Raw genomic sequence first — 57,671 nt, 5'->3', positions numbered from 1 at the left:
GCTGCTGCCCCGGTCGAAGTTCACCGGCCGCACCCTCGCCGAGGTACGCCGCCGAGGCTGGGCACAGAGCGTCGCCGAACGCGAGGCAGGTGTGGCGAGCGTCTCGGCCCCGATCCGCGACCGCACGGGACGGGTGATCGCCGCCATCAGCATCTCCGGCCCCATCGAGCGCCTGGGCCGCCGCCCCGGCGAACGCCACGCCATGGCCGTGGTCCGAGCCGGCCAACGCCTCTCCGGCCTCTAACTCGAAAATCGACCGTAACTTAACGTCGCGCCGCCGTCGCGGCCGGCCCGACAGGGGGTGGCGCGACGGCGGGCCAGGCAGGACGAAGGGGGACCAGGCGCGACGGCGGGTGGATCACGGCGACCAGCGCTGCACCACTCAAGCAGCGCTGCACCACTCAAGCGAAACGCCCTGTTGAAAGCGAAACGGCCCGCTCCGCAGCGGCGGAACGAGCCGTGAACACCTGTAGCCCCGACCGGATTCGAACCGGCGCTACCGCCTTGAGAGGGCGGCGTCCTGGGCCGCTAGACGACGGGGCCAGAACACTTCGCGGCACCACCCTTTCGGGCGGTGCCGCCGAACTCTACCAGACCTCGCTACCGGAGCCCCTCGCGGTGCATCGGTGCCGAACTCCACCAGAATCCAGCGACCTCGATTCGTGACGAATCTCGGCTGCGCTGGGGTACCAGGACTCGAACCTAGACTAACTGAACCAGAATCAGTCGGGCTGCCAATTACCCCATACCCCATTGGCCCCTTGCGGCGCCGGGAACAAACTCTACCCTCCCGGCACCGACAGGCCAAATCGACTTCCCCAAACTGCCCTTGAGCTGCCAAAACGGCGATCAGGCCGCCGACACGACCGGGTTCGTCAGCTCACCGATCCCCTCGATCCGGACGCTCACCGTATCCCCGTCGGTGAGCGGGCTAACCCCAGCCGGCGTACCGGTCAACACGACGTCACCGGGAAGCAGTGTCATCACGTGTGAGACGTACGACACCAGAGCCGGCGCGTCGAAGACCATGTCACCGGTGCGGCCCAGTTGGCGTACCTCCATCTCCTCCGGGTCGCGACCGACCTCGCAGCGGATCTCCAGGTCGGTGACATCCAGCCCGGTGGTGATCCACGGCCCGATCGGGCAGAACGAGTCGAACCCCTTGGCTCGGGTCCACTGGCTGTCGGAGCGCTGAAGGTCCCGGGCCGTGACGTCGTTGGCGCAGGTGTAGCCGAAGATGGCCCGTTCAGCCGCGGCCCGGTCCGCCCGGCGGGCGCCCAGCGCGCCGATCACCACCGCCAGCTCGGCCTCGTGCTCGACCTGCTTGCTGAACTCAGGTAGCCGGATCGCGTCCCGCGGACCGATGACCGAGGTCGAGGGCTTCAGGAACAACAGCGGCTCCTTCGGCACCTCCGCGCCGTGTTCGGCGGCGTGCTCGGCGTAGTTGCGGCCGACACAGACCACCTTGCTGGGCAGGATCGGCGAGAGCAGCCGGACGTCGGACAACGCCCAGCGGACCCCGCTGAACGTGATCTGGCCGAACGGGTGGCCGGAGATCTCGGCGATGGTGAGCCCCTGCGGACCCGCCTCCGGCTCTCCCTCGACGACGCCGAACGACATTCCCTTGGCATGAGCGAAACGAGCGATACGCACCAGGCCAATGTAGTGCGGCCGGCGGACGATCGCCGCAGCTTACCCGCGCCGCCCACCGCCGGGGCCAGATTCGTCGCTTCGTACCCGCCCGACGCGCGCCCGCACCTAGCGTCGGCTGCGGAGGTTCGTTCGTATGCCTGCATCGACACGACACCACAAGACCCTCGCCGCGATCGTGCACTGCGTCGGTCTGCTGACCGCGCTGCCGGTGCTGCCGACCGCCGCCGCTCCGGACGCACCGGCGGCCACCGTCCCGCACGCTTCACCGGCCGGGCGGCTTCAGCCCGCAGCGGCGGCACCCGACCCCAGCATGCCGGCGGCACCACCAGCGGTACCGACGCCGACCCGGGTGGTTTCGCCGGCCGCCAGGCCGAAGGTGAGCGTACGGGTCGCGCCGGAGCAGAGCGCCGCTCCCGGGTACCGGATCGAGGTCCGTAACGCCGGCAGCACCCCGGTGGAGACAACAGTCCGTCAGGAACTGCCTGAGGGCGTCTCGGCGACGACGGTAAGCGCCGGAGGTCGGGTGGTACGCCCCGGTGGGTCGCCGGCCACCGAGGTGACCTGGCGGCTGAAGCTGCCGCCGGAGAGCACCACCACGCTGGGCACCACGCTCACCACGACCGCGTCCCGACAGCCGGTGACCGCCCCGACCTGCGCCTTCGCCAGGGACGGCGGGCAGCCGTACGACTGCGCGAGCGCCACCTGGACGGCACCGGGGACGGCGGCGTCGCAGTCGCAGGAGGCCACGGGCTGGCGTCGGCAGGCACCCGCGCTACTGGCCGCCGGGGCCGCGCTGCTGGTGCTGGGCGTGGTGGCACTGCTCACCTGGCGACGCCGCCGACGGCCGGTGGCCGCGGCACTGGCCTCGGACGGGCCGGGCACCATCTATCCACGCCCGGCCGCTCCCCGGCCGCCGGCCCGACGCCGCAAGCCACCGGTCTGGATCGTGGTGCCGGTGGCCGCGATCGTGCTGGCCGGCACCGTCGGCGCCGCCGCCTGGTCCGCCACCCGCCGGGTCACCGCGATCGACACGGACAGTCAGCCGACCAGCGGCGCCTGGAAGGGCACCGGGGTCGCCGGGAGCTTGGGGATGCCGCTGCGCGAGGACGCGTTCGAGTTCACCGTCTACCGGATGACCTGCGATCCGGGCCGGGGCGCGCGGCAGTGTCAGGCGACCGTCGGGGTCCGCAACCTCACCCCGGAGCACCAGAGCTGGCACGGAAAGCTGCAACGGGTGTACCTGGCCAACGGCAACTGGGTCACCACCGACGAGCCGGCCACCCGCCGGGCGAACCAGGGACGCGACGTGTTCGCCGACCCGGTGGCCGCCGGCAGCCGGGTGGTGCTGCCGCTGGTCTTCACGATCAACGGGCGGGACGCGCCGCAGCGGCTGGAGCTGCGCAGCGGCGTCTTCTCCGCCGGTGTCCGGGTCGACGTGCCCTGACCCGGACACCAGACGGCGGTCGTACCCTTGGTGCCGTGACCGCCGCGCCCGCCCCCGCCACACCCGCCGTCGTCGACGGGGCCGGCGGGCGGGTCCACGCGCCGGCCGGTCGGCAGGTGACCCGCCTCCCCGCCGCCGCCTGGCAGCCTTTACTGGCGGGTCACGAACGGCGCGCCGACTCGCTGACCGCCGGCCACCGGGCTCGGCGGGCCACCGGGCAGCGCCACGCCATCGACGATTTTCTGTACGACTACTACGGCACCCGACCGTCGGTGCTACGCCGTTGGCACCCGGGTGTGGGTGTTCGGCTGGAAGCCGGCCCGGACGGCCCGGCACCGCACCGCCGGTGGCGCTGGTACACGACGGAGGCGGACGGCACGGTACGGCTCGACGTTGACGTTCTCCTCGCCGACCGGGGCGACTCGGTGCGGTTCATCCACCGGCTGCTGACCGCGATCGCGTCCCGCCCGGCCTTCACCGGCTGTTTCGGCCTGCACGAGTGGGCGATGGTGTACCGCCAGCGTGAGCACCGCCACCCGCTTCCCCTTCGCCTCGGCCAGCAGGGCACCGACGCGGTGGTCGAGGCGCACCAGATCCGGTGCACACACTTCGACGCGTACCGCTTCTTCACCCCCGACGCGGTCGAGCGCAACCACCTCCGACCGACCCGGGCCAGTCAGGTCGACCTCGACCAGCCGGGCTGCCTGCACGCCTCCATGGACTGCCACAAGTGGGCCACCAAGCTGGGCCCGGCCGTCCCCGGTGAGCTGGCGCTCGACTGTTTCGCGCTGGCCGGCGACATTCGACTGCTCGACATGCAGGCGTCGCCGTACGACTTCTCCTCGTACGGTCAGCCGTCGGTGGCCATCGAGACGCCGGAGGGCAAGGCCGAGTACGTGGCGCGGCAACGGGAGTTCGCGCGACGGGCCGGCCAGTTGCGGGCTCGACTGATCGAGGTCTGCTCGACGCTGCTCGACCGCGCCGAGCCGGCGCGAGTCGAGGCATGACGACCGGCGGCCTTGCGGGGGGCAGCCGGGGGCCGCGCCACTGGCCGGCCCTCGGGGCGACGCTCAGGAGCGGGAACAGGTGACGGTCGGTGCGGTGACGACGCCACCGGTGCTGCCGAGGAAACCGAAGGTGGTACGCGCGCCGGGGGCGAGGACACCGTTCCAGCCGACATTACGGGCCGTCGCCGTCGACCCGTTCTGGGTGACCTCGGCGTTCCAGGCTTGCGTGATCCGTTGGCCGTCGGCGAAGACAAGCCCCACACTCCAGCCCCGCATCTGCGTGGTGGAGTCGTTAGCGACCGTGACCTCGCCCTGGAAGCCGCCCGACCACTGCCCCACGGTCCGGTAGGTCGCGACACAGCCGGCCGGACCGGGGCTGGACGTCGGCGTCACGGTCGGGGTCGGGGTCGGGGTCACGGTCGGAGTCGGCGTCGGAGTCGGAGTCGGGGTCACGGTCGGAGTCGGCGTCGGGGTCGGGGTGCCGGCCAGGGCGGCCACCAGTGCCGGATACCAACGGTCGGAGATCTTCTGGTCGCCCGCCGCGTTCGGGTGCACGCCGTCATAGGTGTCGGCGGCAGGGCTGAAGCCCGTCCACTGATCCACCACCACGATCGGTGAGACGGTCGTGGTCTTACCCGCCGCCCACGCGTCGATGGCGCCGTTGAGGGCCACCACCCGCTGACCACAGTCGGGACAGGTGCTCGGCGCCATCGGAATGATCTTCGCAACCAGGATGCGCATGCCCGGGTTGCTCGCCCGCATCTGGTCCACCAGCCGGCTGTACGCGGACAGGATCGTGGCGGGAGCGATGTTGCTCCACACGTCGTTGGTGCCGAGATGCATCAGCACGATGTCCGGCCGGGTCGCCGCGAGCCAGCCCGGCAGCAGGTTCTGGTTGGCCACGTTGGTGGCGAGGTAGCCTCCGTGGCCCTCGTTGTCGCCGTCGTACGGCTGACCGCAGCCCTGCGGACCGAGCGTGCCGACGAAGTCGATCCCGGTGTGTCCGGCGGACTGGAGGCGGTTCCAGAGCAGGGACCGCCAGCAGCCCGGCGAGCCGGTGATCGAATCACCGAGCGGCATGATCCGCACTGGGTCGGCTGCCGAGGCCGGGGCGGAAATGGGACGTACCGCCGTGCCGTCGCGGGCCGGCGATGCGGATCGGGCCGGCGCGACGAGCAGCGTCGACCAGGCGAGTACGACGAGCGCGACGGCCGCGAGCGAGGCGGCCGGAGCACTGGGCAGGGACCTTCGGAGCATGATGGAGGAACTCCCGTCGCATGTCGTGGGTTAGGTGTCCAGCCCGGTGCTCCCACGCGAATTCAACCACGTGACACTGACGGTCATCAATCAAACGGGGGCAACCGCTACTCGCCGTCCACCCGCCGGTCGCGCTTGCGCTGCCCGCGACGCTTCTTCTCGGCCAGCCGCCGCTCCTTGGCCGCCCGCGACGGACGGGTCGGACGGCGTGGTGGCGGTGGCGGGGCCACCGCCTCGCGCAACAACGACACCAGGCGTTCCCGGGCCGCTTCCCGGTTGGCCAGCTGAGCCCGGTGCTCGCTGGCGGCGATTGTCAGCACGCCGTCGACCAGCCGTCCGGCGAGCCGGTCCAGGGCCCGGGTGCGCAGCGACTCGGGGATGCTCGGCGAGCCGGCCAGGTCGAAGCTCAGCTCGACCCGGGAGTCGGCGGTGTTCACGCCCTGCCCGCCCGGTCCGGAGGACCGGGAGAACCGCTCGCGCAGTTCACCGGCGGGAACCATCCACCGGTCGGTCACCCGCAGTCCGTCGTCCACGCCCTGAGGCTAGCGCGGGGTGCGGAACGGGTTCGCACCAACGCCGCGGGCACACCTTCAGTTGAAGGACCCGGTGTCAGCGGGCGGGTCACTCGTCCGCGCTGCTGCTCGGGGCCGGCGCCGGCGCCGGCTCGTCGCTGCCACCGACGGCGGCGTACGCGACCGCTCCGACCAGGAGCAGGGCGATGACGCCGACCTTCGTGGTGACGACTTTGATCAGCATCCAGGCGGCGCGACGCGCTCCGGGCACGGTCTTCTTCGCCGCCTGATAGTCGTTCCAGCCCCGCCGGGCGCGCGCGTACGACGACCCGACGCCACTTCCGATGATGAGCCCCACCAGCAGGAGGGCCGCGATGAGAGGACGCTCCACCCACGCCAGTATTCATACCGAGCGTAATATTTCCATTCTCCGATCATCGAGCGCCGGAATCCGACAGTTGCCCCGATCTCCCCGTAATCGGACAGTAGCTCTGGGTAATCAGCCACCCTTTCCGATGATCGTGTCGGCGGTCTGCTGCACCTGCTCGATCGGGATGGCGAACCCGATACCGATGGAGCCGTTGCCGTCGATGGTCGCGATCGCGGTGTTCACCCCGACCACCTCGCCCCGGGCATTGACAAGTGGTCCGCCCGAGTTGCCGGGGTTGATCGAGGCATCGGTCTGCACCGCCCGGTGCCGGTTGTCGCCGAGCCGCACCTGGCGGTCCAAGGCGCTGACGATGCCGGCGGTGACCGTGCCGGGCAGTCCCAGTGGCGACCCGACCGCCAACACCGGTTCGCCCACCCGGGTCGAACCGGGCTTGGCCAGCGGCAGCGCCGTGAGGCCGGCCGACGCCGGCACCTTGAGCACCGCGAGATCACTGCCCGGCTCCCGGCCCACCACCTCCGCCGCGAACCGCCGGCCGTCCGGCAGTTCGACGGTCACCGGTCCGCCCCGGCCCTTGGCGATGATGTGGTCGTTGGTGATGATGTGCTGCTCGGCGTCGACCGCGAAGCCCGAACCGCTCGCCGAGCCACTCGCGTTTCCGCCCACCAACACCGACACCACGCCGGGCACGGTCTTCTCGGCAGCGGTCACCAATTCGGCCGGGACCGGGGCTGCGGAGGCGGCGGACGGTCCCGCAACGCCGTCACGACCGGCCACCCAACCACCGGCCAGCGCCCCCGACCCGGCGGAGATGGACACCATCGCCAGCCCGGCCAGCAGTCGGCGGCGCCAGCCGCCGAGCAGCCGCGCCCGTGCCTGCGACGCCGCGTCCGACCCGCCCCGCCCGTCCGGGTCGAGATCGGGCGAGACGAACCAGGGCCCGCGTGGCTCACCCAGTCCGGTCTGCACTGCCATACGTACGCTCCTCACGTGTGCCGCCGGCTGCGGCCGTTGTCGCGGATCGGGCGGTCGGATTCAGGGCAGGCGGGAGAACCAGCGCATCGAGCCGACCGCCGCGCCCATCGCGAAGACCAACCCGAGCCCGATGAACCGGGCCGAGATGTCCTGGCGCACCTCGCGCCAACCCACCGAGCTGCCGATGTCGTCGTAGACGGCCCGCAGTTCGGCGCTCGTAGCGGCCTCGTGGAAGCCGCCCCCGGTCTGCTCGGCCACGGCCCGCAGCGTCTCCCCGTCCACCGGCACCTGGATCGGCCGCCCGCCCCGGTCGACGAAGCCGCCCGGAGTACCGAACGAGATGCTGTGCACCGGTACGTCGAGGGCCACCGCCTCGGTGGCGGCCTCCACCGGATCCATGCCCGAGGTGTTAGCACCATCGGAGAGCAGGATGATCCGGGCCGGCGGCGGCTCGGTCGCGGCCTTGTCGTCCAACGCCTTCACGGCACCCAGCGAGGTGCTGATCGCCTCGCCGATCGCGGTGCCCTGCACACCCGTCGTCCCCTCGGCCAGCCGTTCGATCCCGTCGTGCAGCGCTTCCCGGTCGGTGCCCGGTGGCACCAGCACCGCCGCGCTGCCGGCGAACGCGACAAGTCCCACGTTGAACTCCCGGGGCAGGCCGTCGGCGAACCGCCGGGCGGCGCTCTTGGCCGCGCTGAGCCGGTCCGGCTCGACGTCACCGGCGAGCATCGAGGTGGAGACGTCCACCGCCACCATCACGGTGGCGCGTTCCCGGGGCACCCGGACCTCGGCGGTGGGACGGGCGAAACCGACCACGAGCAGGGCCAGCATCGCCAGGAAGAGGCCGGCCGGCAGGTGCCGACGCCAGGTCGGACGCCGGGGTGCGACCCGGTCGAGCAACCGCAGATTGGTGAAGCGGACCGCGTACCTGCTGCGTCGCCGCTGCGCCACCAGGTACGCCGCCGCCAGGGCGAGGACGCCGAGCAGCAGCCAGAGCCGGACGGGTGACTGCCAGATCACGCCGCACCTCCCCGTCGCGCCGGTGCCGGTGCGGACGCCAGTCGGCGCTGCGTGTGCACGTGCCGAACGATGTCCACGGTCCAGTCCCGGTCGGTACGCAGCGCCAGGTGCGTCGCACCGGCCCGGCGCAGGGCGTGCCGGACCTGGTCACGTTGGGCGGCAGCCGCCGCCGCGTAACGTTCACGCAGGTGGCGATCGCCGGTCCACACCTCGCGGCGCTCGCCGGTCTCCGGGTCGACCAGGGTGATCAGACCGACGTCCGGCAGTTCCCACTCGCGAGGGTCGGTGACCTCGACCGCGAGCACCTGGTGGCGCACCGTGAGCCGACGGAGCGGACGCTCCCACCCGGCCGGCAGCCGGGCATCGTCGGGCAGGCCGTCGAGGAAATCGGAGACCACCACCACCAGACCACGCCGGTGGGCGACCCGCAGCACCTCGGCCAGCGCGTCAGCCAGCCCGGCGGCGGGCGCGGCCTCGGGCGCGCCGTCCGGGTGGTCGCGGACCCGAGGTGCGCCCAGCAACGCGCGCAGCAGCCCGAACAGGTGGGTACGCCCGCCGCGGGCGGGCACCCGGTGCAGCCCGTGGGGCGTGAGCACCTGCGCACCGAGCCGGTTGCCCGGTCCGGCGGTGAGGAAGCCGATGGTGGCGACCGCAGCCACCGCCAGCTCGCGCTTGTCCAACTCGGCGGTGCCGTACTCCATGCTGGGACTGGCGTCGACCAGCAGCCAGGTGGTCAGCTCCCGGTCGGCGTCCACCTCCCGCACGTGCGGCACCGCGGTACGGGCGGTCACCGACCAGTCCATCCGGCGCACCTCGTCCTCGCCTGGCCGGTACTCGCGGCTGCCCGCCGGTTCGCTGCCCGGGCCGGGCAGCAGACCATGTCGCTCGCCGTGCAACAGACCGTCGAGGCGCCGGGTCACCGTGAGTTCCAGCCGCCGCAACCGCTGGTCCGGGGTGAGATCGGTGAGCATCGGGTCCGCCGCCACGGGCGGCGTGGGGTTCCGGCGGCCCATCAGGCGACTGCCAGGTCGGCCGCGTACTTCGGCCTGGCGGTGGCCACCCGGGGCGGCGGAACCGCCTCGACCAGCCGATGGACGACCCAGTCGGCGCTGACCCCGTCGGCGACCGCGTCGAAGGAGAGGACCAGCCGGTGAGCCAGTACCTCCACGGCGAGTTCCCGGACGTCGTCGGGCAGGACGTAGCCCCGTCCCCGGAGCAGGGCCTGGGCGCGGGCGGCCGCGACCAGGCCGAGGGTGGCGCGGGGACTGGCACCGTAGGCGAGCAGCCCGGCCATCTCCGGCAACCCGAACCGGCCCGGTTCACGGGTGGCGAGGATGAGCCGGACCACGTACTCGGCGATGGCGTGATGGACGAACACCTGCCTGGCCTGATGCTGGAACTCGCGCAGCCGGTCCGGGCCGAGCACCCGGTGCGCCCGGGGACGGTCGGCGCTCATCCGGTAGAGAATGGCCAACTCGTCGGCGACGTCCGGGTAGTCGACAACGATCTTCATGAGAAAGCGGTCCCGCTGCGCCTCCGGCAGCTGGTAGACCCCTTCCGATTCGATGGGGTTCTGGGTGGCCAGCACCAGGAACGGCTCCGGTACCGGGTGGCTGCGACCGCCGATCGACACCTGGCGCTCGGCCATCGCCTCCAGCAACGCCGACTGCACCTTCGCCGGCGCTCGGTTGATCTCGTCCGCCAGCACCAGGTTCGCCATCACCGGACCCAGTTCCACGTCGAAGCTCTCCTTCGAGGCGCGGTAGATCCGGGTGCCGACGATGTCGGAGGGCACGAGGTCGGGAGTGAACTGGATGCGGGAGAAGCTGCCACCGACCACAGTCGCGAGGGTCTGCGCGGCGAGGGTCTTGGCCACTCCCGGTACGCCCTCCAGCAGGCAGTGCCCGTCGGCGAGCAACGCGACCAGGAGGCGTTCGACGAGCCGATCCTGCCCGACGATCACGCGTTTGACCTCGAAGAGCGTCTGGTCCAACTGCGCCGCGGTCGCGTCCGGATCGGCCGGGGTGGGCAGGCTGGCCATGGTGTCCGAGATGTCCGTCACGGTGCTTGCTTCCCGAGCCGACCGGCGGACAAACGTCGGAATTTCCGGCCCTCCGCCGCCCAGAACACGTGATCGGCCCCATTACCGGACAGCACCTGCGGCCGGTCCCTGGAGGGCCACCGCACCCGCAGCCACCGTCACCTTCGGCAACGGCGGTAGTCGGGCGTCCTCCGCTGGCCCGCCAGCACGGGCCCGGCACGACACCGGCCTCCGTCGAGCGACGGAGGCCGGTGACCGGGCACGGTTCAGCGGTGCACGAGGAGGTAGAACGGCAGGTCGGCGGGGACACCTGCGGAGTCGCGGGTCTGGATGAAGACCGCGCTCGGGGTGAGCAGCCGCCGCGCGACCGAGATCTCACCGGCGGGCGGGACACAGCACGAGTCCGGCCGACCGATCGTCGCCACGTAGATGCCGTTGGTGACGTTGCTGCCGAACTGCACCTCGTACTCCCCGACGCCGTACTTGATGACAACGCCGGCGCCGCGGGCCTTGGTGCCGTTGGCGTTGACCGCCGTGGCGTAGAAGCCGCTCACGGCCTGGGCGCTCATCCCGTCACCCTTGGCGAGGGTGGCCTTCGCGCTGTTCAGCGAGGCCGTGGTGACGGCCGGCTGCTGGGCGGAGCGGGCGGTGGGCTGGGCCGACTCGGCGGTCGGCTTCGCCACGGCGATGCCGCCGCCGGCCAGGGCGAGCGCCAGGGCCGCGATCGCCACCGCAGCCGTCTTACGTCGGAACAATCTGGTCATGACGGGTCTCCCTTTTTCGGGCGTGGAAATACGGCCGACCCGTGGCATACGGGGTCGGTTGTTGCCATTTTCGAGTCGGGCGACAATGAGCGCTCACCGCCTGCACATTGCGCCCGGGAGCGCACCCGCAGACGTATCCCGCTTGTCGACTGTGATGCGCCCTGAGCTGGGGATTATCGCCAGAACGCGGCCTCCTGAGCAGCTGAAACGTAGCACCGAAAAATGCCGTGGGTCAATAGTGCAAATACTGTCGGCGAGTTGTCTGATCAGCGCCGGCAATCAGCGAAAAGTGAAGGTGCCGGCAATCGCGAAATCGATTCTGGAAGCTGTTGGCGGATCTTCCTCGGGGACGCTCGGGCTGGGCGCCCCGACGCCGGGGCGTGCTCGGGCGTGCCCATCGGGCGATGTTCAGTAATCTGCGTGCCGTGGAGATCACCAACGGTCGCCGGGTCTGCCGGCCGTCAAGTATCAGCCTGCTCTGCTGGCTGGTCGTCGCGCCGGGTGCCGGGTGGGTGCTGGCGCGGTCGTTCGGTCTGGACCAGGGACCGCTGGTGCAGGCGTTGGCGTTCACGCCGTACGTGACGCTCGGGAGCCTGGCCCCGCTGGTGCTCGCGCTCGCCCTGCACCGCCGGGCCCCAACGTTCGTCGCGGCGCTGACCGCCCTCGCCCTGGTCGCGCTGGTGGCTCCCCGCGCCCTGCCCGCGCCGCAGCCGGACGTCGCCGGACCGACCGTGCGGGTGCTCACCGCCAATCTGCTCGCCGGTGCCGCCGATCCGGCGGCGGTGCTGGAGCTGGTGCGCAGCCGGCAGGTCGACCTGCTGCTCGTGCAGGAACTCACGCCGGCGGTCGAGGCCGAGCTGGACCGGCTCGGCCTCGACCGGCTGCTGGCGCACCGTCAGCTCAACCCGGTCGTCGGCACCCCCGGCTCCGGGCTCTACGCCCGTCACCCGCTCAGCGACGGCGGCATCCGTCAGCTGCGCGGCGCCTGGGGCTTCACGCAGGCGTACGCGACCGTCGCGGTGCCCGGCGCACCCCCGGTACGCGTCGAGTCGGCGCACCCAGCGGCCCCGTACGCGATCGACCAGGTGGACGCCTGGCAGGCCGACCTGGCCGCCCAGCCGACGGCCACTCCCGACGGACCGTTGAGCGTCCTCGCCGGGGACTTCAACGCCACGCTCGACCACGGTCCGCTGCGCACCCTGATCGACACCGGCTATGTCGATGCCGCCGCCTCGGTCGGCGCCGGACTCACCGGCACCTGGGGGCCGTACGACGGCGACCTCATCCCGCCCGTGGTGATCGACCACGTGCTGGTGGACCGTCGCATCGCCGTGCGGGACTTGACGGTCCACCCGTTGCCCGGCAGCGACCACCGCATGGTCCTCGCCGAGCTGCGGCTACCCACTGCCGAGGGCCGGTAGGCCACGGGGGCGGCAGACACTAGACCCGGGCGCGGTCCAGGCCGTAGGTGAGCGCGTCGACCAGGGCGTGCCAGCTCGCCTCGACCACGTTGGGGTGTACGCCGACGGTGGTCCAGCCACCGCCCCGCCCGTCGGCCGTCTCGACAAGTACCCGGGTCACCGCGCCGGTGCCGTGGCTTCCCTCCAGGATCCGCACCTTGTAGTCGGCCAGCTCGAAGTCCCGCAGCTCCGGGTAGTGCCGGCCGAGGCCGACGCGGAGCGCCTCGTCCAACGCGTTGACCGGTCCGTTGCCCTCGGCCGTGGCGATCACCCGTTCACCGCGTACCCGGATCTTGACGGTCGCCTCGGAGACGACCGAGCCGTCCTCGCGGTGCTCGACCAGCACCCGGTACGACTCCAGCGCGAACGGCCGCACCGGCGCGGCGTCCGGCAGCTCGGAGCGGACCAGCAGCTCGAACGAGGCGTCGGCGGCCTCGAACGACCACCCGCCGGCCTCCAGTTCCTTGACCCGGCTGGTGACCCGGGACAGGGTCTCCGGATGGCCGGCCAGATCCAACCCCAGCTCGCGGCTCTTCAGCTCGATGCTGGCCCGGCCGGCCATCTCGGTGACCAGGATCCGCATGTCGTTGCCGACCACCCCGGGCTCCACGTGGTTGTAGAGCAGCGGATCCACCTTGATCGCGCTCGCGTGCAGGCCCGCCTTGTGAGCGAAGGCCGCAGCCCCGGCGTACGCCTGGTGGGTGTCGGGGGCGATGTTGGCGATCTCGGCGATGGCGTGGGAGACCCGCACCATCTGCTCCAGGCAGCCCTCCGGTAGGACCGGCAGCCCGAGCTTGAGTTGGAGGTTCGCGACGACCGCGAAGATGTCGGCGTTGCCGGGCCGCTCGCCGTACCCGTTCGCGGTGCCCTGCACGTGCTGGACCCCGACCTCGACGGCGGCGATGGTGTTGGCCACCGCGCAGGCGGTGTCGTTCTGGGCGTGCATGCCGAGCAGCTCCGGCGCGACGCCGATCCGATCGGTGAGGTCGACGATGGCGGCGGTCACCTGGGACGGCAGCATTCCACCATTGGTGTCGCAGAGCACGAACCGCTCGGCGCCCGCCGCGAGTGCGGTCTCCACCACCGACGCGGTGTACGCCGGGTCGTGGCGGTAGCCGTCGAAGCTGTGTTCGCCGTCGACGAAGACCCGCCGTCCCTCGGCGACCAGGTGGGCCACCGTGTCGTGGATCATCGCCAGGTTCTCCTTGGCGGTGGTGCGCAGCGCCCGCTCGACGTGCCGCAGGTCGGCCTTGGCGACCAGGGCGATCGCCGGGGTCTGTGCGTCGAGCAGACCCCGCACCTGCGGGTCGTCGGCGGCCACCGCACCGGCCCGGCGGGTGGCGCCGAACGCGACGAGCACCGCGTGCCTGAGGTCGAGTTCGGTGCCCGCCCGACGGAAGAACTCCGTGTCCTTCGGCACCGCGCCCGGCCAGCCGCCCTCGATGAACCCGACACCGAACTCGTCGAGCAGCCGCGCCACCGCGAGCTTGTCGACCACCGAGTAGCTGAGCCCCTCGCGCTGGGCGCCGTCGCGCAGCGTGGTGTCGTAGACCTGAAACGTCATGGTGATCCCTTCGTCAGGCACCGGCCGGCGCAACAAAAAGACCCCCCGCGGCTGCGGGAGGTCTGCGCGCTCGGCGAGGGGAAGGCCGGCGCGCTAGTTGCCAATAATGCGGGCGGTGCTGGTCACGACCGGTACTCTGCCACCTCCGGATCGCCTTTGGGAGGCACAATCCACATCTCGGGACAGCCGGTGACCCCTGTGCCGGGTGGTTTCCCTGGTGTAGACCGCGCGTCCAGGGGTAGGAACTTTCGGGACAACGAAGCACCTTCCTCCGAGACGGCCCACCACGGCCGGGGCAGGAGACATCCCATGGACAGGCTCAACCCGAACAACACGAACGCCACACCGGACCCGGAGCTGCGCGCCGTCGACCAGAGCGTCGTCGCGGGCGGCGCCCCCGCCGGTGCCTTCGACCCCTGGAGCTACCGGGACGAAGCCGGAGTGGCCGACACGAACCTGGTCGGCTACAAGGTGGAGGCCAGCGACGGCTCGATCGGCAAGATCGACAGTGACAGCGCCGAGGTCAACGCCAGCTACCTGGTGGTGGACACCGGGCCGTGGATCTTCGGCAAGAAGGTCATGCTCCCGGCCGGGACGGTGAACCACGTCGACCACGAGGAGCAGAAGGTCTTCGTCGACCGCACCAAGGACCAGATCAAGGCCGCGCCGGAGTACGACGAGACGGCCACCGACCCGGCCTACCGGGACAAGCTCGGCGGCTACTACAACGACACGTACACGGCCATGCCGCCCGGCGGCCCCCTGCGGTAAGGGCACCCGACAACGTGACGGCCGGTGGGACGCTGTTCCACCGGCCGTTACCGTGTCCGGATGGACGCCACTGAGCAGACTCGCAGAATCCCCTTCACCAGGATGTTCAACTTCCGGGACGTGGGCGGCTACCGCGGCCTGGACGGACGGACCGTCCGTACCGGAAGGCTCTACCGCTCCGACTCGCTGCACGGAATGGACGAGTCCGACCGGGAGGCGTTCGCCGCGCTCGGCGTGCGGACCGTTGTCGACCTGCGCCGACCGCAGGAGGTCGAGCGATACGGCCGGGTGCCCGACTTCGACGGCCTCACCTACCGGCACATCCACCCGGAGCACGCGCACTGGGAGGAGCAGCCGTACCGGCCCGACACCGATCTGGCCCGCTACCTGGCCGACCGGTACGCCGACCTGGCCCGCACCGGCACCGCCGGTCTCGCCGAGGCGATCGGCCTCATCGCCGACAGCGCGAACGCGCCGGTGGTGGTGCACTGCGTCGCGGGCAAGGATCGCACCGGCATCGTCTGCGGCCTGACCCTCGCGGTGCTCGGCGTCGAGGACACCGAGATCGCGGCGGACTACGCGCTCAGCACCGAGGCGTCGCAGCGCTTCGCCGCCTGGGTGGCCACCGCGCATCCCGAGGTGCCCGAGCTGCCCATGCCGTACCTGTCCTCACCGGCCGAGACGATGTTGCTCTTCCTAACCGAGATCCGGGAGGGGCACGGCTCGGTCGACGACTACCTGCGGCACGCCGGGGTCACCGACGAGCAACTCGCCGCCCTGCGTGATCACCTGCTGACCTAGGCCCTGGACAGACGCGCCCGCCCGAGCTTCATCAGCACGGCGTGGGCAGTGCGGGGGCCCCGCGCCACGCTCGGCGTGACGACGGGGCCCCGAACGAACCGCTCAGAACACGCGGTGGACCCAGTTGTGCGGATCCTCCGCCTTGCCCCGCTGAAGATCCACGAGCTGTTGGCGCAGCGCCATGGTGACGGCGCCCGGCTCCCCGCCGGCCACGGCGAACTCCCCGTCCGGGAAACGCACCTGCCCGATCGGCGTGATCACCGCCGCGGTGCCACAGGCGAAGACCTCGCGCAGCCGGCCGCTGGCGGCGTCCGCCCGCCAGTCGTCGAAGGTCACCGGTCGCTCCTCGATCCGGTGCCCGGCCGTCGCCGCCAGGGTGAGCACCGACTCGCGGGTGATGCCGGGCAGGATCGTGCCGGTCAGCGGCGGAGTGGCGATCGACCCGTCCTCGTAGACGAAGAAGACGTTCATGCCGCCCAGTTCGTCGACGAACCGGCGCTCCACGGCGTCGAGAAAGACCACCTGGTCGCAGCCGTGTTCGAGGGCCTCGGCCTGAGCGGCCAGCGAGGCGGCGTAGTTGCCGCCGCACTTGGCCGCGCCGGTGCCGCCGGGCGCCGCCCGGGTGTAGTCGGGCGAGACCCAGACCGTCACCGGCTTGACCCCGCCGGAAAAGTACGCCCCCACGGGTGAGGCGATCACCGAGTAGAGGTACTCGTTGGCCGGGCGGACGCCGAGAAAGACCTCGCTGGCAAACATGAACGGCCGCAGGTAGAGACTGCCGCCGTCCGCGCCGTCGGGAATCCACTCCCGGTCGATCTCGATCAGCCGGTGCAGCGAGTCCACGAAGGTCTGCTCCGGCAGCGCCGGCATGGCCATCCGGGCGGCGGAGGTGTTGAACCGGGCCGCGTTGGCGAACGGGCGGAACATCGTCACCCCGCCGTCGGCCGCCCGGTACGCCTTCATACCCTCGAAGATCTCCTGCGCGTAGTGCAGCACGGCGCTGGCGGGATCCATCGGGATCGGTGCGCGCGCCTCGACCCGCGCGTCGTACCAGCCCTTGCCGTCGGCGTAGCGGATGGTGACCATGTGGTCGGTGAACACCCGGCCGAACCCGGGGTTTGCCAGCAGCGCAGCCCGGTCGGTGGCCGATACCGGTGCGGGATTCGGACGGATCTCGAAGTCGATCTTGTCACCACCGCTCATCGCGCTGACCTCCCTGGGGACGACGGCATGCGCCGACCGCACGCCGGAAACATGGTTGTGCCAGAACCTACCCCGAACGGTCGTTCAGCGGATAGGTCCACCGGTGGACAGGTGGCATCTCATCGGTGGCGACCGCCGCCCCTGCCGGCCGGGGGCGGCGGAGCATCGACGGCCGGTGGGACGTGACCGGTTCAGCCGCCGGCCTGCGCCGCGATCCGGTCGCCCACCTCGGCGGTGCGTACCGTCACCTCGGGGCTCCGGGCGGCCAACTCCGCGCTGACCGCTGCGGTGATCCGGGCGGCGGCGTCGGCGTGCCCGAGCTGATCGAGCAGCAGCGCCGCCGAGAGCACGGCGGCGACCGGGTCGGCGACGCCACGGCCGGCGATGTCCGGCGCGGAGCCGTGTACCGGCTCGAACATCGACGGGTACGTCCCGTCGGGATTGATGGAGCCGCTTGCGGCCAAGCCGATGCCACCGGTGACGGCGGCGGCGATGTCGGTCAGGATGTCGCCGAAGAGGTTGTCGGTGACCACCACGTCGTACCGCTGCGGCTGGGTGACCAGGAACATCGCCGCGGCGTCGACGTGCTGGTACTCGGTGGCGATGTCCGGGTGCTCGGCGGCGACCGTCTCGAAGGTGCGTGACCACAGCGAGCCGGCGTGGGTGAGCACGTTCGTCTTGTGCACCAGGGTCACCTTGCGCCGCTCGCGCCGGGCCGCGCGAGCGAAGGCGTCCCGGATCACCCGCTCCACACCGTGCCGGGTGTTCAGGCTCTCCTCGGTGGCGATCTCGGCCGGAGTGCCCCGGTGCAGCGAGCCGCCGGCACCGGCGTACAGGCCCTCGGTGCCCTCCCGGACGACCACCAGGTCGACCTCACCCGGCTTGACCGCCGCGAGCGGGCTGGTCACCCCCGGCCAGAGCCGCGACGGACGCAGGTTGACGTACTGGTCGAAGGCGAAGCGCAGCTTGAGCAGCAGACCGCGTTCCAGGACGCCGGGCGGCACGGTCGGATCGCCCACCGCGCCGAGCAGGATCGCGTCGTGCCCGGCCAACTCGTCGAGCACCGAGTCGGGCAGGACCTCGCCGGTGCGGTGGTAACGTGCCGCACCGAGGTCGTACTCGGTCACCTCGACACCGGGCAGCACCGCGTCGACGACCTTGCGGGCCTCCGCGACCACCTCGGGGCCGATCCCGTCCCCGGCCACCACCGCGATGCGTGCCACGTTCGTCAGCTCCTTCGCTCGAATGGCTCGACGGTACGCCGCCGTCCCGCCCCCCGGTACGAGTGTTCCATATGTCGGGAATTCGGTGACGCACAGCAGCTTCCCAGGCGGCATTCATGGCTCGGTCATCTCCGCTGCCTAGCGTGAGCGTGACGGGCTGTGGGCCCGGGTGGGCGCTGCGACGGGGCGGTGGCCGCCGAGGAGGGGACGGACGCGATGTGGACCGACGAGCAACCACGAACCCGCTGGGTGGACCCGGCGGTCTTTCGCTTCCGCCGGCCCGACCTGCGACTGGGCGCCCGGGAGCAACGGCCGGACCGGGCCGATCTGGTGGCCGGGAATCGGATCGCCGTCCGGCACACCGTCCGCACCTCGACGGCGGCGTACACCCTGCTGCTGAACGCCCCCGAGTGGTTGGGTCGGCGCGGCACCGGCGCGGCGCTGCGGGACGCGGTGGCCGAATTGCGGGCGATCGACCTGACGTACGGCCCGAACCGCCCGGACAGTCTGGTGTCCCGGCTGCGCCGGGGAGAGATCAGCCCAGAGTCGTACCCGCCGTTGACCGATCTGGTGAATCGCTGTGCGGCGATGCGCGCGGCCACGGACGGTTGGTTCGACGCGTGGGCGGTGCCCGGCGGCTTCGACCCGGGCGGCCTGCTCGGCGGGTGGGCGGTCGAGCGGGCCGCAGCCCGGTTGCGCGAGGCCGGCATCCACGACTACGCCGTGCTCACCGGCGCTGACCTGGTGGTACGCGGCCAGGCCGCGCACGGCGGCCCGTGGCGGATCGCGGTGCACCACCCCACCGACCGAGGCCGAGCACCGCTGCTGCTGGAGATGACGGCCGGCGCGCTCGGCACCTCCGGGGTGACCGGACGACAGGGTCACGTGGTGGACCCGCACACCGGCGAGCCGGCGGCGCAGCTGGTCGCCGCCACCGTGATCGGCCCCGACCTCGCGGTCGCCGACGCCTACGCCACCGCCCTGTACGCCGCCGGACGGGCCGGGCTTGCCTGGTTCCGCCCGGAGTCGGACTACCGGGTGCTCTTCGCCGCACCGCGCTGATCCGCACCGTTCTGCGTGTCCGGCGGAGCGTGCGGCGGAAGTCGACCGGCAATCCGTGGCAGGAACAGCGATCGGCCTCCACGGTCGCGGCAACGACCGTGGAGGCCGATCGACGACGAGTGCGCGTGGCTCGCGCAATCGAGGGGTGCGGGCCGCTCGGCCGGGCGTCGACCTCGCCACCCGAAGACGGGCCGGCGCCACGTGCTCGGCAGGTGACCGCATCCGTACGTTATCGAATTGACGCGTTTCGCGGCAAGGGTTCCACAGGGGAGCATCTGCGCAAACCTGGTACTCCGGCATTCGCCTGCGGCGGGGCCCTTTCGACAAGGTGAACCGCAGATGGCACGCTGTCCGCCGTGAGTTTCGATCTGAGCGTGTGGGCCCTGGCGGACGGGGCGACGCCCGAGGATGTACGAGCGGCGGTGCAGCAGTGCCGCAGCGGCCGGCACCACGAGCGTCAACCGGACCCACGATGTGTGGCCTTCTACCGGGCGATCACTGCCCGCTATCCCGACCAGCCGGCCGGCCCCAACACTCCCTGGGCGGTGGCGCCGCTGCACAAGGCGGCCGACCACATCGAGCTGAACCTGGACCCGGCCTGCCCCGACCAGGTGCTGCTCGACATCGAGCGGCTGGCCGGCGAGCACCGGCTGATGCTGTTCGACGCCCAGGACGGCTCGGTGTACCCGCCGCCCGGGGTTCGGCTGCCCGGCTGACCGACCCGCCGTGCCGGACGGCGGACCCGCGACGGCAACCCGGCTGGCCAGGTCGGGCGGATCTGAGGTCGAGCCGGCAAGCCCGTCACGGCGGGCACGACAACCCGACCGTCTGGTGCTCGACGGTCGGATGACGAGGGGCCCGGCGATAGGCCGGGCCCCCGTCGTGGCGTGTCTGGAACGTTCCGGTGAACTACTCGTCGCGCAGGTCGGCAGCGCTGGCCGAGGTGGCCCCGATCGAGTCGGCGGCCGAGGTGAGCAGGTCGGCACCGAGCGCCTGGTCCACGGTGAGGGTCATCAGCGTCTCACCGCCGGCCTCCCGACGGGCCACCTGCATCGCCGCGATGTTGACGCCGGCCTGACCGAGCAGGGTGCCGACGGTGCCGACCACGCCCGGACGGTCGGCGTAGCGGAGGAAGAGCAGAATGCCCTCGGCGCCGATCTCCACGTCGAAGCCGTCCACCTCGGTCAACTTGATGACGTCGCGGGCGCCAGCCTGGGTGACGGTGCCGGAAACACTTACCGTACGGCCGTCGGGCAGCGCGCCGCGCACGGTGACCAGGACCGGGTGGTCGGCGGTCTCGGTCTGGGTGTCCAGCGACACCTCCACCCCGCGCTGCGCGGCCAGGTGCGGCGCGTTGACGTAGGTCACCTGCTCCTCGACCACCGAGCTGAACAGCCCCTTGGTGGCGGCGAGCTTGAGCACCGACACGTCGTGGTCGACGATCTCGCCGCGTACCTCGACGGTGACGCTGGCGGCGACCCCGCCGGCCACCGCGGTGAAGGCGCGGCCGAGCTTCTCGGCCAGCGGCAGCAACGGCCGGACGTCCTCGGCGACCACGCCGCCGGCCTGCACGTTCACCGCGTCCGGCACGAACTCGCCCTGCAGGGCGAGCTTCACGCTCTTGGCGACCGCGAGGCCGGCCTTGTCCTGTGCCTCGGCGGTGGAGGCGCCCAGGTGCGGGGTGGCCACCACGTTGTCGAAGGCGAACAGCGGCGAGGAGGTGCACGGCTCCTTGGCGTAGACGTCAACCCCGGCACCGGCGACCCTACCCTCGGCGAGCGCGTCGGCGAGGGCCTGCTCGTCGATCAACCCGCCCCGGGCGGCGTTGACGATGCGTACGCCCGGCTTGACGATGGACAGCTCCTTCTCACCGATCAGGCCCACGGTCTCGGGGGTCTTCGGCAGGTGGATCGAGATGAAGTCGCTCTCCCGCAGCAGCTCCTCCAGGCCCACCAGGCGTACGCCGAGCTGCGCGGCCCGGGCCGGCTGGATGTACGGGTCGTACGCGATGAGCCGGGTGCCGAAGGCGGCGATCCGGGAGGCGAAGAGCACGCCGATCCGGCCGAGGCCGACCACGCCCACGGTCTTGCCCTGAAGCTCCACACCCGTGTACTTCGACCGCTTCCACTCCCCCGCCTTGAGCGCTGCGCTGGCGCTCGCGGTGTTGCGGGCTACCGCGAGCAGCAGCGCGACGGCCTGCTCGGCGGCGGAGACGATGTTGGAGGTGGGGGCGTTGACGACCATGACGCCCCGCGCGGTGGCGGCCGGTACCTCGACGTTGTCCAGGCCGACACCGGCCCGGGCCACGACCTTGAGTCGGGGGGCGGCGGCGATGGCCTCGGCGTCGATCTGGGTGGCGCTGCGGACGATGACGGCGTCGGCCTCGGAGAGCGCCGAGAGCAGGGCCGGGCGGTCGGTGCCGTCCACGTGCCGGACGTCGAAGTCGTGGGCGAGCACCTCGATGGCGGCGGGGGCGAGTTCTTCGGCGATCAGTACGACAGGAGTCATTGGTCCTCGTAGATGTCGTCAGAGCGGTCGGCCGGGGGCTGGGCGCTGCGCTGCGCCCGGCGCGCTCCGGGCCATGGCCGTCAGGTGCCGCCTGGAGCACCTACCCGCGATCGTAGGGCGCGGGTCGCCCGACGCGCCTCGGAGAGTGGGGTGAGTGCCCTCACAAACCGGACGTGACGTGCGTGTTAACGATCGTTAGCCGGGTGGAGACAGCACGGCGCCCGGCCCCGGCGTCGGGGAGAACGCCGGGGTCGGGTGCCGTTGGGGAAAGCGCTCAGGCGGTCTCGGTGATCGGCCGGTCCACCCAACTCATCATGCCGCGCAGCTTCGCGCCGGTCTCCTCGATCGGGTGCGCCGCGCCCTCGGTGCGCCACTTGTTGTAGTTGGGCCGCCCGGCCTCGTCCTCGGCCACCCACTCACGGGCGAACTCGCCGTTCTGGATCTCACCGAGGATCTTGCGCATCTCCTCCTTGACCCGGCCGTCGATGACCCGCGGCCCACGGGAGAGGTCGCCGTACTCGGCGGTGTCGGAGACGCTGTAGCGCATCCGGGCGATGCCGCCCTCGTACATCAGGTCCACGATCAGCTTCAGCTCGTGCAGGCACTCGAAGTAGGCCACCTCGGGCGCGTAGCCGGCCTCGGTGAGCACCTCGAAACCGGTCTGCACCAGCGCCGCCGCACCACCGCAGAGCACCGCCTGCTCGCCGAAGAGGTCGGTCTCGGTCTCCTCGGTGAAGGTGGTCTTGATCGCGCCCGCCCGGGTGCCGCCGATGCCCTTGGCGTACGACAGGGCCAGCGCGAACGCGCTGCCGCTGCCGTCCTGCTCGACGGCGACCAGGCACGGCACGCCCTTGCCGTCGACGTACTGCCGGCGGACCAGGTGACCGGGGCCCTTCGGGGCGACCATCGCCACGTCCACCCCGGCCGGCGGCTTGATCAGCCCGTACCGGATGTTGAACCCGTGGCCGAAGAACAGCGCCTTGCCCGCGCTGAGGTTCGGCGCGATCGACTCGGCGTAGATGTGACGCTGCGCGGTGTCCGGCGCGAGGACCATGATCACGTCGGCCTCGGCCGCCGCCTCGGCCGGGGTGAGCACCCGCAGCCCCTGCTCCTCGGCCTTCGGCCGGCTCTTCGAGCCCTCCGGCAGACCGATCACCACGTCGACACCGGAGTCGCGCAGCGACAACGCGTGGGCGTGGCCCTGGCTGCCGTACCCGATCACGGCGACCTTCTTCGCCTGGATCAGGCCCAGGTCGGCGTCGTCGTCGTAGTACACCTCAACGCTCATGACTTCCCTTTCGTACGGCGGCCACAGTGGCCCGTCGTGGCTGGTGGTCGACCCGGGCACGCGGACCCGGACCGAGGTGGGGTCAGGCGGCCCGCAGGGCGGGGCCGGCGGTGATCGCACGCGAGCCGCGCCCGATAGCCACCAGGCCCGACTGGACCATCTCCTTGATGCCGAAGGGCTCAAGGTCGCGCAGCAGCGCGTCGAGCTTGTCCGGGGTGCCGGTCGCCTCGACGGTGAGGGTGTCGGCGGCCACGTCGACCACCCGGGCCCGGAACAGGTTCACCGTCTCCAGGACCTGGCCGCGGGCGTTCCGGTCCGCGCGCACCTTCACCAGCAGCAACTCGCGGGCCACCGAGGTACCCGGATCCAGTTCGACGATCTTGAGTACGTTGACCAGCTTGTTGAGCTGCTTGGTGACCTGTTCCAACGGCGAGGACTCCGCGTTGACCACGATGGTGATCCGCGAGACGTCCGGGTTCTCGGTCTCTCCGACCGCGAGACTGTCGATGTTGAACCCACGCCTGGAGAACAGCCCGGAGACCCGGGCCAGCACGCCCGGCTTGTTCTCCACCAGGACGGAGAGGGTGTGAATGGTCACGGCTGTGCCTTTCTTGTCATGTCCTCATGGCCCTCGCTGCGCTCGGTGCAATCGGCCATGACCTAGATATCGTCCTCGTCGAAGGCCGGGCGGACGCCGCGGGCGAACATGATCTCGTCGTTGCTGGTGCCGGCAGGGACCATCGGCCAGACCATGGCGTCCTTGCCGACCACGAAGTCGATGACCACCGGCGCGTCGTTGATGGACATCGCCATCTCGATGGTCCGGTCCACCTCCTCGGCGGTCTCACAGCGCAGCCCGACGCAGCCGAGCGCCTCGGCCAGCTTGACGAAGTCCGGGATGCGGTGCTTGTGGGTGCCCAGCTCCGTGTTGGAGTAGCGCTCGTTGTAGAACAGCGTCTGCCACTGCCGGACCATGCCGAGGTTGCCGTTGTTGATGACGGCGATCTTGACCGGAATGCCCTCCAGGGCGCAGGTGGCCAACTCCTGGTTGGTCATCTGGAAACAGCCGTCACCGTCGATCGCCCAGACCACCGTGTCCGGCCGGCCGACCTTGGCGCCCATCGCCGCCGGCACCGCGTAGCCCATGGTGCCGAGGCCGCCGGAGTTGAGCCAGGTTTGCGGCTTCTCGTACGAGATGAACTGGGAGGCCCACATCTGGTGCTGGCCGACACCGGCAACGTAGATCGTGTCCGGACCGGCGATCTCCCCCAGTCGCTTGATCACGTACTGCGGGGAAAGGGTGCCGTCGGACGGCTCCTCGTAGCCCAGCGGGTAGCGCTCGCGCAGGTCGTCGAGCTGCGTCCACCAGTCGCCGAGATCGGTGGTACGGCCCGCCGCACGCTCGGCGGTGACCGCCGCGACCAGTTCGTCGATGACGTGCCGGGCGTCGCCGACGATCGGCACGTCCGCGTGCCGGTTCTTGCCGATCTCCGCCGGATCGATGTCGGCGTGCACGATCGTGGCGTCCGGCGCGAAGGAGTCCAGCTTCCCGGTCACCCGGTCGTCGAACCGGGCGCCCAGCGCCACGATCAGGTCGGCCTTTTGCAGCCCGTAGACCGCAGCGACGGTGCCGTGCATGCCGGGCATGCCCAGGTGCTGCCGGTGCGAGTCGGGGAACGCCCCGAGCGCCATCAACGTGGTGATCACCGGGATGCCGGTCAGCTCGGCCAGCCGGCGCAGCCCCTCGGTGGCACCGGCCTTGAGCACGCCGCCGCCGACGTAGAGCACCGGCCGGCGGGCGGCACTGATCAGCCGTGCCGCCTCACGGATCTGCTTGCCGTGCGGGTGCAGCGTCGGCCGGTAACCGGGCAGGTCCAGCGTGGGCGGCCAGGCGAAGGTGGTCGACGCCTGAAGGATGTCCTTGGGGATGTCCACCAGGACCGGCCCGGGACGCCCGGTCGAGGCCAGGTGGAACGCCTCGGCCAGCACCCGGGGAATCTCGCTGGCCTCCTGCACCAGGAAGTTGTGCTTGGTGATCGGCAGCGTGATGCCCTGGATGTCCGCCTCCTGGAAGGCGTCCGTGCCGATCGACGGGCGGGCCACCTGACCGGTGATCGCCACCAGCGGCACCGAGTCCATGTACGCGTCGGCGATCGGGGTGACCAGGTTCGTCGCGCCTGGACCGGAGGTGGCGATACACACCCCGACCCGGCCGGTGGCCTGGGCGTAACCGGTGGCGGCGTGACCCGCGCCCTGCTCGTGCCGGACCAGGATGTGCCGCACGGTCGAGTCGTAGAGCGGGTCGTACGCCGGCAGGATCGCGCCACCCGGGATGCCGAAGACGACGTCTACGCCGAGTGCCTCCAGGGAGCGCACAAGTGAACCGGCACCGGACACCTGGGCCGGGGCGGGACGCGCCACCGGAATGGCCGGCGAGGCGGCGCGGGTGTGGTCGGCGTCACCCGGCGCCTCGGTGGCGGTGCGAGCGCGCCGGGCGGAGTGGGCGAGCGTCTCGGGCGTGGGTCTCGTCATGGCGGTTGGCCTTCGGCTGGATTGGGTGGGCTGCTCATACTGTGGAACGCGGGCGGGGGCCGGCGTTCGATTGGTTCGACGGCAAGAAAAAGGCCCACGTGCCAGATGCACGGGGGCCAGCGCACTCTCAGTCAGGGAGAGTGCGCTCAGGTAAGTACTCGCAGCGACCGGTACGACAACATGGGGTCAAGACTGACGCATCTCATGCGATGAGTCAACTGATCCCACATTTTGGTTCACGGACGTCGGCGAGTCGCCGCCCGGCGCGCCGATCGGACCGGGCATGACCTGCCCGGAGACGCTTTCGACCCGGCGTTGGGCGGGCGGCCCGACGGGTCGCGGAAGCGGGTCGCCCGCGGCCGGACGGGCCGGACGGGCACCCGGCGACGTGGCCGCGTCCAGCATCGCCTCCAGATGCTCGGCCGGTACGCCCCAGCCGAACAGGGCGCCCTGGCCGAACCGGCAGCCGGCGGCCACCACAGCGGCCATCTCGGTGGGCGTGGTAACCCCCTCGGCGATCACCTCGAGGCCGAACTGGTGGCCCAACCGCATCACGATGTCGACCATCGGGGCGAAGGCCGGGCCGTCGCGCCCTTCCGGCTGGACCGGCTCGTGCTCGGCCACCAGCCCGTGGTCGATCTTGAGAATGTCGATCGGCAGCCGGCGGAGCTGGTTGAGCGAGGAGTAGCCGGCGCCGAAGTCGTCCAGGGCGATCCGCACACCGGTCAGCCGCAGCGCGGTCAGCCGCCGGATCAGCTCGTCGAGGTCGGTGGCGACCGCATGCTCGGTGATCTCCAACACCAACCGCTGCGGCGGCACGTGGTGGGCGCGCAGCGCCTCGGCGACCTGCACCACGTACTCGGGGGCGTGCAGCTCACGCGGGGAGACGTTAACCGACACCCAGACGTCGTGGCCCTCGGCCAACCAGCGGGACAACTGATAGCAGGCCTGGTGCAGCACCCAGGCGCCAAGCTTCGCAATCATCCCGCTCTCCTCGGCGAGGGGGATGAACTCGTCCGGCCGGACGTTGCCCAACTCGGGATGACGCCACCGCAGCAGCGCCTCCGCGCCCACCGGGCGCACCGACGGCAGCGACGCCACCGGCTGGAACACCAGCCGCAGCTCGTCGCGCTCGATCGCACCGCGCAGCTCGTGCTCCAGCGTGGTGCGCCGGCGCAGCACCCGGTCGTACGCGCCGTCGTAGCGCTCGATCCGGTTCTTGCCGCGTTGCTTGGCGTAGCGCAGCGCCAGATCCGCGTGCCGCAGCAGCAGCTCGACGTCGGGCTCCTCGGCCCAACCGGCCAGGCCGATGCTGACCGAGAGGAAGACGGGCGCCTCGGGCTGCTCGTAGGCGCCACCGAGCACCCGCAACAGCCGCTCCGCAACCACCCCCGCACCGGCCGGACCACCGTGCATGAGCACCGCGAACTCGTCGCCACCGAGCCGGGCCGCGAGATCACCGGGGCGCAGATTGCCACGCAGCCGGCGGCCCACCTCGGCCAGCACGGCGTCGCCGACGTCGTGGCCCCGCATGTCGTTGACGTTCTTGAAACCGTCCAGGTCCAGCCCGAGCAGCACGCACGGCACCCGCTCCTCGGCGCAGCGGTGCAGGGCCCGCAGCAGGCCGCGACGGTTGGCCAGGCCGGTGAGCGCGTCGGTGTGCGCGAGCTGCCGGAAGTGCGCCTCTCGGTCGGCCAGCCGGCGGGCGTAGGCCCGCACGTCGTGCAGGGTGAGGTACTGCCGGGCGACCAGGGCGAAGCCCTCGACGCTGCCGGCCACGATGGCCAACCCGTCGAACCGACCGTCCTGTAGGAGGTGGTACATCGCCGAGGCGGCCATGGCGCCCATCGGCACGAAGGCGTACTCGCCGTCGTGGCGGATCACGTCGATGGCGAGATGGCCCGGCGGGTCGATGCGGTAGGCCGCCACCGCGGCGATCAGCAGCCCGACGGCGAGCACCGCCGCACCGGCCAGCGCCAGCCCCGGCCCGGCCTGGCAGAGCCCGGCCGCGACACCCAACCCGCCCACCGACGCGGCGGTGATTCCGGTGCCCAGCACGGTGAGGCAGCGGCGGGGCGCGGTTGCCCGGAGCACCATGATCGCGGAGAGGCCGGCGCTCAGCGCCGCGCTGACCGAGGCGAGCAGAATCGACGGGCAGGCCGTCGGCGTCGCGTCGCCGAGCAGCCGGGTCGGCTCGGAGAACAGCACCCAGCCGACGAACCACAGCGCGGCGCCCACGACCACGCCGTCCAACGCCAGCCGGGCCGCCGAGGGCACCGACCCGGTCACCCCGGGCAGGCGGAGCAGACCGAAGCAGAACAGCAGGCCGCCGGTGGCGGTGCCGAGCGCCACCAGGGTGGCCCAGGTGGTGCGCTGGTGCTGTTCGTGCGCCCAGTGCTCGCTCGTGGTCACCGCGACCACCGCCCCGACCAGCGTGGTCACCATCGCGAACGCGCCGCCGACGGCCAGCACCGCGTACGCCGGACGGTGCGGCGCGGCCCGGCGTCGGACAGCGGCGGCGAGCAGCACGCCGGCCGTCAGAGCGATCAGCGCGCTCAGCACCGCAGCGCCGATCATGGCCGGGGGTGTGTGCACGACCTCAACTCTGCCGGATCGATGCCCGCTGTGGGGATCGGGTGTGCATCTGTTGGGACACGGCGCGATGCCCGTGTCCGGGCGGCGCGAGCGGTGTCAGACTGGTACGCATGCCTGAGCTGCGGTCGAAGACCTCCACGCACGGTCGGACGATGGCCGGCGCCCGGGCCCTCTGGCGGGCCACCGGGATGACCGACGACGATTTTGGCAAGCCGATCGTCGCCATCGCGAACAGTTTCACCCAGTTCGTGCCGGGCCACGTACACCTCAAGGACATGGGCGGCCTGGTCGCCGACGCGGTGGCCGAGGCCGGCGGGGTGGGCCGGGAGTTCAACACCATCGCGGTCGACGACGGCATCGCCATGGGGCACGGCGGCATGCTCTACTCCCTGCCCAGTCGGGAGTTGATCGCCGACGCGGTCGAGTACATGGTCAACGCGCACTGCGCGGACGCCCTGGTCTGCATCTCCAACTGCGACAAGATCACCCCGGGCATGCTGCTGGCCGCGCTGCGGCTGAACATCCCCACCGTGTTCGTCTCCGGCGGCCCGATGGAGGCCGGTAAGACGGTGGCGATCGAGGGGATCGTGCACAGCAAGATCGACCTGATCGACGCGATGATCGCCTCCTCGAACGAGGCCGTCACCGACGAGCAGCTCGGTGAGATCGAACGGTCCGCCTGCCCCACCTGCGGCTCCTGCTCCGGGATGTTCACCGCGAACTCGATGAACTGCCTCACCGAGGCGATCGGGCTGGCGCTGCCGGGCAACGGCTCGACGCTGGCCACCCATGCCGCCCGCCGGTCGCTCTTCGTCGAGGCCGGCCGCACCGCCGTGGAGATCGCCAAGCGGTGGTACGACGGCGACGACGCCTCGGTGCTGCCCCGCGAGGTGGCCTCCCGGGCCGCGTTCGAGAACGCCGTCGCGCTGGACGTGGCGATGGGTGGGTCGACGAACACGATCCTGCACCTGCTGGCCGCCGCCCGCGAGGCCGAGCTGGACTTCTCCGTGGCGGACATCGACGCCATCTCCCGCCGGGTGCCGTGCCTGGCCAAGGTCGCCCCGAACTCGCCGCAGTACCACATGGAGGACGTGCACCGCGCCGGCGGAATCCCGGCCATCCTCGGCGAACTCGACCGCGCCGGCCTGCTGCGCCGGGACGTGCACGCGGTGCACTCCCCCACCCTGGAGGGCTGGCTGGCCGACTGGGACGTGCGCGGCGGCACCTCCCGCCCCGAGGCGATCGAGTTGTTCCACGCCGCGCCGGGCGGGGTGCGCACCACCGAGCCGTTCTCCACCACAAACCGCTGGTCGTCGCTGGACACCGACGCGACCAGCGGCTGCATCCGGGACCGCGAGCACGCGTACTCCGCCGACGGCGGGCTGGCCATCCTGTACGGCAACCTCGCGCCGGAGGGCTGTGTGGTGAAGACCGCCGGGGTGCCCGAGGAGTGCCTGACATTCCGGGGCCCGGCGAAGGTGTACGAGTCCCAGGACGACGCGGTGACCGCCATCCTGGCGAAGGAGATCGTCGCCGGGGACGTGGTGGTGATCCGCTACGAGGGGCCGAAGGGCGGCCCTGGCATGCAGGAGATGCTCTACCCCACCTCGTTCCTCAAGGGACGGGGCCTGGGTCGGGCCTGCGCGCTGCTCACCGACGGCCGGTTCTCCGGCGGCACCTCCGGGCTCTCCATCGGGCACGCCTCCCCCGAGGCCGCCTCCGGCGGGCTGATCGCGCTGGTCGAGCCCGGTGACGAGATCGTCATCGACATTCCGGCCCGCTCGATCGAGCTGAACGTGCCGGCCGACGTGCTGGACGCCCGGCGGGTCGCCCAGGAGAAGCGGGACCGCCCGTACACCCCGGTCGACCGGCAACGCCCGGTGTCGGCGGCGCTGCGCGCGTACGCCTCGATGGCCACCTCGGCCAGCGACGGCGCCTACCGCCGCGTCCCGGAGTGACCGACCGGATGGCTCGGCCTGCCGGCGGCGAGACCAGGCTCGTCGCCTGGAGTCACGAGCTGCGCGGCGTGCACGATCGGCTGCGCGAAGCCCTGAACCTGACCCGCAACGCGCTGGCCAGTGGCGACGCGGCCGGACCAGCCACCCGTGACCTGCTGCTGTTCTGTCACGGCTTCTGTGCCGCGCTGACCGGGCACCACGAGGGTGAGGACCGCGAACTGTTCCCGGCGATCGCCGCCGCCCATCCGGAGCTGCGCGACACCCTGCGACAGTTGAAGCAGGACCACTCGATGATCGCGCACCTGCTCGGGGGACTACAGGCCGCCGTGGACCGGGCCGCCTCCCCGGCCGAACTCGACCGCCACATCGAAGGCATCGCCGCCATCATGGAGAGCCACTTCCGTTACGAGGAACGCCAACTCCTGGCGGTCCTCGACACGCTCGCCCTGACCGTGGACCCGCACGACGTCCTGGGTCCACTGTGAGCAAGCCCACCGTCAATAGTACGACGTACGTCGAGCCCGGCGCGGTGGGGCATGCGTCAGGCTCGACGTACGTCGCGCTCACTGCCCCGACCCGAAGCGCGCCCGCCCTGGGTCGTTGCTGGTCAGGGGCTGGTGCAGGTCAATGACGGCGTGGACGGGGAACCGGAACCCAAGAAGCCGAACGTGGTGGTGCCGGTGGCAGGCAGCGATCCGTTGTAGTCGACGTTCCGCACGGTGACGGATGATCCGCTGGTGCTGAGGCTTCCGTTCCAGAGCTGACTGATTCCCTGACCACCGCTCAGACTCCACCGGACGGTCCAACCGTTGATCGGCGCGTTGCCCGCCCGAACGACGACCTCGCCCTGGAAGCCGCCGGACCACGAGCTGACGGTCCGGTAGGTCGCGCTGCACGCTCCGCTCGGCGGATTCGTGGTCGGAGGCGTCGTGGTCGGAGGCGTCGTGGTCGGAGGAGTAGTGGTCGGAGGAGTCGTGGTCGGAGGAGTAGTGGTCGGAGGAGTAGTGGTGGGCGGCGTCGTGGGGTTCGAGAGCTTCGGCCCGGCGCAGTTGCTGACGATGCCGGGTACATCGTTGGCGTTGTCCAGTGCATAGCTGTAGGGCGGGTTGGTGAACGGGGTCACACCACTGCCCTGCGCTCCGGTGTCCCGCCTACCGCTGGTGCCGTCGTAGACGTTGCCCCGGGCGGTGATGTATGTCGGGTTGGAGTCCTGGAAGCGGTGCGGGTTGTTGACGTTCTTGAAGTAGTTGTTCTCAACCAGGACCGAAGCGTACGAGCCGGTGCCGATCGAGTACGCGTTCCCGGCAGAGGTGTAGTAACTGTTGTAGACGTGGCCCTTGCCGAACAGCATGCGGGGGCCCCGCTGGTCAACGAGTTCGGCGAACCAGTTGTGGTGGTAGGTGGCGTTCAACTTCCCGCTGTCGGTGTCACCGTGGGTCGATCCACCGCCGACCAGGCTCGCGAGTCGGTGACTGTGCGAAGAATTGGTGTACCAGAACTTCGACCAGGACACCGTGATGTAGTCGACCCCGCGGGTCAGGTCCAACAGACCGTCGCTGGCGTCCCAGAGGTTGAGGTGGTCGAACCAGAGGTGGTGGGCGTTGCGCGCGGCGATCGTGTCCGCCGGACTGCTGCCCTGGCCACCGCCCTGCACATTCAGATTCCGTACGATGATGTTGCCACCGCCGTTGATGTTGATCCCGCCGCGGATCGTGGCGTTCGCGTCCGCCCCGACGAGCGTCTTGTTGCTACCCACCTCCACCGCCGACGATCCGGTGCTGATGGTGCCGGAGATCCGCAGCACCCGGGGCGTGGAATCGCCCGCGTACTGACGCAGGTCAGCCAGTGATGTGATGTTCTGCGTCGGAGCATTGCCGCCGCCGGTCGTCGTGCTGACCCCGTTGGCGGACACCGCCGCCCAGCCGTACAGCCGGTCGTCGCAGGCGACTGCGGCGGCCACGCTCGCGCCGAGCGGCGTCGGCACCGCCACTGACACGCTCGGAATTGCCAGGGCTCCTGCCACGGTGAGGGTTACTGCCGAGGCGACGATCGCGGATGTCCGCAGGCGTCGTGGCCGGACAGAGTTGCCAGATTCAATCACTGCATTGCCTCCGTGTTCGGTGCACGGCCGGTTAGCCGGCCGTACACGACCAGTGCGGGTCAGGGGCAACCGCCCCACGAACCGGCATCACGCGCGCGACAACTCCGCCCGGCTTGTCGCGCGGCCAGCGGCCTACGTCGCTGCATGCCCTACCGCTTGATGCTCGGCGCGCACCACGGCGAACCCACGCGTGATGCTCGAATCGGTGACCCGGTGACCCGGTGACCGGCTGGGGCTGCCCGTGCCCGACGGCCCGTGATTCCGCCTCCGGCTCACCTGCGGAACCCGAACGAAAGTCTATCTGTCGCTGTCTATACATGGCAAACGCTTTCCTCGCCTGCTGTCACACCGCACATGTGTGGCTTAAGCCCGATCTTGAGTACGCGACCCCGGGCGCCGCACCCGGAGAACGAACCTGTCGACCATGATTCACCCGACTGTCATGCCACCCCAGGTAGCGTGGCGCTGGTCGATCGAGATCAGGGAGGATGTCGATGGGTGCCAAACGGATGGCATGCGCCGCGGCCATGGCGGGAGTGCTCGTGATCGGGGCCGGGATCACCGCCGCTCCGGCGAGCGCGGGCGGACAGCGACCCGGCACCCTGCGGGTGGCGACCTTCAACGCCTCGCTGAACCGGGGGGCCGCCGGCGGGCTGGTCGCCGACCTGTCCGGGCGGGGCGACGCGCAGGCCGGCAATGTCGCCGAGGTGATCCAGCGGGTACGCCCGGACGTGCTGCTGATCAACGAGTTCGACTACGACCCGGCCGGGCGGGCATTGGCGTTGTTCCAGGACAACTACCTGTCCGTGCCGCGCAACGGCACCCGGGCGATCCGCTACCCGTACCGCTACGCGGCTGCGTCGAACACCGGTGTCCCCTCCGGACACGACCTCAACAACGACGGGACCGTCGGTGGGCCCGACGACGCCTACGGATTCGGGCTCTTCCCCGGCCAGTACGGCATGGCGATCTACTCGGCGTACCCGATCGACCTGCCCAGGGTGCGCACGTTCCAGACGTTCCGCTGGCGGGACATGCCCGGCGCGCTGCTGCCCGACGACCCGGCCACCCCGGCACCCGCCGACTGGTACTCACCCACCGAGTTGGCTGACGTGCGGCTGTCCTCGAAGAGCCACTGGGACGTGCCGATCCGGCTGCCCGGCCGTACCGTGCACCTGCTGGCCAGCCACCCGACGCCGCCGGTCTTCGACGGGCCGGAGGACCGAAACGGCCGGCGCAACCACGACGAGATCCGCTTCTGGGCCGACTACGTCTCACCGTGGCGGGCCGGCTACATCTACGACGACGCCGGGCGGCGCGGGGGCCTGCGGCCGGGTGCGGCCTTCGTGATCGCCGGGGACCTCAACTCCGACCCGTACGACGGTGACAGCATCCCCGGCGCGGCGCAGCAGCTGCTCGACCACCCCCGGATCAACGACCGGATCGTGCCAGCCAGCGCGGGCGGCACGGCGGCGGCCCACCGACAGGGCGGGGCCAACCTCGACCACCGTGGCGCTCCGCGTTTCGACACCGCCGACTTCGCCGACACCAGCCCCGGCAACCTGCGGGTCGACTATTTGCTGCCGAGCCGGGGCCTGCCGGTCCGCGCCACCGGAATCTTCTGGCCGGTGCCGGGGGACCCGCTGTTCCGGCTGGTCGGCGACTACGACCCGGCCCTGCCGGGCGGCTTTCCGACCTCCGACCACCGGCTGGTCTGGCTCGACCTGCGGCGCTGAGATGTCGCCTGCCCCGGCGTCGGTGACCGGCGCCGGGGCAGATAGACCCACGAGCGTGCTCGGCCTACCGGTCGAACATCTGCCCGATGCGGATCCGGTTGCCGAACGGGTCGCGGATGCCGAAGTCGATGCCGTACGGCCGCTCCATCGGCTCGTCAGTGATGTCGACCCCCTTGGCGACTAGCTCCTCGTACGTCTTGTGGGCGTCGTCGGTGGTCATGAAGAGGAAGCCGCCCGCGGCGCCCTTGGTGAGCAGTTCGCGGACCTGCTCGGCGGTGGCCGGGTCCAGGTTCGGCGGGCCCGGCTTCTCCAGCAGGATCTCCCGCTGCCGGTCGCCGGGGAGGTTCACCGTGAGCCAGCGCATGAAGCCGAGATCCTGATCCGTGTTCAGCTCCAGACCGAGCTTGCCGATGTAGAAGTCGAGCGCCTCGTCCTGGTCGAGGACGTAGATCTGGGAGCGGCTGATCGCGTTCATCGTCATGCCCGAGACGCTAATGCAACGCTCTGACCTGCTGCTTATCCAAAACTGCTCGGTCTGGTCCACGCCTTCGTGAAGCAGCTCGGCACCGGCGCTGCGGGCGCCGTCCGCCGCTTACGGTAGTCGGTGGGCGACTCACCGACGATCTGCCGGAAGGTACGACTGAACGTGCCGAGACTGCCGAAACCGACGGCAGTGCAGATCTCCGTCACGTCCCGGTCGCTGTGCAGCAGCAGGTACATGGCCCGCTCCACCCGACGCCGTTGCAGGTAGCGGTGCGGGGTCTCGCCGAAGGTGACCCGGAAGGTACGGATGAAGTGCGCCTCGGAGACGTGTGCGACCCGCGCCAGGGTCGGAATGTCGAGCGGTTGGGCGTACGCCCGGTCCATGGCGTCCCGGGCGCGCAACATCGCCCTATTCGTCTCTTCGATCGCTCTGCCCACAGCTGATTACGGTGCCACAGCCTGCCGCCCCGGTCACGACACCGGCCCGCAGACGGGGTCCTGGAGCAGTTCCTGCTCCTTCAGGCCAGGAACTGCTCCAGGACCTGCACGAACGTGATGTCAGCGTGGACCAGGCCAGGCTACGCATTGATCGGTGCCGCTGAGCTTTTCTCGCTTCCTGAGGAAATCGCCCGCCCCCTCTGCCCCCTCTGCCCCGAAGCCGTCCCAACCCAACAGAGCACTACCAGGGTGCCTCCCGGGGACATGTCCTAGATGTAGGCGCCGACGTTCGCGCCGTTGGCCGGGCGTAGGAAGTTCGATGACGGGATCGACCCGTCGGCGTTGCGTGGCCCGGTGATGGTGCCCTGGTTGGTGCTGGCAAGCGACCAACTACCGCCGATGTCCCAGGAGTTGCCACTGCCCCGGGAGCTGCTGCCCAGTGACACGTTTGTGCCGTTGCTGACCGCCAGGTTGCCGGTGAGGGTACTGGTGGAGCGGTTGACGTTGAATCCGGTGCCCGGGTGGTTCCAGGCGGTGCTGCGCTCGATGCGATGCTGGCCGGGATTGTTGTTGTCGACGAATCCGCTTACCGCGTTGCTCCAGGCCATGCTGTTGCGAACGGTGTGGTCGGCGGAGACCCCGTTGCCACCGAGCTTGAATCCGTTGCCGTCACCGGTGTAGTCGGGCAGGTTCCACCGGTTGAACCCGTTTCCCCAGGTCAGGGTGTCTTCGGTCAGGATGGGCGAGCTGAACATCCAGTAGTCCAGGCCGTCGTCGGAGTTGTTCCACAGCCGGGCACCGCGCACCACGTTGCCGGTGCCGGAGCCCTCCTTGATAGCCAGTCCGTCGGCACTCTCACCGTTCTTGCGCGGGTCCCGGTTGCCGTAGGCGTCCAGGTTCAAGATCTGGTTGTTGCTCGACGCTCCCTGGATGTGGAAGCCGGACTCGTAGTTGTCCCGGGTCACCAGTCGTTCGAAGACACCGTTGTTGACATCCAGGCCGAAGACGCCGTACGGGCCGTTGATGATCTCCAGCCCGATCAGCCGCCACCAGTCACCCTCGATGTGGACCGCGCCCCGCTCGGGGCGAGGGATGCTCCCGCCGATCGGAGCCGGTGTGTGCGGCATGTTTTCCCCGTCGATGACGACCCGCTCGTTGGCGTGGTTGCGCATCGTGATGGGCTGGCTCGCCGTGCCGTTCTTAAGTAGTTGGATGTTGCTGCCCGGCGCGTACGTTCCACCCCTGATGACGATCGTGTGGCCCGGCCCCGCGAGGTCGACAGCCCGTTGGATGGTGGCCAGCGGGGACCCGATCGTGCCGGGGTTGCTGTCGTTGCCGTTGGTCGCGACGTAGAGAGTGGCTGCCGGCGGAGGTGGTGGTGGTGCGTTGCCAGCCTCGACGTCGATGAAGTCGACGTTGGGTAGACCGTTGGACGAGGTGGGGTCGAGCCTGACGGTGTTGGTGCCGGCGTGCAGATCCACCGACAGTGCCTTGGTGCGCCAGGAGTCCCAGGCGGCGGTGCCCTCGAACGAGACGTTCGAGGCGGTGGAACCGTTCACGACCAGGTTGGCCGGACGGGAGCTGCTCGTGCCGTTGGCGAACCGGACGTGCAGTTCGGCGGTCGCGGCGGTGGCGACGGACACGGTGAACTCGACGTACGCGCCGACGGCGTTGGTGCCGTTGCAGAAACCGTTGCCGGAGTAGCCGGACCAGTTGGCATCGATGGTGCCGGTGCACCTTGCGGGACTGTTCTCGGCCTCGTAGCGGACAGGTGCGGCCATCGCCGGTGCGGCGATCGACACCGTGGCGACACAGGCCACGAGCGCGAGGCTGGTGGCGAGCGGCTTGAACGTCATGACTTCTCCAGGGTCGGTTGTGCTTCGACGGCACGGCGATCGTCAGGTGTGGTCCCTGAAGCGGCCGTGCCGGCGCTGCGTGGTGGCCACGATCGGCCGGCCCGCGCTGCCCCTGCCCAGAGGGCCCCACGACGACTCGCAGGACCTCGCGCCACCCGGACCCGGCGCGAGGAAAGCGCTTTCCAGCGTGCCCAGATGCTAGCAATTCCCCGCACCACCGTCAATGCATATCATTCACCGGCGACATGCGACCGAAGTGTGAATGAGTGCTCGCGACCACAAATCACAGCGATACTGAAATCACTAAGAGAAGAAGGCTGTAATGTTAAGGCGGGCGGTAAGATTTAGGACATTGTCGACCCGGGAATGAGTTGTACTCTCGCTCTGCGGGTGAAGAAATACTCACCTGCGGGACGAGGGGAGAGCGTGACATGCCAGACGTAGACCTGGGGTTGGCCACCGACTGGGACGAGGGCGACACCCATGGCCGCATCCGGCTGCGCCAGAATCAGTTCTATCCGGATGCACCGAAGAAGGACGTGCTCATCAGCTCGCCGGTGAGCATCGAGCTGTCCGTGAACACCAACTACAGCACCAGCCAGGAAGCCGACAAGATCTTCTTCACCACCCACCACGGCAGCACAAAGCGCATCATCGCGATCCTCGACTCCGAGGGCAATTTGCAGATTGCCGGCCGCGTCATGGAAATGCAGCGGGACCTCAAGTACAGGTGATCTGAACACCCATCCGGCCGGCGATGGAGCGCAATTTTCGGCCCATCGCCGACCGGTCAACCTCACCCGAGGAAATACTCACTGAATTGCCGAGGTATCGCGGCCGACGACGTGGCCGTACTGCACGAACGCGATCTGCTCACGGACGTGGACTGCCGCACGGCCCATGCCGACGACCGATTTCCGCAGGAGAACCTGGCCCGCCCGGTGAGCGGATCAGGGCACTGGGCGGACCTGCGTGGCGCCGCGCCAGCAGCCGGTGCGGCCCACGGCTGACCGCCATCTCTCACCGAAGAGCTGCACCATCGCGTAGACACAGGTACGCGTACTGGTCAGCAGGTTGCCGTAGGCGGAGATACCGGCGTAGTCCATGCTGAACTCTGCGGTGCGCGATGGATCATCACCGTCGGTCACGGTTAGCCGCACCTGTGCGGGGCTGGGTACCCGCACGGCCGGTTCCGGCGCCGGCACGAAACGAGGCCAGCTCGCACCGCAGGCGGGCGCGTAGCGAAGCTCGACCGTGCCTATCACTCGATCACCGAGCAGCACCGCGTTGCTGTCCAAGGTGGTCACTGCGGGATCGGCCGCGCAGCCGGCGTCCTTCGGATCGGCACCGTCTCGGGCCGTCGCGCTGTTGTACTCCGTCGCCGAGTCGGACGCGGCGGCGGAGGGATTCACGGGTGCGCCGGAGGGCGGGCGGAAGGCCCCGGCGAGCCAGGGCACGGTGACGAAGGCGGCAAGCACGACTACGGCGAGCCCGACAGCGGACCCGGTCCGCTTGACTGTCCTGGGAACCAGGTCGACAAGACTGTCCCGGGGCTGATCGATCTTGGCGGGTTGAGCCGTGTTGGCCACCGGACCGGCAACAGTGTCCCTACTCTCGTCGACGCCGGCCGCTGCACCCACGCGCCGCTCGGCGCTGGGCACGCGTTCGGCGGAAGACGGATCGAGAGTTCCATCGCCTCCGCCGTGGACGGCGGCCCGCAATGCGTGCCAACGTTCGGCCCATTCCCGCTCGTTCCCACCCAGCGCGCGAACGTAGGCGAGCGTGGTGTCCAGGGTGGGCATCCGCCGGCCGCCGGCCGCTTCCGACAACGAACTCGACGATCGGTGCGCTCGTCGGGCCAGAGCATGATACGTGGGACGCCCTGCCGCTTCCCTGAGCAGGCGCAACTCGGCGGCAAACGCCTGGAGAGGGTCGGCGGTGGGGTCTACGGGACGTTCCGCCCGAGCCATGGGCCGCTCCTCGAATTGATTGACCACGTCCGGGATTCATTGTCCGACGCGACACAGCGTAGAGATCAGTGTGGACGGACGGTAGAGATGAGGAGCCGAATCCCGGGGCTGACACGGCCCACCAGAGGTCAGGAGAGACAATGATCCGGAACGCCCGCAGGTTGGCCGCCGTTGCCGCAGGCGCCCTCATCGCCGCCAGCCTCCTGGTCGCGACGCCCGCCAGCGCCGCCACCTGTAGCGGCCACGGCTGCGACGGCCTCGACCCGATCGCCACCGGCTGCTCCGCGAACGCCCGCAACGCCACGACCTACCCGAAGTACATCATGCAGGGCGCGACCACCCTCGCCGTCGTGGAGCTGCGCTGGAGCGACGCCTGCAAGACCAACTGGGGCCGGATCTCCAACCGGGTCAGCCCGAACAACACCGTCCAGGTACACGTCTACCGGTCGAATCCGTACGCCACCACCGACTGGTACGGCGGCACCGGCCAGCAGTACTACGGGGACCAGCTCTACGGGCACAACATGACGGTCTGCGCGGTCGGCAAGGTGACCACCTCCTCCGGCACGACGTACACCAGCGACCCGCTCTGCGCCTGACATCTCCGGACGCCGGCCCTGCGGTGCGAGCAGGACCGGCAGGTAGAGCCACCGGGTCGGCGCGTCATGGGACCACGCGCCGGCCCGGTGACCATCCACCACGGCGGCGGCGACGACCCCTTCGCCGGCCGAGGCGTCATGCAGGTGCCCGTGCCGGCAGGTCGTTGACGCAGCGCAGCACCGGGCGGGTGGTGAGGGCGGTGGGGTCGAGGGGTGCTGCCGACCGCACCGTGAAGGTCGCCGACTCGCCGGGGAGCAGGGTCACCAGCGCCGTGTCGACCTCGGCGGACGGGTCGAGACGATCCGGGAACAGGGTCACGTCGCGCAGGATGGTGCGGGCGGTGACGCGTACCTGTTGGCCGCCGTCGACCCGCTGCACCGCCGCGTCGAGGGCCGCCGCCGGCCATCGGACGTCGCGGTCCTCGGCAAAGAACCACCAGGCCCGTTCGGCCGGGTCGCCGGTGTCGGCCACCAGCAGTTCGTCCCAGGCGTCGTCGGGTCCGGCCAGCTCCGCTGCCAGTGCCGAGGTCACCGATTCGTACGCGGGCACCTTCAGCTCCACCGTGGACTTGGCCTTCGGCTCCCCGGCCAGGGTGAGCCGGGTGACCGTGATCGACGCCCGCCAGGGCTGCCCGCCGTCGTTGACCGCGACCAGGGCCAGCCCACCCTCGCGGGGCTGCACGGTGAGCAGCCGGTCGGCGTAGCAGCGGCGCAGCGCGTACCAGAGTGGCTTGCGGCGACCGTCACCGTCGATGGCCGCCCACGAGGTGACCGGCCAGCAGTCGTTGAGCTGCCAGACGATGGTGCCCATGCACCAGCCCCGGTGGGAGCGGAAGTGTTCCACCCCGAGGGCGATGGCTCGGGCCTGGTTGAGCTGGGTCAGCCAGTGCCAGTCGTCGAAGTCGCGTGGCTCGGGCAGGTGCGCGTCCAGCCCTTGGCGCAGCTTCCGGTCCCCGTCGGCGGCCTTCTGGTGGTGCGCCATGCCGGGCGAGTCGTGGGCGAGCGGCTCGTCGGAGAGGGCCCGGCGGAGCGTCGCGTACGCGGGTGGCCCCTGGTAGCCGAATTCGGCGACGAACCGCGGCAGGTACTCCCGGTACTTGACGTAGTCGTCGGTATTCCACACGTCCCAGATGTGCGTGGTGCCGTACGCCGGGTGGTTGGGGTGGATCTCCTCGCTGCCCGACCATGGGCTGCCCGGCCAGTACGGTCGGGTCGGGTCCAGCCCGGCCACGATGCGGGGCAGCAGGTCGAGGTAGTAGCCACGTCCCCAGGTGCGCCCGGCCAGCGGGGCCTGCCAGCCCCAGTCGTGCCAGCCCCAGATGTTCTCGTTGTTGCCGGTCCACAGCACCAGCGAGGGGTGCGGCGCGAGGCGGATCACCTGTTCGGTGGCCTCCGCGGCCACCTCGGTGGCGAACGGCTCCTCCTCCGGGTACGCGGCGCAGGCGAAGAGGAAGTCCTGTTGCACCAGCAGTCCGCGTTCGTCGGCCAGGTCGTAGAAGTCCTCCGACTCGTACCGGCCGCCGCCCCAGACCCGCAGCAGGTTGATGTTCGCCGTCTCGGCCTGGTCGAAGCGGTGGGCCAGGCGCGGGCGGGTGACCCGGTGGGGGAAGACGTCGTCGGGGATCCAGTTGACGCCCCGGACGAAGATCGGCATGTCGTTCACGTACAGCGTGAACGGGGCACCGTGCTCGTCGGGGGCGGTGTCCAGGCGTACCGACCGGAAGCCGATCCGGCGGTGCCATTCGTCCAGCGGGCCGCCGTCGGCATCGTGCAGGGTGACCGTCAGTTCGTGGCGGTGGGCCGCGCCGTAGCCCCGGGGCCACCAGAGTTCCGGCCGGTCGACGGTGAGGGTCAGCACCGCGGATCGTTGCCCCGCCGGGATGGTCACCTCGGCGCGCTGGCCCGCCACCCGCGCCCGGACGGTGAGCGGCCCGTCGGTGGCCCGTTCCGCCTCGACGTGCACCTCGACCCGGCCGGTGTCGCCGTCGACGGTGACAAGTGGGCGTACCGTCGCCAGACGGGCGAGCGACCAGCCGTGCAGGGCGATCTCCTGCCAGCTGCCGGCGGTGACCAGCGTCGGCCCCCAGTCCCAGCCGAAGTTGCAGGCCATCTTGCGGATGAACTGGAACGGCTCCGGGTACGCGTTGGGTCGGTCGCCGAGGCGGTCGCGCTGCGCCTCGGCGTACCGGTAGGCGGAGTCGAAGCGTACGACCAGGTGATTGTCCTCGGCGCGGAGCAGCGACCCGACGTCGAAGCGGTGACCCCGATGCATGTTCTCGGTGCGACCGACCTCGACGCCGTTGAGTGTGATCGTCGCGACCGTGTCCAGGCCGGCGCAGACCAGGTCGAGGCGGGAGTGTTCGCCGGCCGGCCGGTCGAAGGTGGTCTCGTACGCCCAGTCGGTGCGGCCGATCCAGGCCAGCGCGGTTTCGTTGTCGTCGAGGTACGGGTCGGGAATCAGCCCGGCGTCCAGCAGGTCGGTGTGCACACAGCCCGGCAGGGTGGCCGGCACCGTCGCCCCGTCCACCTCTGGCGGCACCTGCTGGCCGGGCAGCGCCCGCATGGTCCACCCGTCGTGCAGCGCCAGCCGGATCGGACCGGTCCCCCGCGCGTCACTCAAGACTTCACCGCGCCTTCCATGATTCCCCGGACGATCTGCCGACCGCCGATGACGAGCATGATCAACAGTGGGATGGTGGCCACGAACGCACCGGCCAGCACCCGGCGGTAGATGACGTAGTTGCCGCTGGCCAGGTCGGAGATGGCCACCATCGAGGTGGGATAGTCGGTGCCGTTCAGGGTGATCAGGGGCCACTGGAAGTCGTTCCAGGTGGCGACGAAGGTGAGCAGACCGAGCACCGCCAGCGCCGGCCGCACCGCCGGCAACGCGATGTTCCAGTACACCCGCATGGTGGTGGCGCCGTCCACCCGGGCCGACTCGACAAGCTCGTCCGGCACCGTGTTGACGATGAACTGCCGCATGTAGAACACACCGAAGGCGGTGACCAGGCCGGGCACGATCACCGCCAGCAGGGTGCCGTTCCAGCCCAGCTTGCCCATCACGATGTAGAGCGCGACCACGCCGAGTTGGTTGGGCACGGTCAGGGTGAGGATCACGAACAGCATCAGCGGCCTGCTGCCCCGGAACCGCAGTTTGGCGAAGGCGAAGCCGGCCAGCGAGCAGAAGAAGAGCACCGACGCGGTGACCACCGTCGAGACGATCACGCTGTTCACCAGGGATGCGGCGAAGTAGACATCCTGGAGGGAGAAAACCTCGTCCAGGTTGACCAGGAACTGGTCGCCGGGGACCACCACCGGCGGCAGTTGCGAGGTCGCCTCGTCGGTGCTGGTGGAGATGACGAACATCCAGTACAGCGGGAACGCCGCGAACAGCGTGCTCAGCGCCAGGAGCAGGTAGGTCCAGAGGCCGGCCGGGGTGTCCTGCGGCGCCCGGCCCAGCAGCACGGCCCGCTTGCGCCCGCCGCGCGGCGCCGGCGGTGTCGGCCGGGGTCGCTCCAGAAGGCTCACCGCGTCACCTCGCTACGCTCGCTCATCGCGCCGAGCCGATCGATTCGCTCGCTGCGCTCGCTCATTTGCGTCCCCCCGAGATGCGGTTGGTCAGCACGGTGTTCAGCGCCGCGACCACGAGGATGATCAGGAACAGCGCCCAGGACATCGCGGCGGCGTACCCGAGGTTGAGGTCCTTCCAGCCGACCTTGTAGATCAGCTGCGCGACGGTCTGCCACTCGCCGCCGGCACCGCCTGTGGCGGCCTGCGCGTTCAGGTCGAACAGCATCGGCTCGGTGAACAGTTGCAGCCCGCCGATGGTGGACAGCACCACGGTGAAGATGACCACCGGCCGGATCATCGGCACGGTGATCCGCCAGAGCTGACGCCACGGGCCGGCGCCGTCGAGCGCCGACGCCTCGTAGACGTCACGCGGGATGGACTGCATCGCCGCCAGATAGAGCAGGGCGTTGTAGCCGATCCACTTCCAGTTGACCATGGTGGCGATGGCGATCCAGGAGTGCAGCTTGTCGGCCCGCCAGTCGATCGGGTTGTCGGTGCCGATGCCGATCAGGCCCAGCGCCCAGTTCGCCATGCCGAGGTCACGGGCGAAGAAGACGTTGAAGACCAGCGTGGAGGCGGTGATCGGAGTGATGTAGGGCAGCAGCGCGCCGACCCGCCACCAGGTCTGCGCCCGCAGCCGGCGGTTGAGCAACGACGCGATGATCAGCGCGAGCAGCAGCTGCGGGACGGTGGAGAGCAGGAAGATGCCGAAGGTGTTGTAGAGGGCGTTGCCGAAGTCGCCGTCGGTGAGCAGCCGGCTGAAGTTCTCGACGCCGGCCCAGCCGGTCAGCTCCGGGTCGTCGAGCCGCCAGTGGCGCAGCGCCACCACCCCGTTGAAGATCATCGGAAAGAGTCCGAAGACGAGGAAGAGCAGGAAGAACGGCGCGATCATCAGGTACGGCACGTACCGCATGTCGAAGCGGTGCAGGCGGTCACGCCAGGTCATCGACCGGCCGGGGGTGGGCCGAGGGCGGCGGGTGACCGGTTCGGGGGCCGCGCGCGTGATGGACATTATCTGCTGGCCTTCTCGGCTTCCTTGATCGCCTCGGCCCAGGCGGCGTCCGAGGCGAGCGTCCCGTTCTGCACCCGGTTGATGACGTTCTCCACGGCGACCCGGGTGGGGCCGTTCTTCTTGCCCAGGTACTGCGGCGTCAGACCCTCGGCCATCCTGGGGAAGATCTGGCCGACCGGCGCGGAGTTGAAGAACTCGTTCTCGAAGTCGGCGATCGCGGGGTCGGCGTAGAGTGCCGGCTGCGACGGCAGGTTGCCGACCGTCTTGAAGACCTCGATCTGCTGCTCCGGCTGGATCAGCCATTCCACGAACTTGTACGCCTCGTCGACGTTCCTGCCCTGCTTGGGGATGGTGAGGAAGGATCCGCCCCAGTTGCCGCCGCCGCCGGGCACCGCGGCGATGTCCCACTTGCCCTTGGTGCCGGGAGCGGTGTTCTGGATGTGCCCGAGCATCCACGCCGGGCAGGCCAGCACGGCAAACGAGCCGCTGGTGAAGCCCTTGTCCCAGTCGGCCTGGAAGCTGGTGAGGTTGGCCGACAGACCGGCGTCGGCGGCCCGGACCGCGTAGTCGAAGGCGACCTTGGGGCCGCCCTCCAGCCGCAGTTGCTCGTTCTCGTCGTAGAAGCCGACCTGTTGCTGCCCGAGGATCGGGTTGAACAGGTTCGTCGCGTTGTCGACGAACTTCTTTTTGGTGTTGGCGGTGTACTGCTGGCCGACCTCCAGGAACCTGTCCCAGGTGGGCCAGAGCGCCGAGACCTGGTCCCGCTCGGTGGGCAGGCCGGCGGCGGCGAAGAGGTCGGTGCGATAGCACATGGCCAGTCCGCCGACATCGGTGCCGAGGCCGATCTGGGTACTGCCGTCGGCCGACAGGGACTGCTTCCACTTCCACGGCAGATAATTGGTCTCGTACTTGCCGGCACCGGAGTCGAGCAGGTTTACGAACTTGTCGGCCTGGCTGCGGAACTGGACCATGAAGCCCTCGTCGATGGCCGCGATGTCGGGCGCGCCCGAGCCGGCGATCAGCTTCTTCTGAAGGTCCTCGTGCTGGGCGTTGTACTCGCCGGAGTTGAGGGCGATCGTGACGTTCTGGTGCTCCGCCTCGTACTTCGCCTTCAGGTCCTGAAGCCCGAAGTCGCCCCAGAAATTGATCGTCAGCGTCACCGCGCCACCGCCGTCGCCACCGCCCTGGGTACTGCGCCCGCTGCACGCGACAACCAGGGAGCCGACCGTCAGACCTACGGCTGCGACCCGCAGCCACCGAGGCGTGGACCGTGTCATGACTCATCCTCCAAGACCGTTGGAAACGTTCCAGAGATCGAGGAACGTTGACTGAACCGGATAAGTGAAGCCACCGTACGGGGGTGGTATCGGCCTGTCAACGGCGAGTCAACACCGAAGCAGGCCGGTAACCTCGCTTCCGTTCGTATGCGCGGAATCGCCTACGGGGAAGCGGTTTCACGCGCCAAAGGACGCAGGGCAGGTCAGGGCGCGGGCCGGCACCGGCAAGCCGTTGTCGTAGGCTGAACCGCACAAGTTCGTTCTCGGCCGACGTCGAGTCGCCCCGTACCGCCCCAGCGGGCAGGCGGACGGGTAGCGTGTCCCACGCCGCCCGCGCCATCGAAACGGCCGGCAGGACGAACTGGTTCAGGAGGACGTACGCCGGTGAAGCGGCCCACGATCGCGGACGTCGCCCGCCGGGCGGGAGTCTCCAAGGGCGCGGTCTCCTATGCGTTGAACGGCCAGCCGGGCGTCTCCGAGGCGACCCGGCAGCGCATTCTCGCCATCGCCGCCGAGATCGGGTTCAGTCCGAGCAGTGCCGCCCGCGCCCTGTCCGGCGCGACCGCCCGCGCCATCGGCCTGATCCTCGCCCGACCGGCGCGCACCCTCGGCATCGAGCCCTTCTTCATGGAGCTGATCAGCGGCGTCGAGGCGGAGCTGTCGGCCCGGTCGTACGCGCTGACCCTTCAGGTGGTGGCCGACCAGAACGCCGAGATCGCGGTCTACCGGCGCTGGTGGGGCGAGCGGCGGGTCGACGGCGTACTGGTCTGCGACCTACGAACCAACGACGGCCGAGTGCCGGTACTGGAGGAACTGGGCCTGCCGGCCGTGGTGATCGGCGGCCCCACGGGCACCGGCGGGCTGCCGAATGTCTGGTCGAACGACGCGGCAGCGCTGGTGGAGACCGTGGAGTACCTCTACGCCCTCGGTCACCGGCGGATCGCGCGGGTCGGCGGCCTACCCGAGCTGCTGCACACCGCGATTCGCACCGAGGCGTTCACCGACGCGTGCCGGCGGCTCGATCTCGTCGAGGCGGTCACCGCCTCCTCCGACTACACCGGCGAGGAGGGTGCGCGAGTCACCCGGCGGCTGCTCAGCTCCCGGGTCCGCCCGACCGCGGTGATCTACGACAACGACGTGATGGCGATCGCCGGGCTGTCGGTCGCCCAGGAGATGGGGCTCGCGGTCCCCGCCGACCTGTCCATCGTGGCCTGGGACGACTCGCCGCTGTGCCGGCTGGTGCATCCGCCGCTCACCGCGTTGGGTCGGGACATCCCGGCGTACGGGGCGCACGCCGCGCGCCAGCTGCTACAGCTGATCGAGGGTGCCCCGACGGTCGGGCTGGAGGACGAGGCACCCCACCTGACCCCGCGCGGCAGCACCGGCCCCGCCCCCACCAGCAGATGAAACGGTTAAGCCCTTGCGCTCAGCGCGACGTCGAGGGGAACTCCTCGAAGTACGCCTCGACCCGCTCGGCAGTGGCCGGCCGAGCCAGCTCGAAGCCCTGGCCGTACCGGCATCCGGCCCGATGCGCCCCGTCGACCTGGTGAGCCGATTCCAGCTCCTCGGCCACCACCTCAAGGCCCAACCGTTCGGCCACGGTGACCACCACGTCCAGCAGCGGCCGGTGCGGGTCGCTGCCTGCCGTGGCCACCTCCGGCCCGACCTTGAGCAGGTCGATCGGTAGTCGCCGGAGCTGAGCCAGAGAGGCGTGCTCGGCCCGGAAGTCGTCAAGCGCGGTGCGGATGCCAATCGAACGCAACCCGGCCAGCCGGGCGACCACGGTGGGCAGCTCGGCGGCGACCTTCGGCTCGGCAACCTCGATCACCAACTGGTCCGGCCCCACCCCGTACGCCTCCAGCACCGCTGCCGTCCGGGGTACGAAGTCCGGTGAGGTGAGCTCCCGGGTGGTCACGTTGACCGCCATCCACAGCCGTCGGCCGCCCATCGTCCAGTCGGCCAACTGTCGACAGGCCCGGTCCAGCACCCACACCCCCAGCTCGCCCACGATGTCGAGATCCTCGGCCACCGGCAGCAGCTCCGCCGGGAACACCGTGCCCAGCACCGGGTTGCGCCACCGCAGCAGCGCCTCCGTACCGACCGGCGCCCGATCGGCCAGGCCGAGGACGGGCTGGTAGACCAGGTCCAGCTCACCCCGGGCGACCGCGCCGGGCAGTTCCCGCTCCAGGTCCAGCCGGCGGACCAACTGCTCCTCCAGGTAGGCGTCGTACCACTCGACCCGGTCGCGGCCGAGCTGGGCCGCGCGTCGTCGAGCCAGGTCCGCCTGGCGGAACAGATCCTCCGGCCGGCCCCGGCCCAGCTCGGCCAGCCCGACGCTGGGTCGCGACCGCAGCACCGCCCCGGAGACCTCGTAGGGTCGGCTCAGCGCGGTGAGCAGCCGGGCGCCCAGCGCGTACGCCAGCACCGGTCCGGACCGGCTGACCACCGCGAGCCCACTCCCGGCCAGGTCGAACACCTCGTCCTCATCGGCCGCCACGGCTCGGGCCCGACGCACGGCCTCGGCGGCCACGTCGTCGCGCACCAGCCGGCCGGGCAGCTCGGTGAGGTGCAGGTCGATCACGAGCAGAGCGCCGCAGACCGGCTCGGGCCGGGCCGCCAACGCCCCAAGCAGGGCGACGCGACCGGCCGAGCCGCCCGGCTCGGCGGGTGCCGGTGCCGGGGCGGTGTCGGTCGGCTCCTCCGACACCGTCGGGATGGCGGCACCGAACAGCTCACGCACCACCAGCGGCGGGATCACGGCGAGCGCCAGCAGCACCGCCGTACGGTCGGGCAGGAGGCCGAGCTGCAACTGGTGGACGACGGCGAGCACCACCGCGACCGCGGGAAGCACCGCCCGTGGCCAGACCAGCGCGGTCTGCCGGATGGGCGCGGCCTGTGCCACCTGCGGAACCCCGACGGCGACCAGCAGCACGCCGACCACCAGTGGCGGCACGGCCAGCAGCGCCGCCCGCCCGGCGGCGGGACCGGCCGGCAGCGCGGCCAGCAGCACCAGGGCGAGCAAAGTCAACCCGGCGCCAGCGCGACAACGGGCGGCGCCGCTGTCGCGGCCGGGTCCGGTCAGCGCGGCCAACGCGTCGACGGCGAGCAGGCCCAGCAGAACCGCGACCGTCAGTCGCAGTGGGGCCGGCACACCGGCGTACGGCAGTAACAGCCAGGCGGTGAGTATCAGGCAGACACCGGGCGCGGCCTGGTCCAGTAGGCGGCGCAGGCGTCCCCGGATCGACGGCCGCGACCGATGCAGGCTGAACAGGCCACCGCCGAGCAGCGCGGTGGTGCCGGCGAGCCCGGCCGCAGCAGCCGCCGGGCGGTATCCGGCGGAGGCCAGCGGCAGCACCGCCGCCGTCAGGCCAGCGGTCACCACCGCGGCGTGCAGCAGGGCAGCGGCCCGACGTGGACGCGCCGCCCGACGGCGGGCCACCCGGCCGGCAGGTGGGCCGCCGGCCGGCGAGCCGGTGTCGAAGGTCAGCCGGGACAGCCGCACCCCGGCCAGGGTGGACGCGGCCGCACCGGCGAGCGCCACCACGGCGAGGGCGGGAACCGGACCGACGACGCCGAGGGCGATCAGCATGGCGGTGACCGCGAGCACGCAGATCTCCGGCAGGAGCGGACGGTGTGCGCTGGCCCGCAACGGGGCGGCACGGAACACAGACGCGACGGGCACGACGGTCGCCTTCGTGAGGGGGCACGGGGGCGGTGCGCGGACGACGGACATGGTCCACCGCCCACCATCGATGAACGAGTCGCTCGGCGGGAAGTGACGGCCAGTCGACAGTGAGTCAGGTCACGGCGACTGAGTGTCGGGGTGGGTGGCCGCCGGTACCACCTTGCGGCCGTGCCGCTCGCTACCTCGGCCCACCGCCGGCCGTCCCGGACCGGGTGGGATCATCTGGTCATGCCTCGCACCGACACCGCACGATTCCGGCACAACCAGGCCATCCTGGTCGGGGCGATCGTCGCCACCATCGGCGCCCTGCCGCTGGCCAGCTCCCGCCCCTATCTGCTGCCGGTGCTGCTGGTGCCGCTGGGGGTGGCCGTCTGGGCCTGGCGGGCCGGCACCGACGCCGACGCCAGTGGCCTACGGGTACGGGCGCTCGCCGGAGAACGCCGGTTCTCCTGGGAGCAGGTGGTCGAGCTGGCCGCCGATCCGCGCGGGCGGGCGGTGGCCCAGCTCGACGACGGTCGATGGTTCGTGCTCCCGGCCGTGCGTGGCGCGGACCTGCCTCGGCTGGTGGCGGCGGCCGGACGTGACGTCGCCGACGCGGATCAGTAGCCGTCCACCACCACGTTGCGCGGCGGCTCACCGGCGGCGAACCGTCGGATCTGCTGACCGACCAGACGGTATGCCCTGGGCAGCAGGCCCCGCACCGAGCCGGCCACGTGCGGAGTGATCAGCACGTTCGGCAGCTCCCAGAGCGGATGGTCGGCGGGCAGCGGCTCCGGATCAGTCACGTCCAGCGCGGCGGAGATCCGTCCGGTGGCCAGCTCGGCGACCAGGGCGTCGGTCCGGGCCACCGGGCCCCGGGCGGCGTTCACCAGCAGGGCACCGTCCCGCATCGCGGCGAGGAACGTGGCGTCGACCAGCCCCCGGGTCTGCTCGGTCAACGGCACCAGCAGCACCACGACGTCGGCCTGCGGCAGCAGTCGCGGCAGCTCGTCGACGCCGTGCACCCCCTGCTCGGGCCGGGCGGTCCGGGCCACCATCACGAACTCCACCTCGAACGGCGTCAGCCGCTGCCGTAACGCGGTACCGATCGACCCCGCACCGACGATCAGCACCCGTTTGCCGGCCAGTTCGTCGGTCGGGGCCACCTCGTCGTACGCCCACCGTCGCCGGGCCTGCGCCCGGGCCATCGCCGGGAAGGCACGCAACTGGGAGAGGATGGCCGCGACCACCCATTCGGCGGTGGACGGATCGTGCACCCCACGGGCGTCACATAGCGTGACACCGGCCGGCACCCGACCCACCCAGGCATCCGCGCCGGCCGAGAGTAGCTGCACCACCGCCAGGTCGGGCAGCTCGCGCAGCACGGCCACGGCGTCCTCGCCGGCCAGGAAGGGCGGTACCCAGAATCGGACGCCGGCCATCGGCGAGGGCAGCTTCGCCGGATCCTCCATCGTCTCGACGGTGACCTCCGGCGGCAGCTCGCCGAGCAGGGCGTGGCCGGCCTCGTGCGGGATCCATACCTTCACCCAGCCGACGATAGGCGTCGGCGCAGCCCGACCAGCCGATGGGGGCAGCACGGCGTCGCCTTCCACGGGCCCGGCCCGGGCGGGCTACTCTGGGCCGGGTGAGCGCTCCCCCGCACCTCCGCGCCCGTCAGATTCGTGCCGCCCTCGTGGCGTCCTGCGCGACGCTGCTGCTCGTTGCCAGCGGTTGCAGCCTCGGGGACCCGGAACCCGACCCGGCCGGCGCGCCGCCGAACCTGCCCAGCCCGACGGTCACCGCGGACAACGGCGACCAGGAGGTTGTCGCCACCGTGCTCGCCCAGGGGCTGCGGGTGCCCTGGGGGATCGCCTTCCTGCCCGACGGCGGCGCCCTGGTCACCGAACGCGACAGTGGCCGCATCGTCCAGGTCGGGCCCGAGTCGACCGCGGACGGTCTGAAGGTCACCGAGGTGCAGACCATCGACGACGTGGTCGCCTCGGGTGAGGGTGGCCTGCTGGGCATCGCGGTCTCCCCACAGTTCGCCCAGGACCGGACGGTCTTTGTCTACTACACCGCCGAACGGGACAACCGGGTCGCCCGGCTGCGACTCGGTGAGGCGCCGACCCCGATCCTCACCGGCATCCCCAAGGCGGGCATCCACAACGGGGGCGGCCTGGCGTTCGGTCCCGACGGGCAGCTCTACGCCAGCACCGGCGACGCCGGGGACACCGACCAGTCACAGGACGTCAAGCAGCTCGGCGGCAAGATCCTGCGGATCACGCCGGACGGGAAGCCGGCTCCCGGAAATCCCTTCCCGGACTCCCCGGTCTGGTCCCTGGGTCACCGCAACGTGCAGGGCATCGCCTGGTCCGGCGACCGGATGTACGCCGTCGAGTTCGGCCAGAACACCTGGGACGAGATCAACCAGATCACCAAGGGCAAGAACTACGGCTGGCCCGAGGTCGAGGGACGCGGCGACGACGACCGGTACGTCGACCCGATCGTGCAGTGGTCGACCGACGAGGCGTCCTGCTCCGGCCTGGCTGCGGTGGAACGGATGCTCGCCACCGCCTGCCTGCGCGGTCAACGACTCTGGCTGGTCGAGCTGACCGAGACCGGCACGGTCCTCGGTCAGCCGCAGGCCCTGCTGACCGAACGGTACGGTCGGCTGCGCGGCATCGCCGCCGCCCCGGACGGTTCCCTCTGGGTCGGCACCTCCAACCACGACGGGCGAGGACGGCCGGCGCCCGAGGACGACCGACTGCTGCGCCTCGTCTTCGCCGGTGGGGGTGCCGGGCGCAGCTGAGGCGCCAGCGCGCCGCCTCATTCCAGGTTTGCCAAGATCTTTCGGCGGGCAGGTCAGAATCTCATCATGAACGGTCAGCAGAACGACGAGCCGCGCCGCGATCGGGACGGGGAAACGACCCCGGGTCGGCCGCGCCGTTTCCCATCTCTGCGGCGCTCCGCCGCACCGCAGCGTGACCGGGAGTCGCACCGGGGCCTGCGCCGCCTCGCTCTCGCCCTGGCCGTCCTGGCCGTGACGCTGGTCGGCGTACTCGCCGGGGTCCTGGTGGGCGGGAACGTGGACACCGACATCGGTCCGTTCCGTGCTCAACTGTCCGTGTCGCCGACGACCGATGGCGGCACCACCGTCGACATCCCGCCGCTGGGCTCGCTGCTGCTGAACAGTCACGACGGGCCTACCAAGCTGACTGTGGAGCTGGGCGCGCTGGAGCAGAGCCGCGTCGAGGCGCTGATCGGTGATCCGGCGAGCCTCAACCGGGCCACCCAGTCAGCGGTCGACGAGATCCGGGAGGGGGTGCTGCGGCTCGGGCTGCGCACCGTCGGTTCGTCCGTACTGGCCACCCTGGTGCTGGCGCTGCTGGTGTTCCGCGACACCCGCCGGGCGGCCTGGGCCGGCGGCCTGGCGCTGCTGATCACCGCCGGCAGCCTGGGTACCGCCGCGGCGACCGTCCGGCCCCAGTCGATCGAGGAGCCCCGCTACGAGGGCCTACTGGTCAACGCCCCGGCGATCGTCGGTGACGTACGCAAGATCGCCGACGACTACACCCGGTACGCCGAGCAGCTCCAGCGCCTCATCGGCAACGTCACCCAGTTGTACACGACGGTGTCGGCGCTGCCGGTGTACGAGCCGGACCCGGACACCACCCGGGTACTGCACATCTCCGATCTGCATCTCAACCCGAGCGCCTGGCAGCTCATCCGGACCGTGACCGAGCAGTTCGGCATCGACGTGGTGATCGACACCGGCGACATCACCGACTGGGGCAGCGAACCGGAGGCGTCCTACGTCGGCTCGATCAGCCTGCTGGAGAAGCCGTACGTGTACATCCGGGGCAACCACGACTCGGGGCGTACGGCGGCGGCGGTGGCCCGGCAACCCAACGCGGTCGTGCTGGACAACACCACGACCACCGTCGCCGGGCTGACCATCGCCGGGATCGGTGACCCCCGCTTCACCCCGGACAAGAGCACCTCACCGGCCAGCGGCGGGCTCAACCAGACCACCGCCGACCAGGTGATCACCAACGGGGAGACACTCGCCGCCACGATCCGCAGCTCACCCCGGCCGGTCGACATCGCCCTGGTGCACGACCCGGCCGCTGCCGGCCCACTGTCCGGCACCACCCCGCTGGTGCTCGCCGGGCACACCCACGACCGGCAGGTCAACACGCTGCCGGAGGTGCCCGGCCAGCAACCGACCACGCTGATGGTGCAGGGCTCCACCGGCGGTGCCGGGCTGCGCGGGCTGGAGCAGGAGGAGCCGACCCCGCTGGCCATGACGGTGCTCTACTTCGACCAGGAGAAGCGACTCCAGGCGTACGACGACATCACCGTGGGCGGCACCGGCCAGGCCCAGGTGAACCTCGAACGCACCGTAATCGCCCCTCCCCCCACCACCCCCCTGAGCGCCACCCCAACCCCCACCCCCACCATCACCCCCACCCCCACCCCCACCCCCACCCAGTAACCCAACCCGCCCCAACCCGCCCAACCCGCCCCAACCTGTTGATCATGAAGTTGTTGTCCGGGAGAGCGCTTCCCGGGCACAACAACTTCATGATCAACGGGGAAGGCGGCGAGCGAGGGTGGGGGTGGGGGTGGGGGGTGGGTCAGCGGAGGGAGAGGGCGGCGAGGGCGGCGTTGACGATGCTGCCGGGGAGCAGGTCGTGGAGGTCGTAGAGGTCTTGGACGCTGCCGGACTGGCCGAACTCGTCGACGCCGAGCGGCACCGCGGGGGCACCGACCGCCGAGCCGAGCCAGGCCATGGCGTGCGAGGCGGCGTCGTGCACGGTCACCACCGGCACCCGGTCGGCGAAGGCGGACCGCAGCGCGCCCGGCACGCTCGGCACGGTCGCCGTGCGTACGCCCTGACGCAGGGTGCGCTGCCACGCCCGGTAGAGGCGGTCCAGGCTGGTCACGTCCACCACGTGGGCGGCTACCCCCTCATCGGCCAGTTCCGCCGCCGCGGCCAGCACCTCGGGTAGCACCGCCCCGGAGGCGGCCAGTTGCACCGTCGGCGCGTCCGCCAGCTGCGGGTGCGCCTGGTGGGCGTCGACCAGTCGGTACGCCCCGGCGAGCACCTGCCGGCGCAGTACCGCGTCACCGAGCCGGGCCCGGGCCGCCTCGAACGGCGCCTGGTCCACCGGCCGGGTGCTGAGCCGGAAGTAGTACGCCCCGTCCTCGGCCGGCACCGCCGTCGGCGTCGCCCGGGTCGCACCGGCGATGTGCCCGAACGCGTCGCAGAGCAGCCAGTCCAGGCTGGCCGCGTACGCGGGCTCGACGAAGGTCACCCCGGGCAGTTCCAGGCCCACGCTCGCGGTGATTGTCGACTGGTGAGCGCCACCCTCCGGCGCGAGGGTCACCCCGGACGGGGTACCCGCGACCACGAAGCGGGCACCGGAATAGGTGCCGTACAGGAACGCGTCGAGTCCGCGCAACACGAACGGGTCGTAGACGGTGCCGACCGGCAGCAATGGCTGCCCGGACAGGTCCCACGCCAGGCCGAGCTGGCCGAGCAGCAGGAACAGGTTCATCTCGGAGATGCCCAGCTCGATGTGCTGCCCCTCGGGGCTCTCCGTCCAGCGCAGCACCCGGTCCTCCGACCAGGAACGCTGGGCGGTCGGTGCGAACACGCCGGTCTTGTTGATGAACCCGGCCAGGTTGGTGGAGGTGGCCACGTCCGGCGCGGTGGTGACGAGATATTTCCCCACCTGCGGATCACGGGCCAGGTCGACAAGCACCCGACCGAAGACCTCCTGGGTGGAGATCGGCTTGTTGGCGCGTACGTTCGTGGCCTGGGGCACGGTGGCCCCCAGCGCACGCTCGCGGGGCGCGCGGGACAGCGCCTCGCGGCGCTGCCCGGCTCGGATCCCGGCCGGCGAAGCCGGGTCGAGCCGGTCCCACTCGGTGTCCCGGGTCAACCCCTGCGCGGCGCGCAACGCGTCGACCTGTTCGCCAGTCAACAGGGCGGAGTGGTTACGCGGGTTACCGGCGATCGGCAGTCCCCACCCCTTGACGGTGTACGCGAACACCACGCTCGGGCGGTCGGTCACCGCGTCGCACTGGGCGTACGCGTCCAGCAGCGCGGCCAGGTCGTGCCCGCCCAGGTCGGTGACGAGCGGGCCGAGATCGGTGTCGGAGACGTCGGCGATCAACGCGGCGATGCCCTCGGGGGCACCGTCCAGGAACTGCTTGCGCAGCGCCGGGCCGGTCAGCCCGAACAGCGACTGGTACTGCTCGTTCGGCATCGCGTCGATCCAGTCGCGCAGCGCCGCGCCGCCCGGCCGGTCGTACGCCTCGGCGAGCCGGCGGCCGTACTTCACCTCGACGACGTGCCAGCCGGCGGCCTCGAACTGGCCGCGCCACTGGTCGATCCGCACCCCGGGGACGACCCGGTCCAGCGACTGCCGGTTGAAGTCGACCACCCACATCACGTTGCCGAGCCCGGTGGTGGCCGGGTCGGCGACGGCCTCCCAGATGTTGCCCTCGTCCAGTTCGGCGTCACCGATCAGGGCGACGAACCGGGAGTGCGGCCGGGCACCGAAGTGTGCGTCGACGTAGCGTCGGGTCACCGCGGCGAACAGCGGCGCGGCGGCGCCGAGCCCCACCGAGCCGGTGGAGAAGTCCACCTCGTCCGGGTCTTTCGTCCGCGACGGGTACGACTGGAGTCCGCCCCGCGCCCGCAGCCGGGGCAGGTACGACCGGTCCAGGTTGCCCAGCAGGTACTGGATGGCATGGAAGACCGGGGAGGCGTGCGGCTTGACCGCCACCCGGTCCTCGCCGTCCAGGTGGGCGAACCACAACGCCGTCATCGCGGTGACAAGCGAGGCGCTCGACGCCTGGTGCCCGCCGACCTTCACCCCGTCCCCAGCACCCCGGTCGTGATTCGCCGCGTCCACGATCCGGGTGGCAAGCCACAACACCCGCCGCTGAATCTCGTCAAGCACACCAAGTTCATGCTCGTCCACGCTGGAACTCCATCCAGGCATCTCCATTGACGCCCTCGATCGGGGTGGCGCACCCGTTGATCATGGGAGGTTAGCGGCAGCGCAAAGATCGACAACTGCCGCCAACCTCATGATCAACGCGGTCGGGTGGGGGTGGGGTGGGGTGGGGTCAGGGTTGGGTGTTGAGGCGGTCCAGGATCAGGGTGCGGACGGTTTGGGCGTCGGCCTGGCCACGGGTGGTCTTCATGACCGCGCCGACCAGGGCGCCGGCGGCAGCCACCTTGCCGCTGCGGACCTTGTCGGCGATGGCCGGGTTGGCGGCGATCGCCTCGTCCACCGCTGCGGTGAGCGCACCGGTGTCGGAGACGACCTCCAGGTTGCGGTTGGTCATGATCTCGGTCGGCGAGCCCTCCCCGGCGACCACGCCCTCCAGCACCGTACGGGCCAGCTTGTCGTTGAGCTTGCCGGCGTCGACCAGACCCTGAAGCTCGGCGACCTGGGCCGGAGTCGCGCCGATGTCGGCCAGTTCCACACCCGTCTCGTTGGCCCGCCGGGACAGCTCGCCCAGCCACCACTTGCGTGCGGCGGCCGGCGAGGCACCAGCGGCGACCGTCTGCTCGATCAACTCGACAGCACCGGCGTTGAGCACCGACTGCATGTCCGCGTCCGACAGGCCCCACGTCTCCTGGAGGCGACGGCGGTGCAGCCGGGGCAGCTCCGGCAGGGCGGCCTTCAGCTCCGCCACCCAGGCCGGGTCCGGGGCGAGGGGAACCAGGTCCGGCTCCGGGAAGTAGCGGTAGTCGGTGGCGGTCTCCTTGGACCGGCCCGGGGTGGTGTCCCCGGTGTCCTCGTGGAAGTGCCGGGTCTCCTGGGTGATCCGACCGCCGGCCTCCAGTACGGACGCCTGGCGCAGCATCTCCGAGCGGACCGCCCGCTCGACCGAGCGCAACGAGTTGACGTTCTTGGTCTCGGTGCGGGTGCCCCACTCCTCGCCGGGCAGGTTCAGCGAGGTGTTGACGTCACAGCGCAGCGAGCCCTCCTCCATGCGTACGTCGGAGACGCCCAGCGAGCGGATCACGTCACGCAGCTCGGTGACGTACGCGCGGGCCACCTCGGGGGCGAGCGCACCGGTACCGGGAATCGGCTTGGTGACGATCTCGACCAGCGGAATGCCGGCCCGGTTGTAGTCGACGAGCGACTCGGTGGCGCCGTGGATGCGACCGGTGGCGCCGCCGACGTGCAGCGTCTTGCCGGTGTCCTCCTCCAGGTGCACCCGCTCGATGCCGATGCGCACCAGCTCGCCGTTGACCTCGACGTCCAGGTAGCCGTCGAAGCAGAGCGGCTCGTCGTACTGGCTGATCTGGAAGTTCTTCGGCATGTCCGGGTAGAAGTAGTTCTTCCGGGCGAACCGGCACCACTGCGCGATGGAGCAGTTCAGCGCCAAGCCGATCCGGACGGTCGCCTCGATGGCCGCGGAGTTCGCCACCGGCAGGGAGCCGGGCAGGCCGAGGCAGACCGGGCAGACCCGGGTGTTCGGCTCGCCACCGAAGTCGGTCGGGCAGCCGCACCACATCTTGGTGTTCGTGCCCAGCTCGACGTGGGTCTCCAGGCCGATCACCGGCTCGTAGCGCGCGACGACCTCGTCGTACGCGGGCAGTGTCGTGGTCATCTGCGCTCCTGCCTCACAGTGCCGGTGGGGTGAACGTGCCGACGGCGCTCTCCAGCGCGGCGGCGATCCGGTACATCCGGTCGTCGGCCATGGTCGGGGCCATCACCTGCAAGCCGACCGGCAGCCCGTCGGAGAGCCCGCACGGCACCGAGATGCCCGGCCCGCCGTACAGGTTGGTCGGGATGGTGAACAGGTCGGCCAGGTACATCTGGTACGGGTCGGAGGTGCGCGCGCCGAGCGGGAAGGCGACGAACGGGGTGGTCGGCGAGATCAGCGCGTCGACCCGCTCGAACGCC

At 70.8% G+C, this 57,671-nt stretch carries 48 protein-coding genes and 2 tRNA genes (2 of these 50 running past the window's edge); 17 read left to right on the top strand and 33 right to left on the bottom strand.

Annotated features, from left to right (window positions below; genetic code table 11):
- Positions 1-244 carry the end of an IclR family transcriptional regulator gene (locus O7601_RS12950; RefSeq protein WP_013284529.1) on the top strand. The gene continues 443 nt to the left of window position 1, outside the view, so only the last 244 of its 687 coding nucleotides appear in the window; the start codon falls outside the window, past its left edge; it ends in the stop codon at positions 242-244.
- A 226-nt stretch (positions 245-470) separates the two neighbouring features.
- Here O7601_RS12950 and O7601_RS12945 read toward each other — a convergent pair.
- The 3 genes from O7601_RS12945 to O7601_RS12935 form a co-directional block, all read right to left on the bottom strand.
- Positions 471-543 (bottom strand) — tRNA-Glu (locus O7601_RS12945).
- Between the two features lie 138 nt (positions 544-681).
- A tRNA-Gln gene (locus O7601_RS12940) sits at positions 682-753 on the bottom strand.
- 96 nt (positions 754-849) lie between these two features.
- Positions 850-1,653: a fumarylacetoacetate hydrolase family protein gene (locus tag O7601_RS12935; RefSeq protein ID WP_281566403.1), complete on the bottom strand. Its 804-nt coding sequence runs from the start codon at positions 1,651-1,653 to the stop codon at positions 850-852.
- A gap of 133 nt (positions 1,654-1,786) precedes the next feature.
- Between O7601_RS12935 and O7601_RS12930 the strand changes: the two genes are divergently transcribed.
- Together O7601_RS12930 and O7601_RS12925 are read left to right on the top strand one after the other, a co-directional pair.
- Positions 1,787-3,097 (top strand): hypothetical protein, encoded by a 1,311-nt coding sequence (locus O7601_RS12930; RefSeq protein ID WP_281566402.1) that lies wholly within the window; start codon positions 1,787-1,789, stop codon positions 3,095-3,097.
- 35 nt (positions 3,098-3,132) lie between these two features.
- Entirely contained in the window at positions 3,133-4,104 is a 972-nt protein-coding gene (locus tag O7601_RS12925; protein ID WP_281566401.1) for a 3-methyladenine DNA glycosylase, read from the top strand.
- A 63-nt stretch (positions 4,105-4,167) separates the two neighbouring features.
- Here O7601_RS12925 and O7601_RS12920 read toward each other — a convergent pair whose 3' ends face one another.
- The 8 genes from O7601_RS12920 to O7601_RS12885 form a co-directional block, all read right to left on the bottom strand.
- Positions 4,168-5,361: a cellulose binding domain-containing protein gene (locus O7601_RS12920; protein ID WP_281566400.1), complete on the bottom strand. Its 1,194-nt coding sequence runs from the start codon at positions 5,359-5,361 to the stop codon at positions 4,168-4,170.
- Positions 5,362-5,468: 107 nt separating this feature from the next.
- Positions 5,469-5,894: an alternative ribosome rescue aminoacyl-tRNA hydrolase ArfB gene (gene arfB, locus O7601_RS12915; RefSeq protein WP_281566399.1), complete on the bottom strand. Its 426-nt coding sequence runs from the start codon at positions 5,892-5,894 to the stop codon at positions 5,469-5,471.
- Positions 5,895-5,982: 88 nt separating this feature from the next.
- Complete coding sequence (locus tag O7601_RS12910) at positions 5,983-6,264, bottom strand: hypothetical protein (protein ID WP_281566398.1); 282 nt, start codon at positions 6,262-6,264, stop codon at positions 5,983-5,985.
- 108 nt (positions 6,265-6,372) lie between these two features.
- Entirely contained in the window at positions 6,373-7,236 is an 864-nt protein-coding gene (locus O7601_RS12905; protein ID WP_281566397.1) for a trypsin-like peptidase domain-containing protein, read from the bottom strand.
- Positions 7,237-7,296: 60 nt separating this feature from the next.
- Entirely contained in the window at positions 7,297-8,256 is a 960-nt protein-coding gene (locus tag O7601_RS12900; RefSeq protein WP_281566396.1) for a VWA domain-containing protein, read from the bottom strand.
- Positions 8,253-9,269: a DUF58 domain-containing protein gene (locus O7601_RS12895; protein ID WP_281566395.1), complete on the bottom strand. Its 1,017-nt coding sequence runs from the start codon at positions 9,267-9,269 to the stop codon at positions 8,253-8,255. Before O7601_RS12895 ends, O7601_RS12900 begins: the two co-directional genes overlap by 4 nt.
- Positions 9,269-10,318 (bottom strand): AAA family ATPase, encoded by a 1,050-nt coding sequence (locus tag O7601_RS12890; protein WP_281566394.1) that lies wholly within the window; start codon positions 10,316-10,318, stop codon positions 9,269-9,271. The genes O7601_RS12895 and O7601_RS12890 overlap by 1 nt, the downstream gene beginning before the upstream one ends.
- A gap of 245 nt (positions 10,319-10,563) precedes the next feature.
- Positions 10,564-11,061, bottom strand: coding sequence for a hypothetical protein (locus tag O7601_RS12885; RefSeq protein ID WP_281566393.1), 498 nt, complete (start codon positions 11,059-11,061; stop codon positions 10,564-10,566).
- A 425-nt stretch (positions 11,062-11,486) separates the two neighbouring features.
- Between O7601_RS12885 and O7601_RS12880 the strand changes: the two genes are divergently transcribed.
- Complete coding sequence (locus tag O7601_RS12880) at positions 11,487-12,482, top strand: endonuclease/exonuclease/phosphatase family protein (RefSeq protein WP_281566392.1); 996 nt, start codon at positions 11,487-11,489, stop codon at positions 12,480-12,482.
- 19 nt (positions 12,483-12,501) lie between these two features.
- On the opposite strand, the gene cimA is transcribed toward O7601_RS12880, so the two are convergent.
- Positions 12,502-14,085 (bottom strand): citramalate synthase, encoded by a 1,584-nt coding sequence (cimA, locus tag O7601_RS12875; protein WP_281566391.1) that lies wholly within the window; start codon positions 14,083-14,085, stop codon positions 12,502-12,504.
- 309 nt (positions 14,086-14,394) lie between these two features.
- Between cimA and O7601_RS12870 the strand changes: the two genes are divergently transcribed.
- A complete protein-coding gene (locus O7601_RS12870; protein ID WP_281566390.1) occupies positions 14,395-14,856 on the top strand; it encodes a PRC-barrel domain-containing protein in 462 nt (153 codons plus the stop codon).
- Positions 14,857-14,916: 60 nt separating this feature from the next.
- A complete protein-coding gene (locus O7601_RS12865; RefSeq protein WP_281566389.1) occupies positions 14,917-15,657 on the top strand; it encodes a tyrosine-protein phosphatase in 741 nt (246 codons plus the stop codon).
- A gap of 102 nt (positions 15,658-15,759) precedes the next feature.
- On the opposite strand, the gene O7601_RS12860 is transcribed toward O7601_RS12865, so the two are convergent.
- Together O7601_RS12860 and O7601_RS12855 are read right to left on the bottom strand one after the other, a co-directional pair.
- Positions 15,760-16,860, bottom strand: a complete 1,101-nt coding sequence (locus O7601_RS12860; RefSeq protein WP_281566388.1) for a branched-chain amino acid aminotransferase — start codon at positions 16,858-16,860, stop codon at positions 15,760-15,762.
- A 191-nt stretch (positions 16,861-17,051) separates the two neighbouring features.
- The gene (locus tag O7601_RS12855; RefSeq protein ID WP_281566387.1) at positions 17,052-18,083 is read right to left on the bottom strand and encodes a 3-isopropylmalate dehydrogenase; all 1,032 of its coding nucleotides are present in this window, start codon (positions 18,081-18,083) and stop codon (positions 17,052-17,054) included.
- A 216-nt stretch (positions 18,084-18,299) separates the two neighbouring features.
- Between O7601_RS12855 and O7601_RS12850 the strand changes: the two genes are divergently transcribed.
- Both O7601_RS12850 and O7601_RS12845 read left to right on the top strand, forming a co-directional pair.
- Positions 18,300-19,145: an FAD:protein FMN transferase gene (locus O7601_RS12850; RefSeq protein WP_281566900.1), complete on the top strand. Its 846-nt coding sequence runs from the start codon at positions 18,300-18,302 to the stop codon at positions 19,143-19,145.
- A 356-nt stretch (positions 19,146-19,501) separates the two neighbouring features.
- Positions 19,502-19,861: a hypothetical protein gene (locus O7601_RS12845; RefSeq protein ID WP_210938771.1), complete on the top strand. Its 360-nt coding sequence runs from the start codon at positions 19,502-19,504 to the stop codon at positions 19,859-19,861.
- 193 nt (positions 19,862-20,054) lie between these two features.
- On the opposite strand, the gene serA is transcribed toward O7601_RS12845, so the two are convergent.
- The 5 genes from serA to O7601_RS12820 form a co-directional block, all read right to left on the bottom strand.
- A complete protein-coding gene (serA, locus tag O7601_RS12840; RefSeq protein WP_281566386.1) occupies positions 20,055-21,653 on the bottom strand; it encodes a phosphoglycerate dehydrogenase in 1,599 nt (532 codons plus the stop codon).
- A 274-nt stretch (positions 21,654-21,927) separates the two neighbouring features.
- Positions 21,928-22,941, bottom strand: a complete 1,014-nt coding sequence (ilvC, locus tag O7601_RS12835; protein WP_281566385.1) for a ketol-acid reductoisomerase — start codon at positions 22,939-22,941, stop codon at positions 21,928-21,930.
- Positions 22,942-23,023: 82 nt separating this feature from the next.
- Positions 23,024-23,539, bottom strand: coding sequence for an acetolactate synthase small subunit (gene ilvN, locus O7601_RS12830; RefSeq protein ID WP_093401760.1), 516 nt, complete (start codon positions 23,537-23,539; stop codon positions 23,024-23,026).
- 62 nt (positions 23,540-23,601) lie between these two features.
- On the bottom strand, positions 23,602-25,473 hold the full coding sequence (locus O7601_RS12825; protein ID WP_281566384.1) for an acetolactate synthase large subunit: 1,872 nt from the start codon (positions 25,471-25,473) through the stop codon (positions 23,602-23,604).
- Positions 25,474-25,659: 186 nt separating this feature from the next.
- Positions 25,660-28,068: a bifunctional diguanylate cyclase/phosphodiesterase gene (locus O7601_RS12820; RefSeq protein WP_281566383.1), complete on the bottom strand. Its 2,409-nt coding sequence runs from the start codon at positions 28,066-28,068 to the stop codon at positions 25,660-25,662.
- Positions 28,069-28,178: 110 nt separating this feature from the next.
- Here O7601_RS12820 and ilvD point away from each other — a divergent pair, with 110 nt between their 5' ends.
- Both ilvD and O7601_RS12810 read left to right on the top strand, forming a co-directional pair.
- Positions 28,179-30,026 (top strand): dihydroxy-acid dehydratase, encoded by a 1,848-nt coding sequence (ilvD, locus tag O7601_RS12815; protein ID WP_281566382.1) that lies wholly within the window; start codon positions 28,179-28,181, stop codon positions 30,024-30,026.
- Positions 30,027-30,034: 8 nt separating this feature from the next.
- Entirely contained in the window at positions 30,035-30,511 is a 477-nt protein-coding gene (locus O7601_RS12810) for a hemerythrin domain-containing protein (protein ID WP_281566381.1), read from the top strand.
- A 122-nt stretch (positions 30,512-30,633) separates the two neighbouring features.
- On the opposite strand, the gene O7601_RS12805 is transcribed toward O7601_RS12810, so the two are convergent.
- Positions 30,634-32,022 (bottom strand): cellulose binding domain-containing protein, encoded by a 1,389-nt coding sequence (locus O7601_RS12805; RefSeq protein WP_281566380.1) that lies wholly within the window; start codon positions 32,020-32,022, stop codon positions 30,634-30,636.
- 599 nt (positions 32,023-32,621) lie between these two features.
- On the opposite strand from O7601_RS12805, the gene O7601_RS12800 reads away from it, so the two are divergent.
- Positions 32,622-33,863, top strand: a complete 1,242-nt coding sequence (locus O7601_RS12800) for an endonuclease/exonuclease/phosphatase family protein (protein WP_281566379.1) — start codon at positions 32,622-32,624, stop codon at positions 33,861-33,863.
- A gap of 64 nt (positions 33,864-33,927) precedes the next feature.
- Here the strand turns inward: O7601_RS12800 and O7601_RS12795 are convergent, their stop codons facing one another.
- From O7601_RS12795 to O7601_RS12785, 3 genes are all read right to left on the bottom strand, one after another.
- On the bottom strand, positions 33,928-34,344 hold the full coding sequence (locus O7601_RS12795; protein WP_281566378.1) for a VOC family protein: 417 nt from the start codon (positions 34,342-34,344) through the stop codon (positions 33,928-33,930).
- Positions 34,345-34,379: 35 nt separating this feature from the next.
- The gene (locus tag O7601_RS12790) at positions 34,380-34,784 is read right to left on the bottom strand and encodes an AraC family transcriptional regulator (protein WP_281566377.1); all 405 of its coding nucleotides are present in this window, start codon (positions 34,782-34,784) and stop codon (positions 34,380-34,382) included.
- Positions 34,785-35,053: 269 nt separating this feature from the next.
- Positions 35,054-36,640, bottom strand: coding sequence for a CBM35 domain-containing protein (locus O7601_RS12785; RefSeq protein WP_281566376.1), 1,587 nt, complete (start codon positions 36,638-36,640; stop codon positions 35,054-35,056).
- Between the two features lie 431 nt (positions 36,641-37,071).
- Here O7601_RS12785 and O7601_RS12780 point away from each other — a divergent pair, with 431 nt between their 5' ends.
- Entirely contained in the window at positions 37,072-37,374 is a 303-nt protein-coding gene (locus O7601_RS12780; RefSeq protein WP_281566375.1) for a DUF6342 family protein, read from the top strand.
- 216 nt (positions 37,375-37,590) lie between these two features.
- On the opposite strand, the gene O7601_RS12775 is transcribed toward O7601_RS12780, so the two are convergent.
- Complete coding sequence (locus tag O7601_RS12775) at positions 37,591-38,610, bottom strand: helix-turn-helix domain-containing protein (protein WP_348650249.1); 1,020 nt, start codon at positions 38,608-38,610, stop codon at positions 37,591-37,593.
- Positions 38,611-38,750: 140 nt separating this feature from the next.
- Between O7601_RS12775 and O7601_RS12770 the strand changes: the two genes are divergently transcribed.
- Positions 38,751-39,209: a DUF2690 domain-containing protein gene (locus tag O7601_RS12770; protein WP_281566373.1), complete on the top strand. Its 459-nt coding sequence runs from the start codon at positions 38,751-38,753 to the stop codon at positions 39,207-39,209.
- 136 nt (positions 39,210-39,345) lie between these two features.
- On the opposite strand, the gene O7601_RS12765 is transcribed toward O7601_RS12770, so the two are convergent.
- From O7601_RS12765 to O7601_RS12750, 4 genes are all read right to left on the bottom strand, one after another.
- Complete coding sequence (locus O7601_RS12765) at positions 39,346-41,772, bottom strand: glycoside hydrolase family 2 protein (RefSeq protein WP_281566899.1); 2,427 nt, start codon at positions 41,770-41,772, stop codon at positions 39,346-39,348.
- Positions 41,773-41,825: 53 nt separating this feature from the next.
- Positions 41,826-42,674, bottom strand: coding sequence for a carbohydrate ABC transporter permease (locus O7601_RS12760; protein ID WP_281566898.1), 849 nt, complete (start codon positions 42,672-42,674; stop codon positions 41,826-41,828).
- 124 nt (positions 42,675-42,798) lie between these two features.
- A complete protein-coding gene (locus O7601_RS12755; RefSeq protein ID WP_281566372.1) occupies positions 42,799-43,791 on the bottom strand; it encodes a sugar ABC transporter permease in 993 nt (330 codons plus the stop codon).
- Entirely contained in the window at positions 43,791-45,068 is a 1,278-nt protein-coding gene (locus O7601_RS12750; RefSeq protein WP_281566371.1) for an ABC transporter substrate-binding protein, read from the bottom strand. Before O7601_RS12750 ends, O7601_RS12755 begins: the two co-directional genes overlap by 1 nt.
- 384 nt (positions 45,069-45,452) lie before the next feature.
- Between O7601_RS12750 and O7601_RS12745 the strand changes: the two genes are divergently transcribed.
- Positions 45,453-46,475 carry a LacI family DNA-binding transcriptional regulator gene (locus O7601_RS12745; RefSeq protein WP_281566370.1) on the top strand — a complete coding sequence of 341 codons (1,023 nt, stop codon included), beginning with the start codon at positions 45,453-45,455 and terminating at the stop codon, positions 46,473-46,475.
- A gap of 19 nt (positions 46,476-46,494) precedes the next feature.
- Here the strand turns inward: O7601_RS12745 and O7601_RS12740 are convergent, their stop codons facing one another.
- Entirely contained in the window at positions 46,495-48,750 is a 2,256-nt protein-coding gene (locus O7601_RS12740) for a bifunctional diguanylate cyclase/phosphodiesterase (protein ID WP_281566369.1), read from the bottom strand.
- A gap of 231 nt (positions 48,751-48,981) precedes the next feature.
- Between O7601_RS12740 and O7601_RS12735 the strand changes: the two genes are divergently transcribed.
- Positions 48,982-49,359 (top strand): PH domain-containing protein, encoded by a 378-nt coding sequence (locus tag O7601_RS12735; RefSeq protein ID WP_281566368.1) that lies wholly within the window; start codon positions 48,982-48,984, stop codon positions 49,357-49,359.
- Here the strand turns inward: O7601_RS12735 and O7601_RS12730 are convergent.
- Positions 49,353-50,279 carry a 2-hydroxyacid dehydrogenase gene (locus O7601_RS12730; protein ID WP_281566367.1) on the bottom strand — a complete coding sequence of 309 codons (927 nt, stop codon included), beginning with the start codon at positions 50,277-50,279 and terminating at the stop codon, positions 49,353-49,355. The two genes, O7601_RS12735 and O7601_RS12730, sit on opposite strands and share 7 nt — an antisense overlap.
- Positions 50,280-50,317: 38 nt before the next feature.
- Here O7601_RS12730 and O7601_RS12725 point away from each other — a divergent pair, with 38 nt between their 5' ends.
- Both O7601_RS12725 and O7601_RS12720 read left to right on the top strand, forming a co-directional pair.
- Entirely contained in the window at positions 50,318-51,541 is a 1,224-nt protein-coding gene (locus tag O7601_RS12725) for a PQQ-dependent sugar dehydrogenase (RefSeq protein ID WP_281566366.1), read from the top strand.
- A 66-nt stretch (positions 51,542-51,607) separates the two neighbouring features.
- Positions 51,608-53,227, top strand: a complete 1,620-nt coding sequence (locus O7601_RS12720; RefSeq protein ID WP_281566365.1) for a metallophosphoesterase — start codon at positions 51,608-51,610, stop codon at positions 53,225-53,227.
- Between the two features lie 142 nt (positions 53,228-53,369).
- On the opposite strand, the gene O7601_RS12715 is transcribed toward O7601_RS12720, so the two are convergent.
- The 3 genes from O7601_RS12715 to gatA all read right to left on the bottom strand — a co-directional run.
- Entirely contained in the window at positions 53,370-55,727 is a 2,358-nt protein-coding gene (locus O7601_RS12715; protein WP_281566364.1) for a pyruvate dehydrogenase, read from the bottom strand.
- A 148-nt stretch (positions 55,728-55,875) separates the two neighbouring features.
- Positions 55,876-57,375, bottom strand: a complete 1,500-nt coding sequence (gene gatB, locus O7601_RS12710) for an Asp-tRNA(Asn)/Glu-tRNA(Gln) amidotransferase subunit GatB (protein ID WP_281566363.1) — start codon at positions 57,373-57,375, stop codon at positions 55,876-55,878.
- A gap of 13 nt (positions 57,376-57,388) precedes the next feature.
- On the bottom strand, positions 57,389-57,671 hold the end of the coding sequence (gatA, locus tag O7601_RS12705; protein ID WP_281566362.1) for an Asp-tRNA(Asn)/Glu-tRNA(Gln) amidotransferase subunit GatA. Its footprint extends 1,193 nt past the window's final position; 283 of the gene's 1,476 nt are visible here — the last part of the coding sequence; its start codon lies beyond the right edge, outside the window; the stop codon is at positions 57,389-57,391.

Source organism: Verrucosispora sp. WMMD573, assembly GCF_027497175.1.
Classification (GTDB): domain Bacteria; phylum Actinomycetota; class Actinomycetes; order Mycobacteriales; family Micromonosporaceae; genus Micromonospora.
The sequence above is the reverse complement of the archived record's forward strand: the minus strand, read 5'-3'. Positions and strand labels throughout refer to the sequence as shown.

Bases quoted from the DNA above. Each gene is read 5' to 3' on its own strand.
- O7601_RS12930 (WP_281566402.1), top strand. From the start codon at position 1,787: ATGCCTGCATCGACACGACACCACAAGACCCTCGCCGCGATCGTGCAC.
- O7601_RS12920 (WP_281566400.1), bottom strand. From the start codon at position 5,361: ATGCTCCGAAGGTCCCTGCCCAGTGCTCCGGCCGCCTCGCTCGCGGCC.
- O7601_RS12905 (WP_281566397.1), bottom strand. From the start codon at position 7,236: ATGGCAGTGCAGACCGGACTGGGTGAGCCACGCGGGCCCTGGTTCGTC.
- O7601_RS12895 (WP_281566395.1), bottom strand. From the start codon at position 9,269: ATGGGCCGCCGGAACCCCACGCCGCCCGTGGCGGCGGACCCGATGCTC.
- O7601_RS12885 (WP_281566393.1), bottom strand. From the start codon at position 11,061: ATGACCAGATTGTTCCGACGTAAGACGGCTGCGGTGGCGATCGCGGCC.
- cimA (WP_281566391.1), bottom strand. From the start codon at position 14,085: ATGACGTTTCAGGTCTACGACACCACGCTGCGCGACGGCGCCCAGCGC.
- O7601_RS12870 (WP_281566390.1), top strand. From the start codon at position 14,395: ATGGACAGGCTCAACCCGAACAACACGAACGCCACACCGGACCCGGAG.
- O7601_RS12865 (WP_281566389.1), top strand. From the start codon at position 14,917: ATGGACGCCACTGAGCAGACTCGCAGAATCCCCTTCACCAGGATGTTC.
- O7601_RS12860 (WP_281566388.1), bottom strand. From the start codon at position 16,860: ATGAGCGGTGGTGACAAGATCGACTTCGAGATCCGTCCGAATCCCGCA.
- O7601_RS12850 (WP_281566900.1), top strand. From the start codon at position 18,300: ATGTGGACCGACGAGCAACCACGAACCCGCTGGGTGGACCCGGCGGTC.
- serA (WP_281566386.1), bottom strand. From the start codon at position 21,653: ATGACTCCTGTCGTACTGATCGCCGAAGAACTCGCCCCCGCCGCCATC.
- ilvC (WP_281566385.1), bottom strand. From the start codon at position 22,941: ATGAGCGTTGAGGTGTACTACGACGACGACGCCGACCTGGGCCTGATC.
- O7601_RS12825 (WP_281566384.1), bottom strand. From the start codon at position 25,473: ATGACGAGACCCACGCCCGAGACGCTCGCCCACTCCGCCCGGCGCGCT.
- ilvD (WP_281566382.1), top strand. From the start codon at position 28,179: ATGCCTGAGCTGCGGTCGAAGACCTCCACGCACGGTCGGACGATGGCC.
- O7601_RS12810 (WP_281566381.1), top strand. From the start codon at position 30,035: ATGGCTCGGCCTGCCGGCGGCGAGACCAGGCTCGTCGCCTGGAGTCAC.
- O7601_RS12800 (WP_281566379.1), top strand. From the start codon at position 32,622: ATGGGTGCCAAACGGATGGCATGCGCCGCGGCCATGGCGGGAGTGCTC.
- O7601_RS12795 (WP_281566378.1), bottom strand. From the start codon at position 34,344: ATGACGATGAACGCGATCAGCCGCTCCCAGATCTACGTCCTCGACCAG.
- O7601_RS12785 (WP_281566376.1), bottom strand. From the start codon at position 36,640: ATGACGTTCAAGCCGCTCGCCACCAGCCTCGCGCTCGTGGCCTGTGTC.
- O7601_RS12780 (WP_281566375.1), top strand. From the start codon at position 37,072: ATGCCAGACGTAGACCTGGGGTTGGCCACCGACTGGGACGAGGGCGAC.
- O7601_RS12775 (WP_348650249.1), bottom strand. From the start codon at position 38,610: ATGGCTCGGGCGGAACGTCCCGTAGACCCCACCGCCGACCCTCTCCAG.
- O7601_RS12770 (WP_281566373.1), top strand. From the start codon at position 38,751: ATGATCCGGAACGCCCGCAGGTTGGCCGCCGTTGCCGCAGGCGCCCTC.
- O7601_RS12765 (WP_281566899.1), bottom strand. From the start codon at position 41,772: ATGCGGGCGCTGCCCGGCCAGCAGGTGCCGCCAGAGGTGGACGGGGCG.
- O7601_RS12755 (WP_281566372.1), bottom strand. From the start codon at position 43,791: ATGTCCATCACGCGCGCGGCCCCCGAACCGGTCACCCGCCGCCCTCGG.
- O7601_RS12750 (WP_281566371.1), bottom strand. From the start codon at position 45,068: ATGACACGGTCCACGCCTCGGTGGCTGCGGGTCGCAGCCGTAGGTCTG.
- O7601_RS12735 (WP_281566368.1), top strand. From the start codon at position 48,982: ATGCCTCGCACCGACACCGCACGATTCCGGCACAACCAGGCCATCCTG.
- O7601_RS12725 (WP_281566366.1), top strand. From the start codon at position 50,318: ATGGGGGCAGCACGGCGTCGCCTTCCACGGGCCCGGCCCGGGCGGGCT.
- O7601_RS12720 (WP_281566365.1), top strand. From the start codon at position 51,608: ATGAACGGTCAGCAGAACGACGAGCCGCGCCGCGATCGGGACGGGGAA.
- gatB (WP_281566363.1), bottom strand. From the start codon at position 57,375: ATGACCACGACACTGCCCGCGTACGACGAGGTCGTCGCGCGCTACGAG.